This is a genomic window from Helicobacter bilis ATCC 51630 (assembly GCF_000686565.1).
Classification (GTDB): Bacteria; Campylobacterota; Campylobacteria; order Campylobacterales; family Helicobacteraceae; genus Helicobacter_A; species Helicobacter_A bilis.
Genome location: NZ_JMKW01000017.1, coordinates 1 through 46,575, shown reverse-complemented (window position 1 = coordinate 46,575; position 46,575 = coordinate 1). Strand labels below are relative to the sequence as shown.

45 protein-coding genes, 1 tRNA gene and 2 pseudogenes are annotated in these 46,575 nt (G+C 35.0%); 28 read left to right on the top strand and 20 right to left on the bottom strand.

Annotated features, from left to right (window positions below):
• The 6 genes and pseudogenes from T368_RS15880 to T368_RS0104630 all read left to right on the top strand — a co-directional run.
• Window positions 1-235 (top strand): annotated as a pseudogene (locus tag T368_RS15880) (hypothetical protein); the annotation flags it as partial.
• The gene (locus T368_RS14845; protein ID WP_004085751.1) at window positions 181-420 is read left to right on the top strand and encodes a hypothetical protein; all 240 of its coding nucleotides are present in this window, start codon (window positions 181-183) and stop codon (window positions 418-420) included. The pseudogene T368_RS15880 and the gene T368_RS14845, both read left to right, overlap by 55 nt.
• A 226-nt stretch (window positions 421-646) precedes the next feature.
• Window positions 647-769: a hypothetical protein gene (locus tag T368_RS17080; protein WP_268902571.1), complete on the top strand. Its 123-nt coding sequence runs from the start codon at window positions 647-649 to the stop codon at window positions 767-769.
• 487 nt (window positions 770-1,256) lie between these two features.
• Window positions 1,257-2,084: a pantoate--beta-alanine ligase gene (gene panC, locus T368_RS0104640; protein ID WP_034566778.1), complete on the top strand. Its 828-nt coding sequence runs from the start codon at window positions 1,257-1,259 to the stop codon at window positions 2,082-2,084.
• 43 nt (window positions 2,085-2,127) lie between these two features.
• On the top strand, window positions 2,128-3,405 hold the full coding sequence (locus tag T368_RS0104635) for a hypothetical protein (RefSeq protein ID WP_004085754.1): 1,278 nt from the start codon (window positions 2,128-2,130) through the stop codon (window positions 3,403-3,405).
• A 141-nt stretch (window positions 3,406-3,546) separates the two neighbouring features.
• Complete coding sequence (locus tag T368_RS0104630; RefSeq protein ID WP_004085756.1) at window positions 3,547-4,401, top strand: transporter substrate-binding domain-containing protein; 855 nt, start codon at window positions 3,547-3,549, stop codon at window positions 4,399-4,401.
• Here T368_RS0104630 and T368_RS15370 read toward each other — a convergent pair.
• Together T368_RS15370 and T368_RS0104625 are read right to left on the bottom strand one after the other, a co-directional pair.
• A complete protein-coding gene (locus T368_RS15370; RefSeq protein WP_155116627.1) occupies window positions 4,385-4,528 on the bottom strand; it encodes a hypothetical protein in 144 nt (47 codons plus the stop codon). The two genes, T368_RS0104630 and T368_RS15370, sit on opposite strands and share 17 nt — an antisense overlap.
• A gap of 108 nt (window positions 4,529-4,636) precedes the next feature.
• Window positions 4,637-5,386 carry an NYN domain-containing protein gene (locus tag T368_RS0104625; RefSeq protein WP_004085757.1) on the bottom strand — a complete coding sequence of 250 codons (750 nt, stop codon included), beginning with the start codon at window positions 5,384-5,386 and terminating at the stop codon, window positions 4,637-4,639.
• A gap of 217 nt (window positions 5,387-5,603) precedes the next feature.
• Here T368_RS0104625 and T368_RS0104620 point away from each other — a divergent pair, with 217 nt between their 5' ends.
• The 6 genes from T368_RS0104620 to infB all read left to right on the top strand — a co-directional run bounded on the left by T368_RS0104620 (window position 5,604) and on the right by infB (window position 13,234).
• The gene (locus T368_RS0104620) at window positions 5,604-6,773 is read left to right on the top strand and encodes a DHH family phosphoesterase (RefSeq protein ID WP_004085759.1); all 1,170 of its coding nucleotides are present in this window, start codon (window positions 5,604-5,606) and stop codon (window positions 6,771-6,773) included.
• A 195-nt stretch (window positions 6,774-6,968) separates the two neighbouring features.
• The gene (locus T368_RS0104615) at window positions 6,969-7,763 is read left to right on the top strand and encodes a ferritin-like domain-containing protein (protein ID WP_004085760.1); all 795 of its coding nucleotides are present in this window, start codon (window positions 6,969-6,971) and stop codon (window positions 7,761-7,763) included.
• Between the two features lie 899 nt (window positions 7,764-8,662).
• Entirely contained in the window at window positions 8,663-9,139 is a 477-nt protein-coding gene (locus tag T368_RS0104605; protein ID WP_004085762.1) for a hypothetical protein, read from the top strand.
• A gap of 91 nt (window positions 9,140-9,230) precedes the next feature.
• Entirely contained in the window at window positions 9,231-10,124 is an 894-nt protein-coding gene (thrB, locus tag T368_RS0104600; RefSeq protein ID WP_004085764.1) for a homoserine kinase, read from the top strand.
• Between the two features lie 6 nt (window positions 10,125-10,130).
• Window positions 10,131-10,394, top strand: a complete 264-nt coding sequence (locus T368_RS0104595; protein ID WP_004085769.1) for a DUF448 domain-containing protein — start codon at window positions 10,131-10,133, stop codon at window positions 10,392-10,394.
• Window positions 10,382-13,234, top strand: coding sequence for a translation initiation factor IF-2 (gene infB / locus T368_RS0104590; RefSeq protein WP_004085771.1), 2,853 nt, complete (start codon window positions 10,382-10,384; stop codon window positions 13,232-13,234). The genes T368_RS0104595 and infB overlap by 13 nt, the downstream gene beginning before the upstream one ends.
• 27 nt (window positions 13,235-13,261) lie before the next feature.
• Here the strand turns inward: infB and T368_RS0104585 are convergent, their stop codons facing one another.
• A complete protein-coding gene (locus tag T368_RS0104585) occupies window positions 13,262-13,501 on the bottom strand; it encodes a hypothetical protein (RefSeq protein WP_027338323.1) in 240 nt (79 codons plus the stop codon).
• A gap of 428 nt (window positions 13,502-13,929) precedes the next feature.
• Between T368_RS0104585 and T368_RS15365 the strand changes: the two genes are divergently transcribed.
• The gene (locus T368_RS15365; RefSeq protein ID WP_005217119.1) at window positions 13,930-14,082 is read left to right on the top strand and encodes a hypothetical protein; all 153 of its coding nucleotides are present in this window, start codon (window positions 13,930-13,932) and stop codon (window positions 14,080-14,082) included.
• 294 nt (window positions 14,083-14,376) lie between these two features.
• The gene (locus T368_RS16580; protein WP_230455605.1) at window positions 14,377-14,541 is read left to right on the top strand and encodes a hypothetical protein; all 165 of its coding nucleotides are present in this window, start codon (window positions 14,377-14,379) and stop codon (window positions 14,539-14,541) included.
• 405 nt (window positions 14,542-14,946) lie between these two features.
• On the opposite strand, the gene T368_RS0104560 is transcribed toward T368_RS16580, so the two are convergent.
• Window positions 14,947-15,723: a TIGR02757 family protein gene (locus T368_RS0104560; RefSeq protein ID WP_004085774.1), complete on the bottom strand. Its 777-nt coding sequence runs from the start codon at window positions 15,721-15,723 to the stop codon at window positions 14,947-14,949.
• 98 nt (window positions 15,724-15,821) lie between these two features.
• Here T368_RS0104560 and T368_RS0104555 point away from each other — a divergent pair.
• A tRNA-Asn gene (locus T368_RS0104555) sits at window positions 15,822-15,896 on the top strand.
• 219 nt (window positions 15,897-16,115) lie between these two features.
• On the opposite strand, the gene rpmA is transcribed toward T368_RS0104555, so the two are convergent.
• The 8 genes from rpmA to trpF form a co-directional block, all read right to left on the bottom strand.
• Window positions 16,116-16,376: a 50S ribosomal protein L27 gene (rpmA, locus tag T368_RS0104550; RefSeq protein ID WP_004085775.1), complete on the bottom strand. Its 261-nt coding sequence runs from the start codon at window positions 16,374-16,376 to the stop codon at window positions 16,116-16,118.
• A gap of 10 nt (window positions 16,377-16,386) precedes the next feature.
• The gene (gene rplU, locus T368_RS0104545; protein WP_004085776.1) at window positions 16,387-16,698 is read right to left on the bottom strand and encodes a 50S ribosomal protein L21; all 312 of its coding nucleotides are present in this window, start codon (window positions 16,696-16,698) and stop codon (window positions 16,387-16,389) included.
• Window positions 16,699-16,819: 121 nt separating this feature from the next.
• Window positions 16,820-17,830: a beta-ketoacyl-ACP synthase III gene (locus T368_RS0104540; RefSeq protein ID WP_004085777.1), complete on the bottom strand. Its 1,011-nt coding sequence runs from the start codon at window positions 17,828-17,830 to the stop codon at window positions 16,820-16,822.
• 105 nt (window positions 17,831-17,935) lie between these two features.
• Window positions 17,936-18,940, bottom strand: coding sequence for a phosphate acyltransferase PlsX (gene plsX, locus T368_RS0104535; RefSeq protein WP_004085778.1), 1,005 nt, complete (start codon window positions 18,938-18,940; stop codon window positions 17,936-17,938).
• A gap of 6 nt (window positions 18,941-18,946) precedes the next feature.
• Window positions 18,947-19,096: a 50S ribosomal protein L32 gene (rpmF, locus tag T368_RS0104530; protein WP_004085779.1), complete on the bottom strand. Its 150-nt coding sequence runs from the start codon at window positions 19,094-19,096 to the stop codon at window positions 18,947-18,949.
• 3 nt (window positions 19,097-19,099) lie between these two features.
• Window positions 19,100-19,444: a hypothetical protein gene (locus T368_RS0104525; protein ID WP_051053851.1), complete on the bottom strand. Its 345-nt coding sequence runs from the start codon at window positions 19,442-19,444 to the stop codon at window positions 19,100-19,102.
• Window positions 19,445-19,520: 76 nt separating this feature from the next.
• Window positions 19,521-19,934: a nucleoside-diphosphate kinase gene (gene ndk, locus T368_RS0104520; RefSeq protein WP_004085783.1), complete on the bottom strand. Its 414-nt coding sequence runs from the start codon at window positions 19,932-19,934 to the stop codon at window positions 19,521-19,523.
• 184 nt (window positions 19,935-20,118) lie between these two features.
• Window positions 20,119-21,939: a phosphoribosylanthranilate isomerase gene (gene trpF / locus T368_RS16575; protein ID WP_004085786.1), complete on the bottom strand. Its 1,821-nt coding sequence runs from the start codon at window positions 21,937-21,939 to the stop codon at window positions 20,119-20,121.
• A 206-nt stretch (window positions 21,940-22,145) separates the two neighbouring features.
• Here trpF and T368_RS0104510 point away from each other — a divergent pair, with 206 nt between their 5' ends.
• Window positions 22,146-22,457, top strand: a complete 312-nt coding sequence (locus tag T368_RS0104510; RefSeq protein ID WP_004085789.1) for a thioredoxin family protein — start codon at window positions 22,146-22,148, stop codon at window positions 22,455-22,457.
• A 297-nt stretch (window positions 22,458-22,754) separates the two neighbouring features.
• Window positions 22,755-23,039: a hypothetical protein gene (locus T368_RS0104505; protein ID WP_230455606.1), complete on the top strand. Its 285-nt coding sequence runs from the start codon at window positions 22,755-22,757 to the stop codon at window positions 23,037-23,039.
• Between the two features lie 303 nt (window positions 23,040-23,342).
• Here the strand turns inward: T368_RS0104505 and T368_RS0104500 are convergent, their stop codons facing one another.
• Window positions 23,343-24,407 (bottom strand): hypothetical protein, encoded by a 1,065-nt coding sequence (locus T368_RS0104500; protein ID WP_027338320.1) that lies wholly within the window; start codon window positions 24,405-24,407, stop codon window positions 23,343-23,345.
• Window positions 24,408-24,712: 305 nt separating this feature from the next.
• On the opposite strand from T368_RS0104500, the gene T368_RS13255 reads away from it, so the two are divergent.
• The 8 genes from T368_RS13255 (at window position 24,713) to T368_RS17075 (ending at window position 32,603) form a co-directional block, all read left to right on the top strand.
• On the top strand, window positions 24,713-25,051 hold the full coding sequence (locus T368_RS13255; protein WP_004085796.1) for a diacylglycerol kinase: 339 nt from the start codon (window positions 24,713-24,715) through the stop codon (window positions 25,049-25,051).
• Between the two features lie 18 nt (window positions 25,052-25,069).
• Window positions 25,070-26,284, top strand: coding sequence for an MlaE family ABC transporter permease (locus T368_RS0104490; RefSeq protein WP_004085797.1), 1,215 nt, complete (start codon window positions 25,070-25,072; stop codon window positions 26,282-26,284).
• Complete coding sequence (locus T368_RS0104485; RefSeq protein WP_004085798.1) at window positions 26,281-27,048, top strand: ABC transporter ATP-binding protein; 768 nt, start codon at window positions 26,281-26,283, stop codon at window positions 27,046-27,048. The genes T368_RS0104490 and T368_RS0104485 overlap by 4 nt, the downstream gene beginning before the upstream one ends.
• 9 nt (window positions 27,049-27,057) lie before the next feature.
• Window positions 27,058-27,825 carry an MlaD family protein gene (locus tag T368_RS0104480; RefSeq protein WP_004085799.1) on the top strand — a complete coding sequence of 256 codons (768 nt, stop codon included), beginning with the start codon at window positions 27,058-27,060 and terminating at the stop codon, window positions 27,823-27,825.
• 10 nt (window positions 27,826-27,835) lie between these two features.
• Window positions 27,836-28,408 carry a hypothetical protein gene (locus tag T368_RS0104475; RefSeq protein ID WP_004085800.1) on the top strand — a complete coding sequence of 191 codons (573 nt, stop codon included), beginning with the start codon at window positions 27,836-27,838 and terminating at the stop codon, window positions 28,406-28,408.
• Window positions 28,409-28,470: 62 nt separating this feature from the next.
• Window positions 28,471-30,927, top strand: coding sequence for a leucine--tRNA ligase (gene leuS / locus T368_RS0104470; RefSeq protein WP_004085801.1), 2,457 nt, complete (start codon window positions 28,471-28,473; stop codon window positions 30,925-30,927).
• Between the two features lie 201 nt (window positions 30,928-31,128).
• Window positions 31,129-32,001, top strand: a complete 873-nt coding sequence (locus T368_RS0104465) for a DNA-processing protein DprA (protein WP_004085802.1) — start codon at window positions 31,129-31,131, stop codon at window positions 31,999-32,001.
• Window positions 32,002-32,468: 467 nt separating this feature from the next.
• A complete protein-coding gene (locus tag T368_RS17075; protein WP_272898110.1) occupies window positions 32,469-32,603 on the top strand; it encodes a hypothetical protein in 135 nt (44 codons plus the stop codon).
• A gap of 35 nt (window positions 32,604-32,638) precedes the next feature.
• Here the strand turns inward: T368_RS17075 and T368_RS13250 are convergent, their stop codons facing one another.
• The 4 genes from T368_RS13250 to T368_RS0104445 form a co-directional block, all read right to left on the bottom strand.
• Window positions 32,639-33,268 carry an FkbM family methyltransferase gene (locus tag T368_RS13250; protein WP_201798968.1) on the bottom strand — a complete coding sequence of 210 codons (630 nt, stop codon included), beginning with the start codon at window positions 33,266-33,268 and terminating at the stop codon, window positions 32,639-32,641.
• The gene (locus T368_RS16300; protein WP_201798967.1) at window positions 33,217-33,474 is read right to left on the bottom strand and encodes a hypothetical protein; all 258 of its coding nucleotides are present in this window, start codon (window positions 33,472-33,474) and stop codon (window positions 33,217-33,219) included. Before T368_RS16300 ends, T368_RS13250 begins: the two co-directional genes overlap by 52 nt.
• Window positions 33,475-33,546: 72 nt before the next feature.
• Window positions 33,547-36,633: a heavy metal translocating P-type ATPase gene (locus tag T368_RS0104450; RefSeq protein WP_004085805.1), complete on the bottom strand. Its 3,087-nt coding sequence runs from the start codon at window positions 36,631-36,633 to the stop codon at window positions 33,547-33,549.
• A gap of 15 nt (window positions 36,634-36,648) precedes the next feature.
• On the bottom strand, window positions 36,649-37,302 hold the full coding sequence (locus T368_RS0104445; RefSeq protein ID WP_004085807.1) for a hypothetical protein: 654 nt from the start codon (window positions 37,300-37,302) through the stop codon (window positions 36,649-36,651).
• Between the two features lie 64 nt (window positions 37,303-37,366).
• On the opposite strand from T368_RS0104445, the gene glyS reads away from it, so the two are divergent.
• Window positions 37,367-39,445: a glycine--tRNA ligase subunit beta gene (gene glyS / locus T368_RS0104440; protein ID WP_004085809.1), complete on the top strand. Its 2,079-nt coding sequence runs from the start codon at window positions 37,367-37,369 to the stop codon at window positions 39,443-39,445.
• 211 nt (window positions 39,446-39,656) lie between these two features.
• Here glyS and ribD read toward each other — a convergent pair whose 3' ends face one another.
• Window positions 39,657-40,877 carry a bifunctional diaminohydroxyphosphoribosylaminopyrimidine deaminase/5-amino-6-(5-phosphoribosylamino)uracil reductase RibD gene (gene ribD, locus T368_RS13245; RefSeq protein WP_004085811.1) on the bottom strand — a complete coding sequence of 407 codons (1,221 nt, stop codon included), beginning with the start codon at window positions 40,875-40,877 and terminating at the stop codon, window positions 39,657-39,659.
• Between the two features lie 282 nt (window positions 40,878-41,159).
• Entirely contained in the window at window positions 41,160-42,941 is a 1,782-nt protein-coding gene (locus tag T368_RS0104430) for a hydrogenase small subunit (protein ID WP_004085812.1), read from the bottom strand.
• 206 nt (window positions 42,942-43,147) lie between these two features.
• Here T368_RS0104430 and T368_RS0104425 point away from each other — a divergent pair, with 206 nt between their 5' ends.
• Both T368_RS0104425 and T368_RS0104420 read left to right on the top strand, forming a co-directional pair.
• A complete protein-coding gene (locus T368_RS0104425; protein ID WP_004085814.1) occupies window positions 43,148-45,163 on the top strand; it encodes a nitrilase-related carbon-nitrogen hydrolase in 2,016 nt (671 codons plus the stop codon).
• 197 nt (window positions 45,164-45,360) lie between these two features.
• Entirely contained in the window at window positions 45,361-46,095 is a 735-nt protein-coding gene (locus T368_RS0104420) for an AzlC family ABC transporter permease (RefSeq protein ID WP_004084563.1), read from the top strand.
• Window positions 46,096-46,338: 243 nt separating this feature from the next.
• On the opposite strand, the pseudogene T368_RS15875 reads toward T368_RS0104420, so the two are convergent.
• Window positions 46,339-46,575 (bottom strand): annotated as a pseudogene (locus T368_RS15875) (hypothetical protein); the annotation flags it as partial.

Genomic DNA, 46,575 nt, shown 5'->3' with positions numbered 1-46,575 from the left:
CAATGATAATGCACAGATAAATAAAGCAAATTGCCAAAAAACATCAATCAGTAATAGCTATCAAAATGTCCTATCAAATGCAAATAAACCAGACTTACTCAAAAGCTATGATATGCAGCAAACTACCGTTAATGCACTTAAAGCAATAGGTGAAGCTCCAATCAGTGATTATACAGATGAGTGGAAAAAGGTGCAAATAACGGATTTTATACAGACTTTGATACGACTATTTTAGAGATATATGCTACTAAAAGTGTGATAGCTATTGATGAAGTGATAGGATTTCATATTGTTACTTCTATTGAGTTAGTAGAAGTTGAATGGGATTTTGGTGATGGCAAGGTTAGCAATCAAATGGTAAGAGTAGTCAAAAGGATAATATACTCAAATCATTCAGCAAAGAAGGCTCGTATAATGTAAGGTTAAAAGCCTTAGTAGAAGTTGAGAATAAGGACTATGTTAATGATAAAAGTCAAGATAAGTTTGTGATGAAAGAATACTTTAGAGATTTAGAGATATTAGTGTGTTAGGGGGTTTGGCGTGGGAGCTAGATTCTTTAAATTTTGCACCCCCTACCTTGCACCTACCCACTTGGATAAAAATCTAGAATCTTGTCATATTGAATTCAAGATACAAAGTATCTCTTTTGCAACGAGTTAGAAAGATTAGCTTACTCAATATGACGACTATAAGATTCAAAACCACGCAACAAAATCTTGCACTTTTCATCGTAAAATCCACAAAAGATTTGAATAAATCGCTACAATAGCGTTTTATTTCTACAAGCGATAAAGGCAAATATTATGTTACAAAACCAACAAGATTACGATTATAAAAACTACGACTATAAGGCATTTAAGCAACAACATAAAAATTGCATTATAGCAACGACAAAAGAGGAGCTACAAGAAGCCTTGCGAGTAAAGCAACAAGAATATATTGCTTTTTTACAAACAAATATTCAAACAGATAGCACGAAACGAGATTTAAATTACAATCACATAGATGACACAAAACACGCTCCATGCCATATGCAAACAAGCAACACAAAAAAAGCTTTACATGACACACAAGTAGATGAAACACAACAAGCCCCGTATAATAATCACATAAAAAACACCAAACAAACTTTGCAAGACAATCACACAGAAGACACAAAGCGACTATTACATTACAGCCAAACAGACAATACAAAACGAGTTTTAAATCATAATCAAACAACCAAACCAAATCAAACTATATGTATCCAAACGGGCATGAGTCATGCAAAATTGCATAATGAAAATAAAGATTCTAATATACATTTCACTTCGCTTGATATTGGTTTCACGCCGACTATGGGGGCTTTGCATAACGGACATAAAAGCCTTATAGAATCTAATGTCGCACAAAATCACATAGCCGTTGTCTCTATCTTTGTGAATCCAACGCAGTTTAGCCCAACAGAAGATTTATCCACTTATCCACGCACACTTGAGAGAGATATTGAGATGTGCAAGGAAGCAGGCGTTGATATTGTATTTGCACCAACGAGTGAGATTCTATACACAGATGATGATGAAATAACAATAGAGCCACCTAGAAAGATGGGCTATATCCTTGAGGGATACTATCGTCCCACGCATTTTAGGGGGGTATTGCAAGTTGTGCTAAAGCTTTTTAATCTCATTTCGCCTACAAGGGCATACTTTGGGCAAAAAGACGCACAGCAGCTACTCATTATCAAAAAAATGGTGCAACATTTATGCCTACCGATAGAAATCATAGGTATGCCAATCGTGCGTGATTATGACAATCTAGCCTTAAGCTCAAGGAATGTATATTTGAGTGAGAGTGAGAGACAACTAGCCCTTGCGATTCCCAAAACAATATTTCATTTACAAGATCTCATCACACAGCAAAATATACGAGATATTGCGATACTAAAACAAGAAGCAGAAAAGATTCTAGAGAATCTAAACATAGATTATATGGATTTTTACAATCATGATTTAACTTTTGCTACAAAAGCACAAAATTGTATTTTTTTACTTGTAGTTCGCATTGGAAAGATACGATTGCTTGATAATCTTTGGATAGAATAACGGATTTATTTTCACTTTTAGATTCTATGCAACAAGGAATGTTATGCGTATTTTTATTTTATTTTTTTTAACAATTGCTTTAGCTTTTGGGCAATATAAAACACTTGATTCTGCCCTGCTTAATGGCACAAAGCAAGTAGATATTGTGTTATATGGGAATTTTATGTCAAGTGGTGGCGGTGGATATTATACAAATAATCTTTATGGCTCAAATAGATTCTTAGGTAATGCAGGATTGCTTAATGCTTCTGTTGGACTTGGCTATACCACTGGATTTTATTATAATTTGCGTGCGGCAATATCTTTTCGTGCCGCTCAAGGCTTATTAAATTATAACGATGGAGTGAAAAAATACTTCTATAACAATACAGGCAATGAAGTCTTAGGCGGTAGCAGTGTAGCCTTAGGGGAATCTTTTATAGAATATTTTGATGGTGATACAGCGATTAAAGCGGGGAGATTTCAGCCTATTAGCCCTTGGATTAATCACTTAATTGATGGAATCTGGGTAAGAAATGGGAGTGTGAGAAATCTTGTGATTGAAGCGATATGGGCATATAATTTTGGTCGTGTAAGCTATTATGAAATGACACGATTTATGCCCCTTGATAAAACAGGCTGGTTTAATGTTGGAGTAAAATACTATTTTAATGGCGATCAAAAAGATATAAAAAATAGTGCGTATATGAGTGGTTTTACCACCTTTATACCGGGTGTGTTTGCGACTGCGGGCATAAGAGGGCATTTTGCCACAAGATTTAATGGTGGTAATGTATGGTGGTTTGGTGCTGACTTAGGTTTTGCTGGGAGTTTTGAAGATCATAAAAGTCCAAAGTCTTTTCATAATAACACATTCCTTTTTGATTCTAAAGTTACCATTGGATATAAAAATATTGATGCGATGATTGGCTATGTTGCAAGTGGTAACGCAGGAATGGGTAGTCTTGGAATCTTGGGTGTTGGTAATGGCACACAAGCAGATATGTCAAACACTTTTTATACAAATATTCAGCCTTTTTTTGTATGGGGTGGTCGTGCTATCAAAATGGGAAATAACGCACATTTAATCTATGCGGCAACAAGGCTTGGTTTGCTTGATAATAAGCTCAATATGTATTTTGCCTATGGTGCAACTTTCTTTAATGGCTCAAATTATTATGGTGGCAATAGAAAAAATCTTACACAAAGCGAGTTTAACGCCATGCTTGAGTTTGGTATCACACAAACTCTAAGTGCTATTACGCATATAAGCAGCACGCATTTTAGCAGGGGTGTGCCAAGCACATTTGAGATTAATGGCGGATTGCGATTTATGTTCTAACTATATTGTAAATAAACTCTAAAATATGAAGTTTTTATATACAAGATTCTATAATAATGCAATATTTTTATAATTTTGTTGCATATAAGGCAAGAATATGCTACACTTGCAACTTTATTTTATTTTAGAAAGGGAGCAGTAATGGCTTTTAATTTTAAAGGGATTTTTCGTTCTAGTGCGGCGTTAGTTTTAGGTGGTGCAATTATGCTTGGACTACTTGCATGTGGTGATTCTAAACAAGAAGAGACAAAAAAGCAAGAGAGTGCCATTGAGACTATCAAAAATAATGGCAAGATTCGTATCGGTGTATTCAGTGATAAACCACCATTTGGATATTATGAAAATAATGAATACAAAGGCTTTGATGTCTATATCGCAAAGCGTTTTGCAAAAGATTTGCTAGGTGATGAGAATAAGATTGAATTTGTGCCTGTTGAAGCGGCAGCTAGGGCTAGTGCCTTAAAAGCAAATAAAGTAGATATTATCATGGCAAACTTTACAAAAACACCAGAGCGAGAAAAGCAAGTAGATTTTGCAAAGCCTTATATGAAAGTAACGCTAGGTGTGGTTAGCAAAGATGGTGCTATCACAAGTGAAGAGCAATTGCAAGGTAAAACTTTGATAGTCAATAAAGGCACAACAGCAGACATTTATTTCAGTAAGCAAAGTGGCATAAACTTGCTTAAATTCGAGCAAAACACAGAGACTTTCCAAGCATTCCAGCAAGGAAAAGGCGATGCGCTTTCTCATGATTCTACAATGCTTTATGCGTGGGTAAAACATAATCCAGAATATAAAGTGGGAATCCAATCTATCGGTGAGCAAGATGTAATCGCCCCAGCAGTTAAACAAGGTAATAAAGAATTGCTAGATTGGCTTAATACTGAAATTGATACTTTACAAAAAGAAGGCTTTTTTAAAGAAGCTTATAATGCAACTTTAGCAAGTGAATTTGGCAGTGAAATCACGGCTGATATGGTTATCTTCGCGGAGTAGTTTTAAGTCCTAGAATCTTAATGTTCGCTAGAGATTCTATGGAATCTCTGGTATCATTGCGTAAAACTACTTTCCACAATACTCTAAAAGATTCTAGGTATTCATGCAATGCAATAAAGGTAAGCAACTTATTTGCTGCAACCTTTTATCTATAACTCCCCAACTATTAGAATCTTTACTAGCTTATATCAAAATTTAACCCCAACAAACTCTCGTGTTTTAAATCTTTTAACTCTTAGTTTTTAATACACACAATAAGAGTGCTGTTATTTTTACCGGTAAGCTCGTAATGTAGATTTGAGGGGTATCTATCAAAAACATCTGCCCATTTTTTTGCCCTAAACATTCCCCTTAGTGTATGATTGCCATTTTGCTGCGCTAAATACCTTGCAAGTTTTACGACTTGACAGAATCCTTGTTTATCCCGCAAAGATTGAATGGCATTTTCTAAAATCATTAATTCTTTAGGTTTTGATTGTGTGGCATTCTTTGTAGATGTTTGCTTATTGTTGTTGGTAGCAGGTGTTTTACTTGTAGCGGATTTATTGGTGGTTGCTTGATTGTTATTTGTTGTTTTGCTTTGTAGGTGGATAAAATGCGTATAGGCATTTTGCAGCGATTCTGGCGTTTTCATCTCGCCAAAACCAATTGAAATCTTACCTTTTGCCTGAATCTCTAGGGCTATATCTCTAAAATCACTATCGCTTGAGACGATACAGATATGCTCTATATTACTTTCATACAGAATCTTATAGGCACTTGCTTGGATTTTTAAATCACTTGTATTTTTAAAACTTTTATGTCGAAAAACCTGAATAGGTATCATACCATATTCTTCAACCACTTGTTGTGTCCAATCGCTTGGTTTGCTCCAATCCTTAAAGGCATACTTAAGGACTACTTTACCAAATCGCTTTAATCTTTGAAGGATAAAGGGAATATGCGTAGATGACACATTTTCACAATCAAATAAGATAGCTATCATAATTGTATTACTCCATGTTGTAATGTGAGAATCTGCGTATTGTTACTATATTTCTATTCACAATGATAGATGAAATTTTGCCTAATATTTGTTAAAATCTTTGAATAAGTAAATATAAATGAACTTTTACTTAATGCTTATTTTCGTTTGCAATAGTAAGCTTTTTTGCTATAATTTCACGGATTGATTAAATATATTTTCTACAAAAAGAGCTATTATGAAAGTTTATCATTTATCACATATCGATTTAGATGGCTATGGCTGTCAGTTTGTTTCGCGTGAATTTTTCAAAGACATTACATTCTATAATGCAAACTATGGCAGAGAAGTCATGGTGAGATTACAAGCTATTTTGCGTGATATAGAATCTCACAAGGCACAAACAGAAAATGTGAGTATGCTATTTGGCAAACCAGTAAAAGTTGAGCGAGAGAAAAGTAGCACCCCGCAAAAAGAGCAGTTTATAATCCTTATCACAGATTTAAATCTCACACTAAATGAATCAAAATTTCTAAGCGAACAAGTAAAAGAGCTAAAAATGGCACAAGTAGATGTTGAGATTGTGCTGCTAGACCATCATGCTACAGGCGAAGAGAGTGCGAATATGTATAGCTGGTATTATCTTGATATTAATCGCTGTGCGACAAAAATCACTTATGAATATTTGCTAGATCGCTTTGGCTTAGATACTTCTGTGCAGCAGTGGCTAAAGCCTATCGTTGAGATGATTAACTCTGTGGATATATGGCTTGAAGATGGCTTTGGCTTTGAGTTTGGCAAAGTGGCTATGAGTCTTATTGCATCAAGTAATGAGTTTAATCGCTTTATGTTTGATGATGAAAATAGAAATTATAAGCTTAAATTACTAGATTTTGCGCGTAACTTTTTCATTGAATATAGCACAGAAAAAAGCGGCGGTTTAATCGATGGAAAAGCTTTCGATGAAGTGGGCTTTGATAATGCGCTATTTTTTATCAAAAAAGAAGTGCTAGGCGGAAATAAAGATAGTGAAACAATGGATAATATCATCTCACGCGCACAAGTCAAACTGCTTGAGACAAAGAAAGAGCAATGCAAGGTGTATTTTGAAGATAAGGTTGGCTTTCTAAGCTATGGCATGGGTGGCATTTCTGTTGTGGCAAATAAGTTTTTGCAAGAGAATGAAGAGTTTGATTTCTACATGGATGTAAGCAATAGGGGTAATGTGAGTTTGCGATCAAATGGGAATTGCGATGTAAGTGCATTAAGTCAAATGTGCTTTAATGGCGGCGGACATAAGAATGCAAGCGGCGGTCGAATTGATAGTTTTAGAGAGAGCTTTGTGTATGATGACATTAAAACGCAAGTGCAAGGACATTTGCAAATGAAAGACGAGTGGGAATTGTAGGGGTATTATAGTATTTTATATTGTGGGTTTTTGAAATATAATTGCAGTAATTGTCATGTTGAAGCAGCAAAGTTTGCAATGCAACTTTAGATCTTAATTCTCTCTTAAAACATAAATGTGAATCTCACGCCAAAGTCCTAATTACACCTTGCACCAATGTTATGTTAGAATCTGAAAGATAGAAATGGAGCATAAATGGATTTTTTTACCGCAGTTTTTGATGCACTCGCCACTACGCAAATTGATTTAAAATTACAAAAAGTAGAATATTTGCAGGCAAATTTCTACACATATAATATGCAGCATGATATTGAAATTAAGAGTATAAAAACACCTTCTTATGCCCCTTTCTGCAAGGTTATACACCCTACGCGTTTGCAAAGACCAAAGGGCGGAAACTCAAAAGAAGCCCTAGCAAAAATCCTGCATTCAGTCGCACATATAGAATACAATGCGATCGATTTAGGGCTTGATGCGGCATATCGTTTTCGACATTTACCGCTTGAATATTATTATGATTTTATCACTCTTGCTGGTGAAGAGGTTTTGCATTTTAAGCTTTTAGAATCTTTACTAAAAGAGATCGGGTATAACTATGGGGATTTTTTCGTGCATGATAATCTGTTTTGCGCTATGCAAAGCACACAGACTTTAATTGATCGTATGGCACTCGTGCATAAGGGCTTAGAAGCCTTAGGACTTGATGCAAATCCATTTGTAAGAAAGAAGATAGAACAAGCACAAACACCGCTAAAATCACAGATTCTTGCTGCACTTGATAGAATCTTACATGATGAAATAGGGCATGTCTCAAAAGGCGTAAAATGGCTCAATTACGCACAAAAGCTTTATAACGACAATCGCAGTTTATGTGAGATATTGCAAGGCTATGACTTTAATATCATAGGCAAGATTCCAAATATAGAGGCAAGACTAGAGGCTGGATATAGTATGCAAGAAATAGAATCTTTGCAGCAAACTTTAAGGTAGTCACTAAAATATAAAAGCTTGTAAAACTTTGTAAGAAAAAGAATCTGTAAAATATGAGTTAATATTGCAATGATTTTGGCTTATATTATGCTGGATATTATATCTTATGAAAAGACACAGTATGCCATTACCATTCATGATAACCATAGTGGTTACAGCTATTGCGGATGGGATTTTAGAACTTAAAGCATTCCATCAATATTATTATTGTGTAGAAGCCTCAATGGTCAGTGCTATAAGATTTGATGCTGCTGGGCTTATAAAATACCATTGCAGGTGGAGAGTCATCTTTATTACATTGTGTCACTTGGATACTTATATGCTAGGCTCATAATGCGGATTCAGTATATTTCATCTAGAATCTTTGTGATATGGAAGTTTTTGTATTGGTGTAAGAACTTTAATTTTATTATTTTAGATGTATATATATGCCAGTATTCTGTATTTACCATCCACTCTATATTTGATTTAATACCGCCCGAATTCGCTAAAATCATGGAAAGATATTGCAATAACTTAGATTAAAGTATTGAAAAGTGCGATTTATCATGTTTATGTGGAATCATAAGAAGGTGTTAGCCAAATAAATGCAAGGTTGTTTTGGATTGCATTAGAATTAACCGAAATCTATATAGTTTGGTTCGAATGATTTGCAAGTCTTTAGCGTTTAAGCAGTGTTTACTTACCATCACTCATGAAAAAACATAAAATCATTATCTTGCTTACTCAATGAAATACAATCTCACTAAATTCTAAGATAAAGCATACTGAGGGTTAAGAAGTTGATATAAAATTTAGATATAATGAGAACTTATAAAGCATGTTTTAAAGATTCTAAGTCTAGTTTCTTTACATAGTTGAATACAACAATACTTTATCACATAAGCTCAAGGAAATATATGGATTTTTTAGCTAATCTTTTTCAAACTATCACTTCACTCATTCATATAGACCAGATTGTGTTTTTGTTGCACGACTCACCTTTTATTTATATTATTACAATTGCTTTATTTTGCTGTGTGATGCTGCTTATGAGTGTGTTTTCATCATATAAGATTCTAAATTTACAGATATTATTTGCTTGGATTCTCTCTTGTGTTATAACCTTTATCTATCTTGTCAATTCACACACGGATATGGAGCAGATAAAGCTTAGTGCTGCACTTCACTCACAAATTATTTTATCATTTTCTAGCATTATTATATTGCTTGTATTTTATCTCTTGGGATTAGTTAGCACAAAGCCTTTTAAGGCTAGGAAAAATTTTGGACGACATGCATGGTGGGTTAGCATTGTCCGCTTTATTGTTGTGCTTGCATTTTGTTGCGTGTTTAATATCGGCTTATTTGTAGCTTCTGCTTTGTTTTATTTGTAGCAAAATAGAGAATCCTTTGCTATAATACCACGATATTTTTACAAAAGCCTTGTAACCTTAAAAACAGATTAAAAATATGGAGAATTGAAGTTTGAATTTTTCAGTGCCTGCTACCAGTGCAAATTTAGGACCGGGATTTGATTGTCTAGGCATATCATTAGGGTTTCGCAATTATTTTAGCATAGAAGAAGCAAAAGAACAGCATATTACCATCAGCGGTGAAGGGAAGATGAATCCACATTTCACGCAAGATAATACATTTGTAAGAATCTTTATGCACACATATAAAAAGCTTGGTGGCAAGTCCCAATTTCACTTTACATTTCAAAATAATATACCTGTGGCAAGGGGCATGGGATCATCGAGTGCTATTATCGTTGGGGCGATTTTTAGTGCATTTAAAATGGCAGGAAAGATACCAAATAAAGATGAAGTATTAAATCTTTCTTTGCATCATGAAAATCACCCTGATAATATCACACCAGCGACTATGGGTGGCTTTAATGCAAGTTTTTTAAAGACACATAATAATAAATCAAAAGTAGTCTATTTGCGACAAAATATGCCAAAGAATCTTAAAGCTGTGATGGTAGTCCCCTATCAGCCTATGTCTACTAAAAAAGCAAGAGGCGTATTGCCAAAAGCTTATAGTGTGCAAGATTGTGTCTTCAATCTCTCTCATGCTTCGGTTTTAAGTCTTGCCTTTGGTATGCAAAGATGGGATTTACTGCGTGAGGGCTCACTTGATAGAATGCACGAGCAAGTTCGTATGGCAACCTTTCCCATACTTTTTGAGATTCAAAAACATGCTTTGCAAAATGGTGCGCTTATGAGCACACTCTCTGGTAGTGGCTCTTCTATGTTTAATCTATGTCATAGCGATGATGCAAGGCGATTAGCAAAGCAACTTATTTCTAGATTCTCAAAATTTCGCATTTTAACACTTGATTTTGACAATGATGGTGTTAAGATTGAGAAAGGATAGGTGCATGTGAGTAAGGTTACACGATACTATGCTACAAAAAGTGTGCGTATGTGTGTTGCATGCAGACAAAGGGATTTGCAAAAAAATCTCATACGATTTAAGGTTTTAGAATCTGCATTGCAACTTTATGATGGTAGCGGGCGGAGTTTTTATGTATGCTATATGTGTTTGCCACAACGCAAAACACAGCAAATTATTAAAAGGATTGTTAAAAAAGCAGAGAATCTGCAAGAACAAATCGAGGAGATAGCACAAATATGTCAAAAGTAAGTATTAAAGAAATCGCAGATGAAGCTGCAAAAAATCCAAAAGATATACTCGATAAAGCTAAAGAGCTAGGCTTTAAAGTGCGGAATGTATCAAGCACCATTACGACAGAAGAAGCAGAAATGCTTTATAACTACATTACAACAGGAAGTTTGCCTGATGGTTTTGTGCCAGCGACTGAAAAAACAAAGGCTAAAAAAGATTCTAAGGCTAAACAAACAGATAAAAATGATGACGCACAAACTGAAGCAGAAACTGACATTACAGCACAAAAAGCCACAAAAAAGCAAAAATCAACCAAAAAAGATACGCAAGAAATATTAAACAAAGATGAAACACAAGCTACACCAAAAGCGGTGCAAACAAGCGATATTAAACCTAAAAAATCTATCCAGATTGTAAGAAGAAGTGATGAAGAGCCACAAAAAGTAGCAGCTAAAACACAAACAGAAAATACGATAAAAAAAGAGCAATCCAGCACAGATATCATCGAAACAACAGCTCAAGAAACCATACACACAGAAACAACATTAAAAGAAACAAAGCAAGAAGCACCAATAAAGCCTATAGAATCTACACCAAGCACAGAGGCAAAAAGAGATTCTGAACTCCCACAAGGGATAGACCCAAGTCAGTTAAAAAAACCACGAATAAGTGCAATCCGTGTAATCAGTAAAAATGACGAAGTCCAAACTACAAGCAAAAAGAAAGATGATTCAAATTCTAGTTTGCGTAGTGCTACACAAATACTTGATACCTTAAAGAATGTTGAACGCAAAGAAAAGGTAAAAAAGAAAAAGGACAAAAACACAAATAAACCGCAGCAAAAGCACTCTTCACACATCATCAGCATGGAACGCGATATGGGTGGCTTTGGCTATGATGATGAGCAAGATGAAATCATGCTTATTGATTTATACGAAGATAATAGCCCAAAAGAGAGTTTTGAAGAAGAAAGGGTGAAGAAAAATGAGTTAAACGATAAGATTAAAGTCAATCGCTATAGCCCATGGATAAGAGAGGGATCAATTGCTAGACCTTCAAAAGGCAAGGGTAAAAAAATGCGTAATAATAAAGGTAAAGAACAAACTGAAGCCATCACTTCACTTGTATTACCTGAAGAGATACGCGTATATGAGTTTGCTGAAAAGGCAAATCTAGAGTTAGGCAATGTGCTTGGCAAACTCTTTTTGCTTGGTGTGAAAATGCTAAAAAATGACTTCCTTGATAAAGATACAATCGAGATTCTAGCAAGTGAATACAATATTGATGTAAGTATTCAAGCAAATGTGCCTTTAGTCGAAGAGGAAGAGATTATAGAATCTGATTTAGAGCATAGACCGCCTGTTGTTACGATTATGGGGCATGTAGATCATGGTAAGACTTCACTATTAGATTATATTAGAAACTCACGCATTGCAAGTAGCGAGTCAGGGGGTATTACCCAGCATATTGGTGCATATATGGTGCAGAAAAATGATAAATGGATAAGCTTTATTGACACACCCGGACATGAAGCGTTTGCACAAATGAGAAGTCGTGGCGCACAAGTTACAGACATAGCTATCATTGTAATAGCCGCAGATGATGGGGTAAAACAACAAAGTATTGAAGCCCTAAACCACGCAAAATCTGCGAATGTGCAAATCATCATCGCTATGAATAAAATGGATAAAGAAGGTGCAAATCCAGATAAGCTAAAAGCAGAGTGTGCAGAGCTTGGTTTTACACCTATGGATTGGGGCGGTGAATATGAGTTTATCCCTATCAGTGCAAAGACAGGTGAAGGTATAGATGTGCTTTTAGAGACAATCCTTATACAAGCAGAGATTCTAGAATTAAGGGCAAGTAAAAAAGCTAAGGCAAAAGCTATCGTGCTAGAGGGTAGTCAGCAAGTAGGTAAAGGATCTGTAGCGACTATTATCGTGCAGCAAGGTGTGCTAGAAATCGGGCAAAGCATTGTAGCAGATACTGCCTATGGTAAGGTAAGGACGCTAAAAGATGATACAGGCAAAAGCATTACTAGACTAGAGCCAAGCGGTGTAGCACAAATCACTGGACTTTCAGAAGTGCCAAGTGCAGGTGCATTATTGCAGGTGGTAGAAAATGATTCTATCGCAAGAGAGATGGCAAACAAAAGAAGTGCATATTTAAGGCAAAAACAATTAAGCAAAAGCACAAAAGTAACCTTTGATGAGTTAAGCTCAATGGTGGCAAAAGGACAGATTAAAAGTGTGCCTGTTATCTTGCGTGCTGATACGCAGGGAAGCCTTGAAGCTATTAAAGCAAGCCTAGAGGGATTAAATAACCAAGAAGTAGAAATCAATGTCATCAGCTTTGGTATCGGTGGAATCACACAAAGCGATCTAGACTTAGCAAATGCAAGTAGCAATTGTGTCGTGTTAGGCTTTAATGTCCGCCCAACAAATGAGATTAAAAACCTTGCAAAAGATTTAGGTATTACCATTAAAAGCTATGCGATTATTTATGATTTAATCGATGATATGAAAGCCTTACTCAGTGGGCTTATGTCGCCTATTATCGAAGAAGAAGTTGTGGGTAATGTGAGTGTAAGAGAGACTTTTGTGGTAGCAAAGCTTGGGACTATTGCAGGTTGCATGGTGCTTGATGGCAAGGTTGAAAAGAATTTAAGTGTGAGAGTTTTACGCAATGGTGTAGTGCTATGGAGTGGCAAGATAGCAAGTCTCAAACGATTTAAAGATGATGTAAAAGAGGTGAGTAAGGGCTATGAATGCGGCATTATGCTTGATGGCTTTAATGATATTTTGGCACAAGATGAATTTGAAATCTACAAAGAGATTGAAAAACAAAGGGTGCTGTGAGATTTGGATTCCATATATGTTTAGGTACTATAAACTTTGACTCCTAAACCTCATGCACTTGTTTAGATAAAAGTCAAAAGTTATATTTTCATCAGCATTGAGAAATATGCTTGAGTTTGCGGTTGTGCTATGATTATTAGCAGCAAACACATCAATATCCTTTGCCACTTTTTTTGCGTAAAACATCCCCCAATATGCTCTTGTCTCTCTCCTTTTATTATTGCATGAGAATCCCCCTATAGATTCTGTAAAGCTCCCCCCCTCCACACTCTTATCCCCCCCCCCCCTCCAATAGATTTACTGCTATCTTTCCTACTCTTAGTGCATTATCTACACCTACATTTAAGGTATAAGAGTTGTATTATTTATTCTATGAAGTTGACACAAGACATAAAGACAAAGGCACAAGCGATAAAAATAAATTGTATATCGAAAACAATACGCTACAAGGAAAATCCGCACACAATATAAATAGGCACTATGTCGTAACTCAAATACATAGAAACTTATCTTACAAAAAGGATTAAAATGAAAAAATAGCATTTTGCTTTTGGTAAGGAGCATATATGGCAATGGTATAGGGTAGATTGCGCATATAAGCAGAATATAGAATCATTATTTGAACATTGTAGTCCTTTAGAACAAAAATTTATAGAAGAGGCAAAAAAGAATACGATGGGAATAATTGGACAGAATTGCAAAAATGGGTTGGTTGTAGCACTCCACAAAGAGTGATTATAAAGACTAAGGATATACAAGAAGCCCATGAGGCTTCTATTCAATATATGGGTAAAGAATGGCTGTTTAAGAAACTTCCGCTACAAAACTTTAAAAAAGACATAGGGTGATAACTCTTGTGTCAAACTTGTATGGAAAGGCAATACATATTTGGAAATATACTATGGTTTTGATATGAAAACTCAATGTGATTATGTGTATTTTTTCGATATGGGTAATGACAACATTGCTATCGTAAAAGGGTAGTGATGTTGCTTGTAAAAGAAACTTGTCATAACCCAAATTAGAAAGAATATACAACGAAAACAATGGTTTTACTCTGTATCTACCTATGTGGGTTATATGCAAATAATTTGGATATAGTAGATTCTAAAGGTAGGAGTTTTTGGGACAAAAGATTTGTTATGTATGACACAAATACATCATTGATGATAAAAACTTGTGAGAACAAAGAATGGTTTGAGGAGCAGGGATTGCAATTTGATAGAGAAAGCAGGAGTATAATAGCTTATACCCCTATGGAACGCATAGTTTTGGAAATACAAGATTCTAATACTTCAGGGAAATAAATTTATTTTTCTGTTTGCTGATGTTATGAAATATAATCCTAAAGATAAATATGGTTTGGAGTTTTTAGACGATAATTCGATTTCAATGGTGTATATTTGGGAAGTGCGAAAAATATGTGCTATGTCCGAAATAATGATAATAAACAAAGTAACATAAAAACACTTAATCAAGGCGGTATCTCAAAAATACTACGGGGAGATAGACAAAGACACGGGGTAAACATAATATCCCCTATCTATACCGATAAAGATTGCACAAATACAATAGAATCCACTACGCAGAGAAAGCTATGGCGATAATGGCGAGATAGATGCGGCTAAAAAAGATACAAGATTCTTTCAAAACTTAGAATCTTTAAAGCAAGAATATAAAGAAGTTTTAGATTCTATGCACTATAAATTAGATTAAAACACAATATCCAAACCTAATTGTCCAATACGATACAAAGCAAAGTCATACTTTATTGGGTCTTTAGAATCAAAGGATTTTAGTGTATGCGTGATTTCTTTTACTGCCTTTAGATTATAAGATTTAGTTTTACAAAGTCCAAGTTGCTTTGAGATCTTAAAAGTATGAGTATCAAGTGGTAGCAATAAATGCGATGTATCTACTTCGTGCCATAGCCCAAAGTCAAGGTTATCCTTGCGGATTAGCCATCGTAAAAACATATTGTATCGTTTGCGTGTGGATTGCATATTGCAGGGATTGCCAAATAAAAATTGCAATCCATAACTCTGAATCTTGTGTGCGTTTATAAAGTCATTTGCTAGTTTTTCAATACGATTGATGGCATGTAAAATATCAAAATGTTTTGTATAAGATTCTAAAAATAGCGATTTAATACCGCCCTTTTTGATAAAATCAGCAATGATGAGAAAACAATTTTTAGTATCTTCTCGTGTTTGGAATCTGTAATATGGAAACAAATCTAGTGGCATATCTTTTATAGAATCTGCGTCAATCAAGCAAGAAAAGGGCATATAAGAGAGATTTTTTACAATCATTTGTGCGTTACCATAGGCATATAAAGCACAGAACAAGCACAACTCATCAAAATATATAAAATCTCTATGTTTGTGGGCTATTTGCAATGGGTCTGGGTGTGAATGCAAGTATATTTGTGCGTTAAAAAGAGAGTATTGTGTGTCTAGGAATTGTTTTAGTTTCCTGTTATATTGCATAAAATTCCTTATCATTACTAGAATCTATAAAATTTTATCATTAAGTCTTGACTATTAATAAAATTTTCTATATAATTATATCTTTATTTTTACTTCATTCCGGATTAGCTCAGCGGTAGAGTAGGTGGCTGTTAACCACTTGGTCGCAGGTTCGAATCCTGCATCCGGAGCCATTCATTATCCCCTTTTTTGACTTCAAATTTATTTGTTACAATTTTCTATAATATTAAATCGAGATAGAATTTACACCATACTTTACATCTGAGCACGATATTATTGCCATTACAAACAACATTGAAATATTCATTATTAATAAAAAGACTGACGAATATAAAGTCTAAAAAGAGCGACATTAAAACATGCCGCAAAGATTTGAAAGAGCTAATTATATATTAGCTGTTAGAGGGGATAACAGAAACTTTTTTTCTGTATTTATCTTTTTGTTGGAAACTCACAATACCATCGATAAGCGCATAAAGCGTATGGTCTTTGCCCATGCCGACATTATTTCCTGCATGCACCTTTGTGCCTCTTTGTCGCACGATAATATTCCCTGCTCTTACAAATTGAGAACCAAATTTTTTAACGCCCAACCTTCTTCCTGCAGAATCTCTATTATTCTGCGTACTACCCTGACCTTTCTTGTGTGCCATCTAACATTCCTTACTTAATGATATTTGTTACTTTTACGCGTGTAAAGTCTCGTCTAAAACCTCGTTTTGTTTTGCTGTCTTTACGCCTTCTTTTCTTAAAGGTAATAACCTTTTTGCCTCTACCTTCATTAATAACCTCTAATTCCACTTTTGCGTTCGCAATAAATGGATTCCCTACGACCAAATCCTCACCATTTACGATAGCAAGGACTTCACTAATTTCTAGCTTTGACTTTGGCTCAAGGCTCAATTTATCAAGTAGAAGTATATCTCCCACTTGTGCCTTGTATTGCTTGCCTCCGTTCTTAAATATAACTTGCATAGCTATCCTTTAAAAAATGTAAAACCACTATTATACTATCATTTTCTAATTTTTACCTTAAAAACCACAAAAAAATGACACAATCATAGAATCTTTATTGCACAGAATCTCACAAAAGAATCTATGCAAAATCAGCATATACTAACGCACTTCCCCATGTGAAACCAGAGCCAAAGGCATCAAGCAATAATAAATCTCTGTGCTTAAACTTACCACTTGTATAAGCATCATCAAGTGCCATAGGAATGCTTGCTGCAGAAGTGTTACCATATTTTTGCACGGTTAGGATAATCTTTTCATCAGGGAGGTTAAGCGTATTTGCGACCGATTGTATAATGCGTAAATTCGCTTGATGTGGCACGAAATAATCTAGGTCTAATGCGCTCATATTATTGTGTGCTAAAATATCTTGTGCGTCCTTTGCGATTGTCCTTACTGCTACCTTAAATACTTCATTGCCTTTCATTTTTAAGACTTGATTTTTACTCTCTTCTTCATCTATGCTAAACATGCTTAGAGCTTCGTTTTGTGTGAAAGTATTGAATCTTTTTGGAGTGCAAAGCAGGTGTGAAAACTGCCCATCAGAAGAAATGTGAATATCTTTAATGCCGACTTTATCCCCTCTCCCAACGACACAAGCCCCAGCCCCATCACCAAATAAAACACAGGTTGTTCTATCGGTAAAATCAAGCACAGCACTCGTCTTTTCAGCACCTATTATAAGGACATTTTTATACATTCCGCTTTCTACATATCCTTTGGCTGCAGATAAGGCATACACAAAACCCGTGCAAGCTGCAGTTATATCAAATGCAGGGACATCAGCAATGCCAAGCTTTGTAGCGATAATACAAGCGGTTGAGGGCATGGCAAAAAAGTCTGGATTAATGGTCGCACAAAGGATTAAATCAATATCTTTTAGACTAAGATTTGCTCTCTTAATAGCAATCTTAGCAGCTTCCACGCCTAAATCACTACTCATCTGTTCTTTATCTGCAAAATAGCGTGTTTTTATCCCCGTGCGTTGTGTAATCCACTCATCATTAGTATCTAAGAATTGCGTAAAAAAATCATTCGGGACACAATTGCTAGGGACATAAGAGGCGATAGACTTGATAGAGGCATAGAACATATCTTCTTCCTTAAAAACACTTGTAACGATACATATTGAAGCAAAAAATGAAATGCTTACAACACAATGGGCTTTAAAACACTATAGCCATTATATTATCACTTTTTATCGTTGCATAGACTGAAATGCTTCTGCAATTTTATCACATATTTTTGAATCACACGCTTCAATAGCCTGATAAATTGCACATTCCATAGCCCTAGCATTACTCTTGCCATGACTAATAATTACAGGCTTTTTAATGCCAAGCAGGGGAGCACCGCCATATTCTGCATAATCAATCTTTGTTTTCAACGCTTTGAATGCTGACTTTGCAAAAAGATAGCCTAAAGAACTCATAAAAGACTTTTTAATCTCAGCCTTTAATATCGTGCTAATAGAGCTTGCGACACCCTCACTTGCTTTTAGCACAAGATTCCCTATAAAGCCATCACATACGATAACATCAACAGAGCCATTGAATATGTCTGATCCTTCAACATTGCCTTTGAAAAAGTTATATTCTCTCAATAATTGAAAGGTTTGCTTTGTGAGTTCATTGCCTTTAGAATCTTCCTCGCCATTTGATAAGAGTCCAACGCTAGGTGTTTCATAGTGCAAAACATGTTTTGCGTAATGAAAGCCCATTAATGCAAAATCGACAAGATATTCAGGCTTACAATCTGTATTTGCACCTGCATCAAGTATAATGCTGCATCGATTCTCTATCGTTGGCATACAAGTGCATATAGCGGGACGAGAAACGCCTTTTATCCGCCCAATTTGCAAGGTGGCCAAACTCATTGTAGCGCCACTATGTCCTGCGCTGACACATGCGACCGCTTCACCATTCTTTACAAGCCCAATGGCATGATATATAGAAGTGGTTGTGCGTTTGTTTGCATCGCTTGCTTTCTCTTCCATACGCACATAGTCATCAGTATGCAATAACTCAATGCGTTGCAATATATCACTTGAGAGATTCTTAGAATCTAAAGAAGTTTTTAGCAACGCAGTATCGCCTACTAAATATGCCTTAAAGTTTCTATTTTGCAATGCTTGCAACAAACCGCATACGACAGGCTCAACGCCATTGTCAGCACCCATTGCATCTAATGCAATCTGTAACATAATGCCCTAACTATAAGATTGTGTAAATTTATTAATATGGTGCGGTAGTTTCCAGCTACCATCTTTATCTTTTACCGGTGTTGCTAGTCTTACTTTGTAGTGCGTTCTTCTCTTTGCCGCTCTAGTTTTACTCACTCTTCGCTTAGGAACAGCCATGACTTACTCCTTAATATTATAATCTAATCGTATAGATTCTATCTCGCTCGCTAAAACAAAATCAAAATCTATGAAACCATCAAAAAACTCAATCACATCAAGTGAATTGATGACTTTTGATTGGCTTTGTGCCTCCCAGATTCCATCTGAAAAATACAAAACCAACGATTCATCAATTTCAGCACTAAACTCATTTCCACTCAAAGAGCAAATAAGCTGCAAATTCCCCTTAATATTACCACGAAATACCGCAAGTTTAGAATCCTGCCGCATAATCTCGCCTTGCAATTCTATATGTTCGTTTTCAAATATAACTTCACTCTGCTTTTTATCAAGTATTAAATGGATTTGCTTTGGCTTTTCTGTGATTTTTCTAAACTCAATCCGCACAAAAACCGCCTATTTGCCAATATGCTAAAATACCTTATAGTATCTTACTTTTTGCGAAGAAAAAGGCTATCTCAATAGCCGCATTTTCTTTAGAATCGCTCCCATGCACAGCATTTGCATCAATGCTATCTGCAAAATCAGCGCGTATAGTCCCGGGTGCTGCTTCTTTAGGATTTGTAGCGCCCATAAGCTCCCTATTTTTCGCAACCGCATTATCTCCCTCTAACACCATAACAACCACAGGACCACTTATCATAAACTCCACAAGATCATTATAAAAAGGGCGGTCTTTATGCACTGCATAAAACTCTTTTGCTTCGCATTTGCTTAACTGCACTTTTTTTGCTGCCGCAATACGCAAACCATTGTCTTCAAATCTTGTGATAATCTTACCGATAACATTCTTTTTCACCGCATCTGGTTTAATAATAGATAGTGTTTGTTCCATAACTTCCCTTTAATTCACAAATATTCATCAGTCACCACTAGACTGATAAAAATTAAAAGTATGTATTCTACCCTAAAAAATGTTAAAAATCAAGATATGCCGATGATAGACACTTCTTTTTATGGAAACATTATCTAGTTATGGATTCTTAAAGACAATAACACAACTTTACTTTTTGTAAAACTTAAAATAGACTATCTAACAGATCAAAAAATTCTTTTAAAGATGGAATACTTTTTTTGCCTTTTTGGCTTTCAAAACCAGAACATATATCAAGCAGCATGGGCTTTAGTGTGAGTATATTTTCTAGATTTTTTGCTGAGATTCCCCCTGCTAACCATAGATTTCCCTCTAAAATCTTATGCTTTGCTAGAAAATCTTGTATAGCCACAATATCTATATCACATCCACTACCCGCACTACTATCCCATAAGGCAAAATGTGTTTGCAATCCTTTTTCTACATGCAATAGTTCCTTATAGTTGATAGATGGATAAAAGGGTAAAAGCCCTGCATTTAATCTCGCATAAAGTGTATGCAGGGGATATGGTCCATAAAAAGATTCAATATCTTTTACAATCTCACTTTCAATGCAAAATGATATAGGCATATCATGCAGTTGCAAGCAGTCAATAAGTCCTTCTTCTAAATACCTTACACCGACCTCAACACACTCATGTGTAACCACACCTACCCTTAAAGGCATAGAATCTTTATGTGTGCTAAACGCTTTTTGTGCTTCTTGTAGAAACTTTCTATCCACATAACGCATACTCTTTGGCGTTAGGATAAAGCCTAGCATATCAGCGTATTTCACACTCTCTTTTAAAAACTCTAAATCATTAATACCGCATACTTTAATGAGTGGTTTATAGCACTCTTTTTGCATTGAGTGATTTTTTGTATAGAATCTTTGCAGTAAAGTAGCAAATATAGCCTTATTTGCACCGATACTGAATGCTTGTTTTAATCCGTGTATGACGCTGTGGTGTGGTGCATGTTTAGAATCTAGGTTCTGTAAAAATTCGCCCTTGTCTATACAATTTGAACGATTGGCTGAATTGTGATGAATAGTCATATCGCTTAGATAACTCCTACCCCCTAATTCAGCCAAAGCATCCAAAGCCACAGAGCAACTGCTAGAATTTGTGGTTGTGTTTGCGTGGCTTGTTGGTCTAGAATCTACATGATAAGACAAATCTAAATCCCCACTAGATTCTAAAAAAGCTTCTTTTTTATCAAGCTGCTCTACTAAAAAACTGCCGCATAAAATCCCTTGAAATCCACCACTCCCAGCCATAAAGCTATCATACTCTGATTGTATGCCAGATTCAAAGATAACAGGTATATGCTTTGGAATCTGTGCGCGTAGCTTCATCGCTTCCATTTTATTGATTTGAAAGGTTTTGAGATTCCGCGTATTAATGCCTACAATAGCTTTTTGAAGATTTAAATCCTTAATCAGATTGTATTCAGCAAGTGTGTGAATCTCTATTAATGGTGTGAGATTATAGGCTAAGAGTTCACCATATATAGCACAAAAAGATTCCATATCATCAACAAAAAGTGCCACTATAAGCAGCACCATATCAGCCCCAAAGAGATAGCTAACTCTTGCTTCATCTTTATGTAAAATGAAATCTTTACGCAAGATACAAGCCTGTGGAAATGCCCTTTTAATCGCATATAAATCCTGCAAACTTCCTTGAAAGTAGTCTTCCTCACAAAGCACAGAAATTGCATTTGCCCCTTGATTTATGTATATCTGTGCGAGTTTTGTTGGCTCTGTGATGGTGCTGATATGCCCTTTTGTAGGGCTTTTTCGCTTCACTTCAGCAATAACAAATGGGGCAGATTTATCATTAAGCAAAGTGGGGCAAATCAGTGGAAACTCCCTTTTTTGCGGTAAATCATATCCAAGCGATATGCCCTTTTCCTGCATTTTTCTTTTTTTTGTTTCGCATATTTGAGTGAGAATCTCAATGCCATCAATTTGTGGTTGCATGTAATCCTTTGCATGTATAATAGAAATCTTGAAACAAAATTTTACACAAACTTCGTTTGTAAATACAACTAACACTATATATTTTATTCACACAAATCACAATTAAAAGTATTTTGTTATAATCTTAGCATGTAGCCTGTATTGTCATGTTTGTATAATAAATCTGTGATTGGGCTACAAATGTTTATAATTGTTAGGAGAGATATATGCAAGAGTTAAATCATAGCAATTTTTCGAGTATGACAAGTGAAGGTATCGTGATAGTCAATGTCGGGGCAAGCTGGTGTCCTGACTGCAAACGCATTGAGCCGATCATGACAGCATTAGAAAATGAATATAAGGATAGAATCCGTTTTTTTAAAGTCAATTTTGATACAGAAGAGCAACTCAAAGATTCACTACAAATTAGGAGAATCCCAACACTCATTTTCTACAAAAATGGCAAAGAAGTCGCTGAAAGACTAGTCGAGCCAAAAAGTCAAGCAGAGATTGAGAAAGTCGTGCAACAAGTGCTATAAAAATAGCATGATAATAACACTTTGAAAAATCACTCATTGTATGTAGAATAAGCATATATGGGGTGATAGCACGAAATCACCACTTGGTTATAAAAAACTAAGCATGACTATACTTTAATAACAAAGATTATGTACAAAACTCTACTATCAGCATACTTCTGAATGTCTATATGAAAAGTATATAAGGCTAAATAAATCGCAATTTCACATATTAAAGTCAGCCAAACAATCTAGAATCTTTATGTCGTTTTTTACAATTCGCGTGCAGTTAAAAAGAAGATTTATCAAACTATATTTTTGCAAAATATTTTTTCAAAAATAGCTTGTTTTATTATATTAGCAATGAGTGGATTCTCGCTGCTACATTATATTTTAAAGCATTATCACACAATAAAACTCAAAGAAAATACCATAGAAAAACGCAAGGAATCTTATGTGGCTAGTAAAGAGCAGCTTATAAAAGAGCATAGTGCGTTAAAAGCGCAATGCAAACAATATAAACTCCCCTTTGTTGAGATACAAGAAGATTATGAAAATGAAATGCAAGGCGTGGTTGTGATGTGGGCAATGAGTGATAAATAAATGTAGATTCTCAAATATATTGTGGTGACTAAGGTGGATTCATAAAGGCAATGAACACCAACTCACTCTCGTCAAAGAAAAGCAAGAATTATTTTCCATACTACGATGAGTTTTAAAAAATTAAGTGCTTATACAATGGAATCTTAATTGGACACAAAAAACGCTTTGTGCGATACAATATAATTATACTTGTAAAGCTCATATTTTTTTTGAGAACAATATTTTCAAATAAAATAGTCTAAAATAGATTCTACCTTATCACATATAAGTTAAATTTACTTGAGCAATGCCATCATTCTGGGATTAATGTTTTTTGCATACCAGATTCTTTAATTTTGCTTTTAGCTTTTTTCTAAAAATATTCGGTTCTCTTTTAGCGCTTAGAATCTTATGCCATGTGTAGGGTGATATACTTCTAAATACTGCATATTTTGTTAATTTACCTATAAAGCTTTCTTCAATCCAAGTTTCTATGCAGCATGTATCATAGTATTTGCTATACCATTCTAGTTGCTTATGTGTTGGGTTTATGCTTATTATTGATTTTGCTGCTCTATCTTGTCTTAGCGTAATATAGAGTGCTTGATTGCCGTATTGACTAGCTACAAAATTGCCGTATGTTTCAAACTCACTAAATCCAGAAGCACTAAGTTGGCATTCATCGATGCTTTCTAAAATCGCTTCAAAAAATAACTTATTATGTGTTTTTTCTATACGAGAAATAAGCTCACACATAATAGAATTATTTATCATCATGTGTTCCACAATAAAACTAAAATCAACCGCACGCATTAAAATGCTTATAGAATCTTGCTTATAAATGGGTATTTGAAGTCGTTTTAATGTGTCAAAATATGGCTTATGAATATAATCGTGTTTTGCAAAATATGTAGTAAGGTTTTCTGGTTTTTCTTGTTGCAATTTTTCATGATGAAAAAACATCATATCGTTTAAAGCAATACAATCTGCGTCCCAAATAAGATAATATGGAGTAAAAATAGGGCAACAATCACCCCCCCCCCCCATGTCTAACAAGGCATTACTTGTTTTATCATTTGAGTTCGCAAAAGTTGCATATCCCATTTTAAGAAATTGCTGTAAATACCAGCCGCTTCGCCATATAGCCGCATTTTTGGATTCCATATATTTTTGAATGACTTCAAGACTTAGATTCTTGTAGATTTTATCCTCATCAAAAATATAGATTTTTTCTTGTATATTCTGCGATAAATTTAAAATAAGATTTGCATTATTGCTACTTGTTATAATATGTATCTGTTGTGGTTTCGTGTGGTTATATAATCTTTCTAGCATAGGTGCTAGATTGATATTATCTAATTGTTTTAGGCAAATTAAAACATTAAACATTGTGTTCCTTATGTGTAGAATAGAGTTATATTATATCTGCATATTATGTATTTTTAAGTTCTCGCTTTGTTTTTACAACCTTAATACCCAATTCTAAACCTTACTATTGCTGTTTTGTTGTTTTAAAATCTCTTAGAAAACCTGTCATACCATGATAACCTTTTCGCAATACTACATTGCATTTTTATAAATTATTTGCATAAACATGTATTTTTTTTGTTAAGATACAGCCTTTATAGAATCTTCGCAAATCTAATAATAAAGGCATATAGTGAAAAGCGGTAAAAAAGGGGTGAGGCGGATTATTGGGGCTTTCTTTTTTTTCTCTAGCGGGATTAAAGGCTTGTGTGAGTGAAGAAGTCTCATTTCGACAAATCCTTATTGTGTTTGTGTTATTTTTCATTATTGCGTGTTTTTTGGGGCGTGATTTTTTTGAGATTGCTTTTTTAGTTTTGCCTTTGTTTTTTATGGTATTTGCGGAGTTAGTGAATACAGCTATTGAAAAGATTATTGACCTAGTCCAGCCTACATTTCATCCACTTGCACGAGATGCAAAGGATATTGGCAGTAGTTTGCAGTTTGTTTGTATGTTGTTTGCTGCTTTTATTTGGGGTGGCTACTTGCTTGTTCGTTTTGTGTTATAGAATCTTTAAGGATAACTTTTGTTTGTTTCAGATGATGAGAGTAAAACGATATGTGCGCGTTTTAATACTATAAAGCCACCTTCAAATGCTATTATTATCGAGGGGCATTGGGATAGCTTCGTGCAGCAAGCCTACATTACTGCCTTGCGCGCTCAAGTGCAAAAATACACAGGCGATATTCACATTGTATTTCAAAATGCAAGGGTTGGCATTATCTTCATGCTACTTTTGCGTAATACTTTAGAATCTAGTCAAATAGAAGATGTGTATATCTATGTTGATAGTATGCAGACTACGCGTCTTACCTCTTTTCTCTTATCAGAGCGTTACACACTGCTTCTTAATGGTGAAGTCTATAACGCCATAGAAAATAATGACAATGCTATAATGAAAGAAGTATTAAGCACGCCATATAGACCAAAAAGGCTTAATATTTTTTCTAGCTTTTTTAGCTTTATAGGGCAGTGGTGTGTTAGTTTTTATCAAACCGCTTTATCGTTTTTTAACTTCATGGGTATGTTTTTACATTTCTTTATGCTTGGTTGTTTAAAACCATCAAATTTTCGTTTTAAATCCCTTATTTATCATATCTATGAGCAAGGCTTTAAGGCGTTGCCTGTTGGGCTTATGACCTCACTTATTATCGGCTATGCAATCACACTGCAAGGGGCATATCAGCTAAACTCTATGGGTGTGCCAATTATGAGTGTTGATACGACTGCAAAGCTTGCTTTGCGTGAGATGGGACCATTTATCCTTGCCTTAGTGATTGCTGGTAGAAGTGCATCAAGCTTTACCGCACAGCTTGGGTCTATGCGACTTACAGAAGAGTTATCTGCTATGAAAGCTATGAATCTTAATATATTCTATTTTCTCATTATCCCTAGAATCTTAGCCCTTATTATCGTTATGCCTTTAATGGTATTTGCTGCTGATGCGATTGCACTTTTTGGTGGTATGGTAGCGATTAAGACAAGCATTAATATTGGCTTTGAGACTTATTTAGAAAGATTCTATGAAACGGTGTCGATTACGCATTTTTGGATAGGCGTGGTAAAAGCCCCTGTATTTGGTGCGATTATTGGCATTGTTGGGTGCTTTCGTGGGTTGGAATGCAGGGGTGATACACAATCTATTGGTAAAATGACAACCATGAGTGTTGTGAATGCGATATTTTGGATTATCATGGCAAATGCGATTTTCTCTTTCATTTTCACAAGGTATAATCTATGAGTAATATCGTTGAAGTTAATAATCTCACTACACATTATGGCAATACGCTGATACATGATTCTATAAGCTTTCATGTGAAAAAGGGGGAAATTTTCTCTATACTTGGTGGCAGTGGAAGTGGTAAAACGACACTTTTACATACGCTTATATTCTTGCATAGACCAACTTCTGGGAGTATTAATATCCTTAATACTGATATTTGGAAGTTAAAAGATTCTAAAAAGCATACTATTATGCAAAAAATGGGCGTTGTATTTCAGTTTGGCGCTCTCTTTAGCTCTTTAAATGTGCTTGAAAATGTAACAAGTCTGCTTGAAGAATACTCATATTTTCCATCAAACCTATATCCTGAAATAGCAAAGTTTTGGCTACATAATGTAGGGCTTGATTTAAGTGTATGCAATAAATATGTGAATGAATTAAGCGGCGGTATGAAAAAAAGAGTGGCACTAGCTAGGGCATTATGCACAGAACCTGAGATTCTATTCTTAGATGAGCCAACAAGTGGGCTAGATCCTGCTAGTGCATGTAAATTTGATGATTTAATTGCTTCTTTAAAAGAGAAGTTTGGCGTAACGATAGTTATGATTACACATGATTTAGATAGTATAAAAGATGTAACTGATAGATTTATCTTGCTTGGTAATAAAAAGATTGAATTTAGCGGCACACTAGACGAGTTTGCAAAAGAAGCAAATAATGGTTTGCATCAAAATAGCCTTTTTCATTCTACGCGTGGTGAGAAATATTGGAAATATAAATAAAGGATTTGTATGGAGAGAAATATTAATTATACACTTATTGGGCTTATTTTTTGTATCTTAACGATTGCAATGATTGCATTTATCTTTTGGATTGGTCGCTTTGGCATTGATGATAGAAGAGTAAAGATTTATCATGTCTATACGCAAGATGAGGTAGGGGGCATTAGTGTCAATACACCTGTAAAATATAAAGGCATTAGTGTGGGAAGTGTAACTCACATGGGATTTAAAAAAGATGATGTAGGTGTTGTGCAAATTGATGTTGCTATTAATAAAAAAATACCTGTAAGAGAAGGGTCTGAGCTAGTGATAGATTCTGATGGATTTGTGGGTATGAGCTATCTAAAACTAAAACAAAATGAAAAAGGAAATATCATTAAAGATGAAGATGAAGCCACACTCTATCTAGCAAAAAATGCCATTGGTAAATTGCTAGAAAATGCACAAGGCATGACAAATGATATACAAGATATTGTAAGTAATGTAAAAAATATCACAGATAGCAAAAACATTGAAGACATACGCAATATGCTTATTTCACTGGAGGGCACAAAACAGAATCTTGATAAGACTCTAAATAGTGCAGATAAGCTTTTAAGAGATTTAGATAGGGCATTATTACGCGGTGATTTTAATGTGAAAGAGATTCTAACACCACTTATCAATAAAAGCGGATATAGTTTGCAAACGCTAAATTCTTTCCTTGAGAAAGCAAGTCTGTTTATGGATAGAATGGAGCGAGACCCTTATGAAACACTACTTGGAAAACGAAACTAAAGGAGTAAATATGCGATTAAATCTTATGCAAGGATTCTATATCATCTTAGTTGTAGCCTTACTACAAGGTTGCTTAAATGTGAATCTAAAGTCAGTCCTGCCAGACCAGACTTTTTATAGCCTTGATAATGTAGAATTAGAAAATCAATGCAAAAAGAAGCAAGATAGCTTTGCTTTACAAGTGAATGCCCTCTCACCCTATGATAGCAAGGATATTTTACTCTATAATGAGAAAAATGAGATTAAGGTATTGCCAAATTATAAATGGATTGATTTACCAAAGAATATGACAAGAAATGCTTTCATAAAGATTGCGTCAAATCATTGCTTACAAATAGATCAGAATCCACCTTTAAGTCAGCGGCTAAATACTTTGCGAATTAGTATTAATGACTTATATGTAAAAGGCACAAATGATTATGAAGGGCGTGTATATCTTACTTATGAGCTTTTGGGCTATGATATGAAACGCATAAAAGAAGGTAGTATAACAACCTCTGCAAGGGGAGAAAATCCAGCCATCACCCTGCAACATGCTATGAATGAAGCACTACAAAAAATCGCTAAAGAGATAAAGAAATAGCATTTTAAAAAAGTATTTAATAAATAACAATAAAATTGCAATTATTTTTGAAGGATTCATAAATGACACATGAAAACTATAATCCAGCCGCAATAGAATCTAAATGGCAGAAAATATGGCAAGAAAGTGGCGTATTTGAGCCAAGCAACGACTTTTCAAAACCTAAAAAATACATTCTCTCAATGTTTCCATATCCAAGCGGGGCAATCCACATGGGACATGTGCGAAACTACTGCATAGGCGATGCGATGGCCAGATATTATCGCATGTATGGTTATAATGTATTGCACCCAATCGGCTTTGATGCCTTTGGTATGCCCGCTGAAAATGCCGCTATAAAGCATAAAATCCACCCAAAAGATTGGACTTATAGCAATATGGAGGTTATGCTAAAAGAATTACAAACTATGGGATTAAGCTTTTCAAAAGAAAGAGTTTTAGAGACTTGTGATCCAATATATAGCAAATATGAGCAAGAGTTTTTCATAAAAGCATGGCAAAAAGGCTTAGTCTATCGCAAAAAAGCCTTTCTTAATTGGTGTCCAAATGATTTAACCGTGTTAGCTAACGAGCAAGTTATCGATGGTAAATGTTGGCGTTGTGATACCCCTGTGGTGCAAAAAGAAATGTATCAATACTATCTTAAAATCACAGATTATGCAGAAGAGTTACTCAATGATTTAGAATCTTTAGAGGGTAAATGGCCCTCACAAGTCTTAAGCATGCAAAGAAATTGGATAGGGAAGTCTAGCGGCTTATCTTTTTCATTTGAGTTATGCCAAGATTCTAAAAATCTGCTAGATAATAAAATCAACACACTAGATGTTTATACCACAAGGGCTGATACAATCTATGGTGTGAGCTATTGTGTCATCGCACCGGAACATAGCATAGTCGATTGTCTTATTGAAAAAAATGTATTAGCAAAAAATGATATAGAAATAATCAAAAATATCCGCAATCAAGCTGAAAAAGAGCGATCAAAAGCTGATAAAATAGGCATATCTCTCCCCATTTTTGTCCTGCACCCACTCACACAGAAAAAGATTCCCGTATGGATTAGCAACTTTGTGCTTATGAGTTATGGAAGCGGGGCGGTTATGAGTGTGCCAAGCCATGATGAAAGGGATTTTGAGTTTGCAAAAAAATATAATCTAGCCTTACTGCCCGTCATAGAAGCAAAGGGCGAAAATGATGGCATACATAAGCCAAATACAGAAGATGGAATCTTGTGTAATAGTGATAAATTCTCAGGGCTAAATAGCAAGGAAGCAAGGGAGAAAATCATCGCCCTTTTTGAAGAAAAAGGCATAGGCAAAAAGACTACAAACTATAAACTAAGAGATTGGGGCATATCACGCCAACGCTATTGGGGGACACCTATACCACTTATCCACTGCCCACAATGTGGCGTGGTAGAATCTAATGTTCTGCCCGTTGAATTACCAAATGATATTGAGATAACAGGGGAAGGCAATCCACTTGAAAAACATGCAACTTGGAAATATACAAAATGCCCCAAATGCAATACAGATTCTATAAGAGAGACTGATACAATGGATACTTTTGTAGAATCTAGCTGGTATTTCCTGCATTACACAACACCAAAGGAATTGCGTAAAGACAAAGCCTTTTGTGCGGAATCTCTGCAATATTTTATGGAGGTAGATGAGTATATCGGTGGAATTGAGCATGCGATTTTACACCTTTTATACGCGAGATTCTATACCAAAATGCTACGAGATCTAGGCTATATTAGCTTTAGTGAGCCTTTCTCACATTTACTCACGCAAGGCATGGTGCTAAAAGATGGAGTGAAAATGTCAAAAAGTCTAGGCAATGTAGTAGAGCCGCGACATATTATAGAATCTTATGGAGCAGATACTGCAAGATTATTTATCCTTTTTGCTGCACCATCTAGCTATGCGCTTGATTGGAATGATAATAGTGTGGTTGGGTGCTATAAATTTATTTGCCGTCTCATTGATAGAAAAGTGCGTGTGAAAAAGTGCGAGACATTACCAAAAATAGACACACAGAATCTAAGTAAAGATTCCAAAAACGCAAGACTAAAAGTATATGAAGCCCTGCAAAAACAGCAAAATATATTTAATAAAAAGATTGAGGGCTATCCATTTAATGTCGTAATTGCTGCGTGTATGGAAGCACATAATGCTTTGTCTGCACAAGATAATGATTTAGTTTTCACAGAGGGCTATTTTATATTGCTTCATATTTTAGAGAATTTTATCCCGCATATTGCAAGTGAGCTTAGTCAAGAGTTGTTTAATCTCGCAAATTTTGCACCTATTGAGATTGATAAAGATGCTTTCAAGCAAGATGAAATCACCTATGCAATTAGCGTTAATGGAAAGAAACGCGCTGAAGTTATGATGCCTACAAATGCCACAAAGGAAGAAGTCATCAATGCTGCTAAAAGCGTAGCAGAAAAATGGCTTACAAGTGAGATTAAAAAAGAAATCTTCGTGCCGAACAAATTAGTCAATTTTGTGGTGTAGGGTTAGATTCTAATAAGTCATCATATGAGACAAGGCAGAATATTATGTAACCCAAAAACATTTAGATTCTAAAAAAAGTTTTTTTATCTATGGTTTGCATAATTCTACAAGGATTTCTACGGATTTTTGTTTGTGGCTTCATTATTGTATGCCTGTATTTGTAAGCTAGCAAGAATTTACAATCCCCGCAAAAGGACATTTATGCACACAATCATCACTCAAAGTGAATTTTTAGAATCTAGTGCGTTAGCCAAATATCTCTCAATGGATAAAATCGCTTTACTTGACGATTTAATACATAAGGCAAAAGAAAATAATCTCAAAAGCAAACATTTATACAAAGCATTTAATGGAGTCTTTGTGCGTGGGAATCTATCCCTACTCAAAAAGCCAAAAGTAGCCATCATTGGCACAAGATCGCCAAATCAATATGCAAAACAAATGACTACACAACTAGCAAACACGCTTTCACAAAAAGGCTTTGTAATCGTTAGTGGTGGGGCTATTGGCATTGATTCTATCGCACATTTAAACGCGAATAATAATGCCATTCTTATTTTGCCCTGCGGTATTGATGCAATCTATCCTAAAGAAAATGCTACTTTGATTAATAATCTAGCACAAAATGGACTAGTTTTAAGCGAATATAGCGGCACCTATAAGCCCATGAAGCATACATTTTTAGAGAGAAATCGCTTGATAATTGCATGGAGTGATATCATAATCATACCCCAAGCAGATATAAAAAGTGGCTCAAGCTCATCGGCAAATCTAGCCATAACCCTGCAAAAGCCCCTTTTTGTATTGCCCCATAGATTGCATGAAAGTCGCGGCACACAAGAGTTGCTACACGCACAGAAGGCACAATGTATCTATGATATAGAATCTTTTGTAACAAATGTCTGTGAGATTCACAATATCGCCTATATGCAAGAGATAAAAGACCCGCTCTTAGAGTTTGCATACAATAATGGATTGTTTGAAGATGCCTTAAAACTTTTTGGAGATTTAGTCTTTGCGTATGAACTAGAGGGTAAGATTAAACGCAATGGTTTATATATTGTGCCTTGCTAATATATGCTAAGCAAAATGCGGTTTTAACTAAGCAAGGGCTTAAATAATAGAATCGAATCCTAATTTCCATACATAGCTAGATGATCGAGCAATTATTTACTATCATTATCGCCGAGTTGTTCCTACAAAGTATTCAAAACAATGATCGCAAGTTTTATGACAATGCTGAGTTTGGCCATATTGCAATCACCACAGAAAAATCAAGAACCAACTATAGAATCTTTGATTGCCGATGAAAGTTCCAAACACTAAAAGACAAAGATAAAAACCTAACAAAAAACAAGGGCTAGAAACAAGAACACAAAATTTCACAAGCAACAAGACTTTATAAACTTCCTTAATGTCAAACTCAAAAGAGCGTATATTTAGCAAAGTGTGACACATTTTGTCCTAGATGCGATAAAGCATATTGAGAAAGCTATACTCTCTAGTATAAGATTTTGCTTATTTTCTTGTAAGTTTCAATAATGTGCAACACTATGGTGCCTACCCCCCCCCCCCGTAAAAATGCAGTGATTTTAGAATCTTTTATGCAAGTGCTTTGCTTAAGTAATAATGTTAAGCAAGGAAAGATTCTATTATATGCTAAGATAGTTTATTGATGTTTCAGTAATGAGAATCTTAAATGTCTATTATACTATCTTGCCAACATGTCTTTATCAATCTTGCATTTCTTTGTAATTGCAATATAGTTTGTAGTGATAAACTGCTCATCGGTTTCCCTGTAACTATCAATGTGATATAAAGTCGCATTAGGCAAGATTCTATAAATTGCCATATCATTTTTACTAAAGAAATACCAAAAATCCTGAAAAAATGTGCGTGTGTCAATATTACAACCACCAAACTCAAAAGTAACCATATCAATAGCTTTGTTTGCAAACATAACTTTCGCACCATCTAATACATCAAGCTCGTGTCCCTCCACATCAAGCTTCAATAAGTCTATGTGCGAGATGTTTTGTGTTTTGCAATATGTATCAAGTGTGCTAAGTTGAATTTGCTCTGTTTTGTTAAAGTCAATATTAAAATGATCGAGTCGTCTTTTTGTAAGACTTGCGAGACCAGAACCATCGGCATTTGAATATAGGGTTGCTTTGGTTTCAGCATTTGATAAACCAAAATTATTAAGAATTACTTTTTCGTTATTGCTATGTGTTTGTAAGAGTTTTTCAAAAGTATAGTGCGATGGCTCAAAACAATGGATTTTAAAATCTAGCGTATTCTTATTTTGAGAGGTTTGCCCCCCCCCATATGTCGCAAACACAATGTTGTGTATTTGCCCACATTTGCACCTGCATCAAAAATACAAAATGAGGTCTTATTGCTAAAATATGAATTTTTCAGCAAGATATTAAAAGCTATCTCTTCCCCGCTATCAAAGACTTCTCCACCAGAGCCAATACCCAAGGCATTAAGTGAGCGATTAAGTATCTTTGTGTGCTTACGCATTGAATAAAACTTATGAAACATAGAATCTCCCTTAAACAATAATTAAATAATAGTAAATAAAATTATACTATATTAATCTAAAAATAGATTCTGCTATCTCCAAACCCCATACAATCTACTTGCATTGCCTACAACACTAATAGAGCTAAGGCTCATAGCAAGACTTGCAAGCATTGGATTTAGCATAACTCCAAAAGGACTAAATATTCCCATAGCAATGGGTATGCAAATGATATTGTATAAAAATGCAAAGCCTAGATTCTGTTTGATATTATGTAGTGTTTTTCTACCTAAATGCAGTGCTTCCACAATGCCTAGTAAATCATCTCTAAAATAGATAATATTGCCATACTCAATACTTACTTCACTCCCACTTGCCATAACGAGTGAAAGATCAGCCTTTGCTATCGCAATAGAGTCGTTTGCCCCATCGCCTATCATAATCACTTTATGCCCTTTTTCTTGCAGAGATTCTATATATCGCATTTTATCTTCTGGCAGACACTCTGCCTTGTAAGGAATGCCTAAAATATCAGCGATATAGCTCACATTTTCTTTCATATCCCCGCTTAGAATCTCACATTGAAAACCGCCTGTTTTAAGCATAGCTATCATCTCTTGTGCGTATGGCTTTAATGCTTCTGCTAGATATATACGCCCTAGTAAAATCGCCCTATCCTGCATAATCTCAGCGATATACACGCAAACACAGCCTTTTATAGAATCTGTCTCAACAGATAGCCCTGCCCTATCCTTTAAAAGTCTCGCATTTCCAATCAAAAACACTCTCTCTTTAGAATCTATAAGCAGTTTAGATTCTATCCCTGCGTTCATGTAGTGTTTAGAATCTAGCTGTTTATAGAGTTGCGTATCACTAGATTTATTATGAAAACTCTCACAAATTGCTTTAGCGATAATATGATTGCTTGAAATTTCAATAGAAGAGGCAATGCGTAATAGCTCGTTTTCACTTATATTTTCCTGTAAGAATATGCTATGCAGACTAAAATCCCTTTTCGTTAAAGTGCCTGTTTTATCAAAGACTACATAGTCTGTTTTGCTTAGACTTTCAAGGCTTTGTGCGTTTTTAAAAAAGATTCCAAAGTGATTTGCCCTAGCGTTTGCAAAGAGTATTGCCATTGGCGTGGCGAGTCCTAAGGCACAAGGGCAAGATATAAGAAGTGTGCTGGAAAAATATAGCATAGCACTCTCTAAGCCCTCATATATAAACCAAAAGATTCCACTACAAGTAGCAAGAAGCATGACAAGCGGGACAAAAATGAGTGAGATTCTATCTGCAAGTTTTGCGATATTTGCTTTGCTTTCAAGGGTTTGCTCTAATAGGCTTTGCATTTTGCTGATTTTAGAATCACTTAAAGTATGGCTAACACAAGCAATTATGGGCGTATCAAGATTTAGCGTCCCTGCAAAAAGCTGCATACCTTTTTCCTTTTTAATAGGGATACTCTCACCGCTTAACATACTCTCATCGATATGAGATTCATTTGAATAAAGTATAGAATCTATGGGGATAAAGCTGTGTGGCAGTATGTGTATATAATCGCCTATTTGAAGATTATATGGTGAGATTTCTTCAGTCTTTAGGGCGGCTATATCGTGTGGATTTATGATTTTTAGGGCAATCTCACTTTGTCTTTGCAGTAGAGATTTTGCGTTATTTATAGCTTTATTTTTTGCGTTTTCTTCTATAAATTTCCCAAGCATAACAAAGTTTAAAATCACACAAACACTCTCAAAATATAAATGATTCTCTATGCCTTTTAGCATTTGTGCTAAGCTAAAGCAGCTATACAAAAAGCCTGATAAACTCCCCACACTCACAAGTGAATCCATATTAGGTCGCAGGGCAAATAACGCTTTTAATCCATGAAAATATATACTCCGCCCAAAGTGCATAACACAAAGCGTGATAAAAAGCTGTGTCAAGCCATTATGTATAGGATTATGCAGGATTTGCGGCAAGGGGAGGCTAAACATATCATGCAGCATACTTATATACACTATCACTAGGGATAGGATAATGCTAAAGATTAATCGCCTTTTATCGTTTAAAAGGGTGTGTTCTATGTAGTGATTTATTTTTTGTAGAATGTTTTGCTGCGGTGTCTCTTGCATTCTTTTGCGGGAATCTGCGGCGAGGGCTTGGTCATGTATTTTATATACACTCCCTTCGCCCTCACCTTGATAACCCACAAAATCATTGCAAGATACTTCCGCAGTGTTTTTATTGGTATTTTTTGTAGATTCTGTATTCTGTAAAAATTCGCCCTTGTCTATACAATTTGAACGATTGAGTGAATTAGAGGGGCAGTCATTATCGCTTAGATAACTCCCACCCTCTAATTCACTCAAAGCCTCCAAAGCCATAGAGCAATTACTAGAATTTGTGTTTTTGTTTGCGTGGTTTGTTAGTGTAGAATCTAGAATCTTGTCATATTGAGCCTTTGAAAAAGGCGAAATATCTTTACTAGATTCTATATCATTGTTTGTATGAATTGTAGAATCTAAATTATCCATTGTTTTAGATGTTTCGCTTCGCTCAACATGACAGACAGAATCTGTGTTTTTAGATTCAGATTCTATACAAGTTACTTCATGTTTTTTAGTATCATAGAGATTAGATTCTATTGTGTTGTTTTGTGTAGGTTTTGTATTCTCTATTTTTTGCGATTTAGATTCAGTGGCACACTCAAGCGGATTAGAATCTTTTAGCATATTGAAAGTGGGGCTAGAAGTTGTATGTAATGATTTTAGACTAAAGTTTGTATTTGCTTGATTTTTGTTATTTGCTAAAGTAAAGCTAGACTTTGGGGCAGGTTTAGCTTTAAAACCCAAAGATTCTATACATGATATTATGGAATCTATATCGCAAGTTTCTTTATCAAACTTTATTACTGCTGTGTTATTTAGGATATATACATTTGCTTCTTTTATGCCCTCTTTTTTTCTCAACTCATTTTCAATACTCGCAGAGCAGCTCGCACAACGCATACCAGAGATGGAGAGTCGTATAGATTCTAGAATCTTTGATGTTTCGCTTCGCTCAACATGACAAGTAGAATCTATGCTTATAGATTCTCTATTTTTTGCTAATGTGTGATTTATCGGCGGTGATAGTGGTGTTTGTTTTTGTGAGTTATCTGTTTGACTAAAGTTCATACTTTTCCTTTCAAACTACTTAGCTTGTGTTTCTTTCCCTTTCTTCCCATCAAACTTTACTTTAAAATCTCTATAAGGCGTATGCAATTTATAGGTATGAATATATTGCGGGATAAAGACTTCAAGCTCATTTATCTTTCGCATAATATCTATATAATAGGCTTGGGCTTGTCTATTTACATTCTCTCTATTTCTCCACGCAAAGCCTTTGTTATAAGACTTTATGATTTTGTGTAAATCGCCCTTATGGACTTTATGCCAATATCTAAGATTATCTAGTGCGATAGATGATGCAAACATAGGATCAGAAATAAGCATTTGCCCTACAACATTACGCAAAAACGAAGAATCTTGATAGCTTGTATATTTTCTAATCACATTAGGAATATGCGCGTGGTATATCCCAGCAGATGGATCAGAGAAATTCAACAAATACTCCCCCGCACACGATTCTTTCCATGCGATTGCTGCCATAAGATAGCCAAAGCCATGATCTCTACCATAATAATAAGCATACATTAATACATCTTTTTGCTCTTTAGTAAAGTCTTGCAATGCGACACAAGTGCCTTCTATCTTTATGGCAATTTTTTCTTGGGCGACTAGATTCTGACACAATAGCACAGAGATAGCATAGCACCAAATCGTAGTGATAAATATTCTTTGCACCTTTTAGCCTTTTTCACTTTTATTTGCTAAAATTATACAATCAATTTAAAAAGGCATGAGTATAATGACAGAATTATTTATTGAAATTTTCACAGAAGAATTACCCGCAATTCCACTTTTAAAAAATCTAAGTAATATCAAAGAAAATTGGAAAAAGATACTAAAAGATAATTATCTTGAATCTCATTTTGACTTTTTCTACACACCGCGAAGACTAAGCTTTATCCATAAAGATTTTGCATTAAAACAACCTGACACAAAGACACAATCCTATGGACCACCACTTGCTATTGCCTATGATTCTAATAATAATCCCACAAAGGCAATGCAAAGCTTTTTGCAAAAAAATAATATCACCAAAGATATGGTAAAAACAGCGACTAAAGATAATAAGGAAGTGCTATTTTATGAAAAAGAAGTAAAAGGGATAGAATCAAGTAATCTTTTAGAATCTATGGTAATCACCCTGCTTCATTCACTGCATTTTGGTAAGAGTATGCGTTGGGGTGATTGCAAGGATAGCTTTATACGACCAATACGAAATATTTGCATTATGCTAGATAATAAAAATATCCCTTGCAATGCTTATAATATACAAGGAAACAATCTTATTTTTGCACATAGACAAGCAAAAGATACAAATGGAGAACAAAAAAGTCATTATGCTACAAGCATAGAATCTTACCTTGATTTTCTCTCACAAAATGGCGTGATACTAGACCAAGATAAGCGTAAAGACTTAATACTACAAGAGATAAAAGAGCTTGAAAATAAACATAATATAAAAGTAGAGATTGATACAGACTTATTGCAAGAGATAGTAGCGATTACAGAATATCCACATGCAATGCTAGGAATCTTTGATGAGAAATTTTTAAAGATTCCAAAAGAGATGATTATAACTTCTATGAAAGAGAATCAAAGATATTTTGCGGTATATAAAGATTCAGAACTTTTTCATGGCTTTGTAGTTGTGAGTAATTCTTTTGGCGGTGATTTCTCACTTATTACAAAGGGGAATGAAAAGGTATTAAGAGCAAGGCTTGAAGATGCTATGTTTTTCTACACACAAGATATAGATTCTAAAATGGAGTTTGGAAGTCTAGATTCTATTAGCTTTATGGAGGGGGCTGGAAGCCTTGCAGATAAGATACTACGAGAGCAAAACATGGCAAATAGCCTCATAGCCTTGCTTAACACAAAGCAAATAGAATGCAGTGAAAATGAAAAAGCCCTTGTAATACAAGCCCTGAAATATGCAAAATGCGATTTATTATCCCAAAGTGTGGGGGAATTCCCCGAGTTACAAGGCATTATGGGATCATACTTTGCAAAAGATTGTGGCATGGAATCTGAAGTCTGCCTTGCAATAAGAGAGCAGTATCTACCAAATGGCATACAAGCAACTTTGCCTAGCAGCAAAATCAGCGCACTTGTAAATATGGCAAATAAGCTTGATACCATTTTCACACTCTTTAATATCAATAAGATTCCAAGTGGCTCAAAAGACCCCTTTGCACTAAGACGACAAGCTACGGCGATTCTAAAAATCGCACATCAATTTGGCTTTGACTTAAGCATAAAAGAGATATGTAATCTAGCAGGTAAAGATTATAGCAACGCAAAGCAAAATATGCTTATAGACTTTATGATGGAGAGAATATATGGAATCTTTCCGGGCGTAAATCCTAGCATTGTGCGTTGTGTGCTACTTATGGGATTTGGCATCACACAAAGCTTTGATAAGATTCTAGCCCTTGCTTCATATTTTGAAAGCGTGGATATCAAATCTGTGATAGGCACTTTCAAACGCGTAGCAAATATCCTAGATAACGAGAATCTCACTAAAGATATAACACTAAACACAAGCCTATTTGAAGAGAGTGAGACAAAACTTTATAATAATCTCATGGCATATACAAACAACAAGAAAATAGAAATTACAAACAATACTCTAGATTCTGAATCGTATTTAGCACAGATAGAGAGCCTATTTTCACTTAAAGATGATTTAGATTCTGTATTTGATAATGTCTTAATAATGACTGATAATGCAGAGTTAAAGCAAAATCGCATTGGCTTAATCACACTTGTATTTAAGGCATTTATGGAATTTGGCGACATGCGTGAAATCGCGGTGTAGATTTAGAATCTGTTGTGATTTTAGCACCAGCAAATCTAAAGCTCAATTCCAAAATCAAGGGAAAATCATCTTAGATTCTTAGCCCTATTCGATCACAAAAGGTTTAAACGATACAAAAGACACATTAAGTCTCTCTAATTTTAGAAACTTGATATACAGACATAAAAAAACAATAGCATACTAAACGATAAATAGAAAAGGCTTTATGTATCTATTTGATAAATAGGTAATATATTATATTTGCTGTCATTTCATTGCTTTCTATTATTTTACTTGTCTGTATTTCACTCATCTTTTGCAACCAAAAATCTGTCAGTGTAGTTGTATGTGCCAGTGTGTATTGAATCTTGTTTTCATTTCTATTAGACTCTATCATAGCTTTATGCACTATATCTTCATCTAGATTAAAGGCGGGGGCAATATAACCCATAATGCAATCAATTGGCATGGCATTCTCTGTCTCTATATCTTGCAACAATGAATTAAGAAATGCAAATCCCCCCTCAATAATCTTAAACCCACTACTTGGAATCTCCCTAGCAGATCGAATAATAGATACATTTCTATGGGCTATATTATAGTTTTTGAGATCCTTTTCTTGCATAGTTTTACTTAAGATTAAAATCTTTGGATTTATAGAATCTTGTTGATAAAATGGCAGTGAAAAACGCGTATCAAGCAATGGATTATCATCTCTCAAAGTAGCCCCAGATATGATAATGTAGTCAGCAACGCAACGCATATTATGCGTAAAGATTCTAGAATCTTCATTGCTAATAATGCCATTTTTATAATCGCCATGCAGTCTATGTGCGATCTTAAATAGAGTAAAACTTCGCTTTTTTTGCCATTGCAAAAAAGGAAAAAGAAGTTTGTGTGCCTCATCTCTTAAGATTCCATGTGTAATGGGAATATGTGCCAATGTGTTAGCCCCGCCACTTGCTTTTGGTGTGCTATCTTCATGAGCGATAATAATTCGTTTTGGTGCTATTGTCTTTAAGAGTTCTGCACAAGGTGGTGTTTTGCCATAATGATTGCATGGCTCCAGTGTTACAAAAAATTCGCAATTATGAAATATACCACTATGATAAGCTGTGATAAATTCATGTATATGTTTAGAATTTTGCATATTTTGTAATGTATTTATAAGATACGATAAAGTATTATCTTTATTTAACCCCTGTTTTTTACAAGATTCTAAAACTACTCTTTTAGCTACTTCATCATGTGTAATTTTATATAAAAATGCTTCTTTGCATGCAAGCACTTCGGCATGTGGAGTGCCAGCCTTTTTGTGTGCTTGCAGTGCAATTATTGTATTATCACAAAGCACAAGCGACCCAACACAAGGATTTGGCAGTGTCAATGTCTGAAAACTCCACGCATAATCTAGTGCAATACGCATAAAAAAAGAATCTGAATCATACTTCATATCTATACTCCATGCTAGAATTATAGATTAAAATCTTTCTAAAAACAAGGGTATGTATATATTGCATTCTCGCCATAAACGCATAAGATTTACATTTTACTGAGATTTTATCTCACACTCACATTTGACAGATTCTATACTTTTAAGAGAGCAGTTTGTTATTTTACATACACAAATGTAGCGGTATTTTTAGAATCTACTAGATATTTTTCCGACCACATCTTGCATGTGTGAGTAAGTCTTTTGCCCACAATTGCTAGATTCTAAAACATATCCCACAAGCTAACAAGTAAGCACAATAATCATTTTATCCTTTAGTTTTTGAGTGAATATTTGCTGGATAAAAGGTAGCTGAAAAATCTTACCTTGCAATACGATAGTATCATGTGTTGCGTCTATAATCTCAACAAAGGCATTTGCTAAATCACACGCCATGCTATATGCTAATCCATACATATCTAGCCCGCCTATGCGATATGCCATAGCAATGGATAATGCCTTTGTATAATCAAGCGAAAAGCCTTCATCATCTTTTTTAAACTTAAAGCCTAGCTCACTTACATGTGGGAATTTAAAATCTTTTGCAAGTTGCAGTATATGTGTGGCTTGAAAATTTTCACTTAAGGCATTAAGACTAGATTCTAACCACGCATTAATCATGCTTAACTCACTCTCAAGCAATTCAGCATCATCTAAAATCAGCCCAAAAAGGCTAAATATATCATTGATATTCTTGCTTACTCTTTCAGTATCACTAAGCTTCATTAGACTTTCAAAGCGATTTTTCATTATCTTTTGATAGTTTGCATATAGCCTTTTTCCTTGCTTATTCTTGCTTTCATAGCCTTGTAGTGTTAGCTTTGGATTGAGTGAGATAGAGCAAGTTAATAGCGATTTATATTCATTATTTTCATAAGTTAGCATACTGCTTTCATCTGTATTTAAGTTTATAAACAGGCTTTTTGTGCTTTTTAGTGTGTTTGCAAAATCGATATATTCTTGCGTATTTTTTATGGGAGATTCTAACTTTTTGAGAATTAGGGGGATAATTTTTGGCATGAACTTTTCATTAAGAGTAAAAAAGCTTTTATTGCTTAAGGGTTTTTCAATATTGCCAAAGTTATCCCAAAAGTTTGGTTCACTGCAACCAATACAGCCATGTCCGCCTTGCACAGGCCAGCTTGTCTTTGCGTTGAATTTCACTTTCGGGCAGTTATTGTAAGTATATGGACCTTTACAGCCGACTTTATAGAGACAATAGCCCTCTTTCATATTAGAATCATCAAAAGATTCTACAAAATCACCAGCCATAAAAGAACTTTTTCTCTCGCATAAATCATGCACACTTTTGCTATACGCCCATAATGGTCGTTTCAGTGTATCAAGGCTAGGAGATTCTGCAAATAAATAGTAATAAAGCAGTGTTGCTACAATGTTTTTATCACTTGGCGGACAACCCGGGACATTGATAATCTCTCTTTCAAAAATCTCACTTAAAGCATGTCCATTTGTAGGATTTGGATACGCACTCTGAATCCCGCCAAAGCTAGAGCATGTCCCAATGGCAAATACCGCTTCTGCATTATGTATTAAATGCGAGATTTCATCATAGCCATTTCTATCCCCAAGCGTGATATAATCCTTTGCAAAGCCCATAGGAATGCTGCCTTCAACAAGCAATACATACTTTTCATGTGAGTTTGCATGCTCCAATGCAGCAACCGCCCCATGTCCGCTTGATACCATCACTAAATCATGATAGACAATCTTAAATATATCAAAGAGTAAGACTTCAAAGCTAGGCGTCTCTGTCCTTAATAAACTCTCACTACACCCCGTGCATTCTTGTAAATGTAGCCATACCACCTTTAAATCGCCCATATATTCTAGAATCTCTACGCAAGTATCAAGCATGGTTTTTGGCACACTGATGAGTGAGAGTTGCTCTTTTAGCCATGCTTTTGTGGAGTCATTTTGTAATATTGTGCTTTTTGTCGTGTGTGATAGAGCTTTTAAACGATTTTGTAACTTTGCCTCAATCTCTTCTTTTTGTAATGCTGCCATTGTCTCTCCCTAATATCCATGGTATAGAATCCGTAGTATTGTATCACACTTTCATGTATTACAGATATAAATTCCTATAAGCTTGTATGTGGTTTTCATGCGTTATAAAAGATTCTAAAAGTCGGTTTGCCATAATTACTTCATCTAAAGTCTTGCATTTATGATAAAATATCGCATTTATAGCACTAAACAATAAAAGGCTTGTTTTGACACAAAACTCACAACAACACACAAACAACAAAATATATAACTTTTTAAAGACATTCTTTATAACATGTAAGACAAAGCATTTTCTTGTATTGCGACATGCGACTACATATTTACATACTACTTCTTTATTACAAGTTTTATTTTGCTATCCATTTTATATTTTTTCCCCATTATTGCTTTCTAGGATTATGCAAGGTGGGGTTACCCAAGCAATACCTACACAAACATTAAAAAAGCAAACAAGATTCAAAAAAATACTACATAAAGCAATGGTGGGTATATGTTTTGGCTTTCTATTTTGGTTGCCATTTTGGTGCTTTATATTAGAATCTATTCTGCCACCTATTTTGTATGGAATCTTTTGTGTTTTTTTAGTGACTTTTATGCTGTATATCTGTGCTATATTGATACGCTTAAAGGTAGAATCTCATAATAACACACTAAGTAAAAAGCCCCTAATTCACGCTAAAAAATATCTCGTTGAGACTGCATTGCCCCTTTTTCTCGTGTTTATAATACTTTGTGTTGGAATCTTTTCTTTACTACATAAAAATACTTATATAGGTGTTAGCTTATGCTATCCATTAAGCATTGCTATATTTTTATTCATGCCGCGAATGTATCGCTTTTGGTTTGGGTTTTTTGCGGGGATTTTTGGATTCTATTGGATGACACTTAGCTTTCGCTTTGAGGGTTTAAGTCTGCTTATACCTTTTATTGTTATTTGCGTGGGAATTATTTATGGTTTGTTTTTTTGGATTCTATTATATTTTCAGAATCTAGTATGGCGTATCATCGCTATGGCATCACTTTTTATTCTTCATCCGCTTGATTTTAATTGGTTGAATATTGCGTATTTAAGCTCATATAGCGTTTTTGAAGCATCACTTTTAAGTCTCTTGTGCGTTGCTTTTGCGTGTTATTTTATCATCACAAAAAGTGCCCTACAACTCCTTGCCCCATTATTATTACTCATGTCTTTAGACTATGATATGACAAGACAAGACCCAAAACTACAAGCAAAAATCATAGAAACACAATACAAACAAGATATGCGTTGGGAAGAAGAAAATAGAGAAAGTATAATCGCTAATAATTTAGAAGCTATACAACAAGCAATAGATGAAGGCTATCCACTTATAATCCTGCCTGAAACAAGCTTTCCTTTAATTCTAAACACGCAAACAGAGCTGTATCACAAGCTGCTTGATTTAAGCAGGCATATCACCATTGTAACTGGGGCTATGCGTGTGCAAAATATAGAACTTGGTAAGTTTTTAGATTCTAGTCATTGCGATACAAACAACACAGACTTGACACAGAATCTAGATTTTAATGCTTGTCATGTTGAGCGAAGCGAAACATCCAAAAGCTTGGAATCTAGCAAAGATTTTTCACCTATGGCTCAAAATGACAATAAACAGAATCTAGATTCTAAAACAAACCCAAAAACTACATACAACAAAATAGATTCTACAAACACACACAAAAAGCATTCATTACTTTTCACACTTGATACTTTAAAGCAAAGAGAAAAAACACTAGATTCTGATTCCATAGAATCTAGCTATATCAATACGCCGACTAAAGATTTTGGCTATTATAATAGTGTCTATATTTTCTCAAAAGGGTATAGTCTTATCGCAGATAAAAACGCCCTTGTGCCTTTTGGGGAGACACTACCATTTAATGCTATTTTATCGCCGCTTTTTGAAGAGATTTTTGGCGATAGCTTTGGATTCAATAAAGGTGATGAAATTATATCCTTTATCACTCAAGGCTTACATGTGGCTATTGCAAACTGCTATGAGGGGACTATGGAGCTGCCCTATAACACGGGGGCAAAATACATTCTCATGTTAAGCAATAATGCGTGGTTTTACCCATCAACACAACATTTTATGCAACAAATGATTGTAAAATATTACGCACGAAGCTTTCAAGCCTTTATCTACCACTCTACAAACCACACACCAAAGGCTATTATTACACCAAATAATGGCAGAGATTAGATTCTAAGGATTTTATAGAATTTTAGTGTTTTGTGTAGCGTATTGCTAGATGTGTTCTGTGTCAAAAGAGATTCTAGTTCTAAGATTACGATCTAAACTTCGTAGCCCACACAGATTTGTTAGAGAACTAGAATCTATATCAACTTGTTTGTTGTATTATTGCACACTATGTTTTTTATAGTATGAAAGGGATAATATTGTCTTGTAGTGAAATTAGAGCTTTAAAAGAGGCTTTTCCATATAGCCTGCCGATTATGGCAACCTATCTGTTGATGGGTGCTGTATTTGGTATTATGATGGCAAATGCTGGTTATAGCCCATGGATTAGTCTTTTTATGTCGGTTATTATTTATGCTGGGGCATTGCAGTATATTGCAGTGGCATGGCTTGCTGGTGGGGTTGGCTTTGTAAGTATTGCGTTGATTACTCTAAGTGTAAATGCGCGTCAATTCTTTTATGCGATAGCATGTCTCAAGCGATATAGCTTTAGTGGTTGGCGTAAATGGTATCTTATATTTAGCGTTACAGATGAAACCTTTGCGATACTGAATCTCAAGGAGCAAAAGAGCGCTCAAGCAAAGGTTATGCTAGATTCTACACAGCAAATCCATAATCAAAAGATAATGTTTTATATCTCGTTGCTTAATCATTGTTACTGGATTGCTGGTTGTGTATGTGGGACTATACTTGGCAATGAAATTAGTTTTATCCGTGATATACAAGGGCTTGATTTTATCGTGGTTGCGACTTTTTGTGTGCTTTTGTATGAAAATATGCGACTAAAAGAAAATATGTTGCCTATTGCTATTGGTGTTTTTGGCACTTTGTTTTGCTTTGTGTTAGATAGAGAGCATTTTCTCTCTTATGCGTTGGTTATGATTGTATGTGTATTGCTTATTGTTAGGAAATATATGCAAAAAAGGGGCATATAATCTCTTATTGTTTGTTTGCAAATGTGTGATTATATACTAAAGCTTTTGTCATTGTCTTTGCATGGATTAATAAAAAGGTATCTTTTATAACAAATTATTGCGTGTTTGTTGGTTTGGCATGTTTTAAACTCTGTATGAAATCTGGTGGGCTGTGGAGCAAAAGCACGATCAATAGAATCTTAGTTTCAAGCCAAGTTTCTATTGTGTGGCTTATGTGTAGTAAGTATCAAACTTAATGCTTATTTATGATAACTCATTGTATATCTGTATTGCTTCATCAATGTGATTGTTGGCATGTTGTATTCTGGCTAATTGTTCGCTAGTAAATTGTTTGCCATTTACGCATGTTATTGATTGTATCTCATCATCTTTGTATAAAACTTTCATTATCATATCATTATTTTTGTTGTAGAATCTTGCAATACCTTGTGCTTTATCGTCTTTGCATGGCGTTTTGGCTTTTAGATTCCCATTTTTATA

Bases quoted from the DNA above. Each gene is read 5' to 3' on its own strand.
- T368_RS0104480 (WP_004085799.1), top strand. From the start codon at position 27,058: ATGGAGAGAAATATTAATTATACACTTATTGGGCTTATTTTTTGTATC.
- rpmF (WP_004085779.1), bottom strand. From the start codon at position 19,096: ATGGCTGTTCCTAAGCGAAGAGTGAGTAAAACTAGAGCGGCAAAGAGA.
- T368_RS0104510 (WP_004085789.1), top strand. From the start codon at position 22,146: ATGCAAGAGTTAAATCATAGCAATTTTTCGAGTATGACAAGTGAAGGT.
- T368_RS16580 (WP_230455605.1), top strand. From the start codon at position 14,377: ATGTATGACACAAATACATCATTGATGATAAAAACTTGTGAGAACAAA.
- rpmA (WP_004085775.1), bottom strand. From the start codon at position 16,376: ATGGCACACAAGAAAGGTCAGGGTAGTACGCAGAATAATAGAGATTCT.
- infB (WP_004085771.1), top strand. From the start codon at position 10,382: ATGTCAAAAGTAAGTATTAAAGAAATCGCAGATGAAGCTGCAAAAAAT.
- leuS (WP_004085801.1), top strand. From the start codon at position 28,471: ATGACACATGAAAACTATAATCCAGCCGCAATAGAATCTAAATGGCAG.
- T368_RS0104615 (WP_004085760.1), top strand. From the start codon at position 6,969: ATGGATTTTTTTACCGCAGTTTTTGATGCACTCGCCACTACGCAAATT.
- T368_RS0104630 (WP_004085756.1), top strand. From the start codon at position 3,547: ATGGCTTTTAATTTTAAAGGGATTTTTCGTTCTAGTGCGGCGTTAGTT.
- T368_RS0104540 (WP_004085777.1), bottom strand. From the start codon at position 17,830: ATGTTCTATGCCTCTATCAAGTCTATCGCCTCTTATGTCCCTAGCAAT.
- T368_RS0104465 (WP_004085802.1), top strand. From the start codon at position 31,129: ATGCACACAATCATCACTCAAAGTGAATTTTTAGAATCTAGTGCGTTA.
- plsX (WP_004085778.1), bottom strand. From the start codon at position 18,940: ATGTTACAGATTGCATTAGATGCAATGGGTGCTGACAATGGCGTTGAG.
- rplU (WP_004085776.1), bottom strand. From the start codon at position 16,698: ATGCAAGTTATATTTAAGAACGGAGGCAAGCAATACAAGGCACAAGTG.
- panC (WP_034566778.1), top strand. From the start codon at position 1,257: ATGAGTCATGCAAAATTGCATAATGAAAATAAAGATTCTAATATACAT.
- ndk (WP_004085783.1), bottom strand. From the start codon at position 19,934: ATGGAACAAACACTATCTATTATTAAACCAGATGCGGTGAAAAAGAAT.
- T368_RS17075 (WP_272898110.1), top strand. From the start codon at position 32,469: ATGTGCAACACTATGGTGCCTACCCCCCCCCCCCGTAAAAATGCAGTG.
- T368_RS0104450 (WP_004085805.1), bottom strand. From the start codon at position 36,633: ATGAACTTTAGTCAAACAGATAACTCACAAAAACAAACACCACTATCA.
- trpF (WP_004085786.1), bottom strand. From the start codon at position 21,939: ATGCAACCACAAATTGATGGCATTGAGATTCTCACTCAAATATGCGAA.
- T368_RS0104620 (WP_004085759.1), top strand. From the start codon at position 5,604: ATGAAAGTTTATCATTTATCACATATCGATTTAGATGGCTATGGCTGT.
- T368_RS0104560 (WP_004085774.1), bottom strand. From the start codon at position 15,723: ATGCAATATAACAGGAAACTAAAACAATTCCTAGACACACAATACTCT.
- glyS (WP_004085809.1), top strand. From the start codon at position 37,367: ATGACAGAATTATTTATTGAAATTTTCACAGAAGAATTACCCGCAATT.
- T368_RS0104635 (WP_004085754.1), top strand. From the start codon at position 2,128: ATGCGTATTTTTATTTTATTTTTTTTAACAATTGCTTTAGCTTTTGGG.
- T368_RS0104500 (WP_027338320.1), bottom strand. From the start codon at position 24,407: ATGTTTAATGTTTTAATTTGCCTAAAACAATTAGATAATATCAATCTA.
- T368_RS0104605 (WP_004085762.1), top strand. From the start codon at position 8,663: ATGGATTTTTTAGCTAATCTTTTTCAAACTATCACTTCACTCATTCAT.
- T368_RS0104625 (WP_004085757.1), bottom strand. From the start codon at position 5,386: ATGATAGCTATCTTATTTGATTGTGAAAATGTGTCATCTACGCATATT.
- ribD (WP_004085811.1), bottom strand. From the start codon at position 40,877: ATGAAGTATGATTCAGATTCTTTTTTTATGCGTATTGCACTAGATTAT.
- T368_RS0104475 (WP_004085800.1), top strand. From the start codon at position 27,836: ATGCGATTAAATCTTATGCAAGGATTCTATATCATCTTAGTTGTAGCC.
- T368_RS0104430 (WP_004085812.1), bottom strand. From the start codon at position 42,941: ATGGCAGCATTACAAAAAGAAGAGATTGAGGCAAAGTTACAAAATCGT.
- T368_RS0104485 (WP_004085798.1), top strand. From the start codon at position 26,281: ATGAGTAATATCGTTGAAGTTAATAATCTCACTACACATTATGGCAAT.
- T368_RS16300 (WP_201798967.1), bottom strand. From the start codon at position 33,474: ATGTTTCATAAGTTTTATTCAATGCGTAAGCACACAAAGATACTTAAT.